This is a genomic window from Leeuwenhoekiella aestuarii (genome assembly GCF_004104055.1).
Lineage (GTDB): Bacteria > Bacteroidota > Bacteroidia > Flavobacteriales > Flavobacteriaceae > Leeuwenhoekiella > Leeuwenhoekiella aestuarii.
Map to the genome: position 1 here is coordinate 1 of NZ_QOVJ01000010.1, position 57,671 is coordinate 57,671.

At 39.0% G+C, this 57,671-nt stretch carries 47 protein-coding genes and 1 tRNA gene (1 of these 48 running past the window's edge); 25 read left to right on the plus strand and 23 right to left on the minus strand.

Annotated elements, in window-relative coordinates; all coding sequences use genetic code 11:
• From nagB to DSM03_RS16730, 8 genes are all read right to left on the minus strand, one after another.
• Positions 1-1,006: glucosamine-6-phosphate deaminase (nagB, locus tag DSM03_RS16695; RefSeq protein ID WP_128760118.1), on the minus strand; the 1,006-nt coding region annotated here is incomplete at its 3' end.
• A 19-nt stretch (positions 1,007-1,025) separates the two neighbouring features.
• Positions 1,026-3,527 (minus strand): glycoside hydrolase family 95 protein, encoded by a 2,502-nt coding sequence (locus tag DSM03_RS16700; RefSeq protein WP_236638730.1) that lies wholly within the window; start codon positions 3,525-3,527, stop codon positions 1,026-1,028.
• 38 nt (positions 3,528-3,565) lie between these two features.
• Positions 3,566-6,667: a beta-galactosidase, LacZ type gene (gene lacZ / locus DSM03_RS16705; RefSeq protein ID WP_128760119.1), complete on the minus strand. Its 3,102-nt coding sequence runs from the start codon at positions 6,665-6,667 to the stop codon at positions 3,566-3,568.
• A gap of 18 nt (positions 6,668-6,685) precedes the next feature.
• Positions 6,686-7,816 (minus strand): acyltransferase family protein, encoded by a 1,131-nt coding sequence (locus DSM03_RS16710; protein WP_128760120.1) that lies wholly within the window; start codon positions 7,814-7,816, stop codon positions 6,686-6,688.
• 10 nt (positions 7,817-7,826) lie between these two features.
• Positions 7,827-10,079 carry an alpha-N-acetylglucosaminidase gene (locus tag DSM03_RS16715; RefSeq protein WP_128760121.1) on the minus strand — a complete coding sequence of 751 codons (2,253 nt, stop codon included), beginning with the start codon at positions 10,077-10,079 and terminating at the stop codon, positions 7,827-7,829.
• A gap of 23 nt (positions 10,080-10,102) precedes the next feature.
• Positions 10,103-10,966 carry an inositol oxygenase family protein gene (locus DSM03_RS16720; RefSeq protein ID WP_128760122.1) on the minus strand — a complete coding sequence of 288 codons (864 nt, stop codon included), beginning with the start codon at positions 10,964-10,966 and terminating at the stop codon, positions 10,103-10,105.
• Between the two features lie 99 nt (positions 10,967-11,065).
• Entirely contained in the window at positions 11,066-13,225 is a 2,160-nt protein-coding gene (locus DSM03_RS16725; protein ID WP_128760123.1) for a sodium:solute symporter family protein, read from the minus strand.
• Positions 13,226-13,227: 2 nt separating this feature from the next.
• The gene (locus DSM03_RS16730; protein ID WP_128760124.1) at positions 13,228-14,640 is read right to left on the minus strand and encodes a glycoside hydrolase family 28 protein; all 1,413 of its coding nucleotides are present in this window, start codon (positions 14,638-14,640) and stop codon (positions 13,228-13,230) included.
• A 124-nt stretch (positions 14,641-14,764) separates the two neighbouring features.
• On the opposite strand from DSM03_RS16730, the gene DSM03_RS16735 reads away from it, so the two are divergent.
• Positions 14,765-15,463 (plus strand): FadR/GntR family transcriptional regulator, encoded by a 699-nt coding sequence (locus DSM03_RS16735; RefSeq protein ID WP_128760125.1) that lies wholly within the window; start codon positions 14,765-14,767, stop codon positions 15,461-15,463.
• A gap of 160 nt (positions 15,464-15,623) precedes the next feature.
• Here the strand turns inward: DSM03_RS16735 and DSM03_RS16740 are convergent, their stop codons facing one another.
• The 11 genes from DSM03_RS16740 to DSM03_RS16790 form a co-directional block, all read right to left on the minus strand.
• On the minus strand, positions 15,624-17,240 hold the full coding sequence (locus DSM03_RS16740; protein ID WP_128760126.1) for a RagB/SusD family nutrient uptake outer membrane protein: 1,617 nt from the start codon (positions 17,238-17,240) through the stop codon (positions 15,624-15,626).
• Positions 17,241-17,256: 16 nt separating this feature from the next.
• On the minus strand, positions 17,257-20,379 hold the full coding sequence (locus tag DSM03_RS16745) for a SusC/RagA family TonB-linked outer membrane protein (RefSeq protein ID WP_236638731.1): 3,123 nt from the start codon (positions 20,377-20,379) through the stop codon (positions 17,257-17,259).
• Between the two features lie 640 nt (positions 20,380-21,019).
• Positions 21,020-21,093: transfer RNA gene (locus tag DSM03_RS16750), tRNA-Arg, on the minus strand.
• 137 nt (positions 21,094-21,230) lie between these two features.
• Positions 21,231-22,100 (minus strand): M57 family metalloprotease, encoded by an 870-nt coding sequence (locus DSM03_RS16755; protein WP_236638732.1) that lies wholly within the window; start codon positions 22,098-22,100, stop codon positions 21,231-21,233.
• 173 nt (positions 22,101-22,273) lie between these two features.
• Entirely contained in the window at positions 22,274-22,549 is a 276-nt protein-coding gene (locus tag DSM03_RS16760) for an ATP-dependent Clp protease adaptor ClpS (protein WP_128760127.1), read from the minus strand.
• A gap of 25 nt (positions 22,550-22,574) precedes the next feature.
• Entirely contained in the window at positions 22,575-23,411 is an 837-nt protein-coding gene (gene prmA, locus DSM03_RS16765; protein ID WP_128760128.1) for a 50S ribosomal protein L11 methyltransferase, read from the minus strand.
• Between the two features lie 8 nt (positions 23,412-23,419).
• Positions 23,420-24,169 (minus strand): triose-phosphate isomerase, encoded by a 750-nt coding sequence (tpiA, locus tag DSM03_RS16770; protein WP_128760129.1) that lies wholly within the window; start codon positions 24,167-24,169, stop codon positions 23,420-23,422.
• Positions 24,166-24,648, minus strand: a complete 483-nt coding sequence (locus DSM03_RS16775; protein ID WP_128760130.1) for a TlpA family protein disulfide reductase — start codon at positions 24,646-24,648, stop codon at positions 24,166-24,168. The genes tpiA and DSM03_RS16775 overlap by 4 nt, the downstream gene beginning before the upstream one ends.
• 55 nt (positions 24,649-24,703) lie before the next feature.
• The gene (locus DSM03_RS16780; protein WP_128760131.1) at positions 24,704-25,780 is read right to left on the minus strand and encodes an ABC transporter permease; all 1,077 of its coding nucleotides are present in this window, start codon (positions 25,778-25,780) and stop codon (positions 24,704-24,706) included.
• Entirely contained in the window at positions 25,777-27,489 is a 1,713-nt protein-coding gene (locus tag DSM03_RS16785; RefSeq protein WP_128760132.1) for a BT_3928 family protein, read from the minus strand. Before DSM03_RS16785 ends, DSM03_RS16780 begins: the two co-directional genes overlap by 4 nt.
• A 1-nt stretch (position 27,490) precedes the next feature.
• Positions 27,491-28,045 carry a DUF1599 domain-containing protein gene (locus DSM03_RS16790; protein WP_128760133.1) on the minus strand — a complete coding sequence of 185 codons (555 nt, stop codon included), beginning with the start codon at positions 28,043-28,045 and terminating at the stop codon, positions 27,491-27,493.
• Positions 28,046-28,172: 127 nt separating this feature from the next.
• On the opposite strand from DSM03_RS16790, the gene folP reads away from it, so the two are divergent.
• Together folP and DSM03_RS16800 are read left to right on the plus strand one after the other, a co-directional pair.
• Complete coding sequence (gene folP, locus DSM03_RS16795; protein WP_128760134.1) at positions 28,173-29,006, plus strand: dihydropteroate synthase; 834 nt, start codon at positions 28,173-28,175, stop codon at positions 29,004-29,006.
• Between the two features lie 54 nt (positions 29,007-29,060).
• Positions 29,061-29,999 (plus strand): calcium/sodium antiporter, encoded by a 939-nt coding sequence (locus tag DSM03_RS16800; protein WP_128760135.1) that lies wholly within the window; start codon positions 29,061-29,063, stop codon positions 29,997-29,999.
• A gap of 76 nt (positions 30,000-30,075) precedes the next feature.
• On the opposite strand, the gene DSM03_RS16805 is transcribed toward DSM03_RS16800, so the two are convergent.
• The gene (locus tag DSM03_RS16805; protein ID WP_128760136.1) at positions 30,076-31,092 is read right to left on the minus strand and encodes a glutamine synthetase beta-grasp domain-containing protein; all 1,017 of its coding nucleotides are present in this window, start codon (positions 31,090-31,092) and stop codon (positions 30,076-30,078) included.
• Between the two features lie 202 nt (positions 31,093-31,294).
• Between DSM03_RS16805 and DSM03_RS16810 the strand changes: the two genes are divergently transcribed.
• The 11 genes from DSM03_RS16810 (at position 31,295) to DSM03_RS16860 (ending at position 43,859) form a co-directional block, all read left to right on the plus strand.
• On the plus strand, positions 31,295-33,478 hold the full coding sequence (locus DSM03_RS16810; protein WP_128760137.1) for a glutamine synthetase III family protein: 2,184 nt from the start codon (positions 31,295-31,297) through the stop codon (positions 33,476-33,478).
• A 373-nt stretch (positions 33,479-33,851) separates the two neighbouring features.
• On the plus strand, positions 33,852-35,348 hold the full coding sequence (locus DSM03_RS16815; protein ID WP_128760138.1) for a curlin: 1,497 nt from the start codon (positions 33,852-33,854) through the stop codon (positions 35,346-35,348).
• A gap of 101 nt (positions 35,349-35,449) precedes the next feature.
• On the plus strand, positions 35,450-35,974 hold the full coding sequence (locus tag DSM03_RS16820) for a hypothetical protein (protein WP_128760139.1): 525 nt from the start codon (positions 35,450-35,452) through the stop codon (positions 35,972-35,974).
• 11 nt (positions 35,975-35,985) lie between these two features.
• The gene (locus DSM03_RS16825; RefSeq protein ID WP_128760140.1) at positions 35,986-36,759 is read left to right on the plus strand and encodes a CsgE family curli-type amyloid fiber assembly protein; all 774 of its coding nucleotides are present in this window, start codon (positions 35,986-35,988) and stop codon (positions 36,757-36,759) included.
• A 1-nt stretch (position 36,760) separates the two neighbouring features.
• Positions 36,761-37,168 carry a curli production assembly/transport component CsgF gene (locus DSM03_RS16830; protein ID WP_128760141.1) on the plus strand — a complete coding sequence of 136 codons (408 nt, stop codon included), beginning with the start codon at positions 36,761-36,763 and terminating at the stop codon, positions 37,166-37,168.
• Positions 37,169-37,175: 7 nt separating this feature from the next.
• Positions 37,176-38,603, plus strand: a complete 1,428-nt coding sequence (locus DSM03_RS16835; protein WP_128760142.1) for a CsgG/HfaB family protein — start codon at positions 37,176-37,178, stop codon at positions 38,601-38,603.
• A gap of 2 nt (positions 38,604-38,605) precedes the next feature.
• Positions 38,606-40,132: a carboxypeptidase-like regulatory domain-containing protein gene (locus DSM03_RS16840; protein WP_128760143.1), complete on the plus strand. Its 1,527-nt coding sequence runs from the start codon at positions 38,606-38,608 to the stop codon at positions 40,130-40,132.
• Positions 40,133-40,215: 83 nt separating this feature from the next.
• The gene (locus DSM03_RS16845) at positions 40,216-41,394 is read left to right on the plus strand and encodes an AIR synthase related protein (RefSeq protein WP_128760144.1); all 1,179 of its coding nucleotides are present in this window, start codon (positions 40,216-40,218) and stop codon (positions 41,392-41,394) included.
• A gap of 23 nt (positions 41,395-41,417) precedes the next feature.
• Complete coding sequence (locus DSM03_RS16850; RefSeq protein WP_236638733.1) at positions 41,418-42,416, plus strand: DUF3078 domain-containing protein; 999 nt, start codon at positions 41,418-41,420, stop codon at positions 42,414-42,416.
• An 85-nt stretch (positions 42,417-42,501) separates the two neighbouring features.
• Positions 42,502-43,242 carry a hypothetical protein gene (locus DSM03_RS16855; protein WP_128760146.1) on the plus strand — a complete coding sequence of 247 codons (741 nt, stop codon included), beginning with the start codon at positions 42,502-42,504 and terminating at the stop codon, positions 43,240-43,242.
• An 83-nt stretch (positions 43,243-43,325) separates the two neighbouring features.
• The gene (locus tag DSM03_RS16860) at positions 43,326-43,859 is read left to right on the plus strand and encodes a hypothetical protein (RefSeq protein WP_128760147.1); all 534 of its coding nucleotides are present in this window, start codon (positions 43,326-43,328) and stop codon (positions 43,857-43,859) included.
• Positions 43,860-43,908: 49 nt separating this feature from the next.
• On the opposite strand, the gene rhaM is transcribed toward DSM03_RS16860, so the two are convergent.
• The 3 genes from rhaM to DSM03_RS16875 are packed head-to-tail and all read right to left on the minus strand — an operon-like array spanning position 43,909 to position 47,007.
• Positions 43,909-44,226 (minus strand): L-rhamnose mutarotase, encoded by a 318-nt coding sequence (rhaM, locus tag DSM03_RS16865; protein WP_128760148.1) that lies wholly within the window; start codon positions 44,224-44,226, stop codon positions 43,909-43,911.
• A gap of 4 nt (positions 44,227-44,230) precedes the next feature.
• Positions 44,231-45,538 (minus strand): DUF4861 family protein, encoded by a 1,308-nt coding sequence (locus tag DSM03_RS16870; RefSeq protein WP_128760149.1) that lies wholly within the window; start codon positions 45,536-45,538, stop codon positions 44,231-44,233.
• Positions 45,539-45,597: 59 nt separating this feature from the next.
• Positions 45,598-47,007 carry a sulfatase-like hydrolase/transferase gene (locus DSM03_RS16875; protein WP_236638735.1) on the minus strand — a complete coding sequence of 470 codons (1,410 nt, stop codon included), beginning with the start codon at positions 47,005-47,007 and terminating at the stop codon, positions 45,598-45,600.
• Between the two features lie 300 nt (positions 47,008-47,307).
• On the opposite strand from DSM03_RS16875, the gene DSM03_RS16880 reads away from it, so the two are divergent.
• From DSM03_RS16880 to DSM03_RS16930, 11 genes are all read left to right on the plus strand, one after another.
• Positions 47,308-48,525 carry a glycoside hydrolase family 88/105 protein gene (locus DSM03_RS16880; RefSeq protein ID WP_128760150.1) on the plus strand — a complete coding sequence of 406 codons (1,218 nt, stop codon included), beginning with the start codon at positions 47,308-47,310 and terminating at the stop codon, positions 48,523-48,525.
• A 15-nt stretch (positions 48,526-48,540) separates the two neighbouring features.
• Entirely contained in the window at positions 48,541-49,545 is a 1,005-nt protein-coding gene (locus DSM03_RS16885) for a DUF4861 family protein (RefSeq protein ID WP_128760151.1), read from the plus strand.
• A gap of 176 nt (positions 49,546-49,721) precedes the next feature.
• Positions 49,722-50,555: a 5-dehydro-4-deoxy-D-glucuronate isomerase gene (gene kduI / locus DSM03_RS16890; RefSeq protein ID WP_128760152.1), complete on the plus strand. Its 834-nt coding sequence runs from the start codon at positions 49,722-49,724 to the stop codon at positions 50,553-50,555.
• 4 nt (positions 50,556-50,559) lie between these two features.
• Positions 50,560-51,324, plus strand: a complete 765-nt coding sequence (locus DSM03_RS16895; RefSeq protein ID WP_201740465.1) for an SDR family NAD(P)-dependent oxidoreductase — start codon at positions 50,560-50,562, stop codon at positions 51,322-51,324.
• A 52-nt stretch (positions 51,325-51,376) separates the two neighbouring features.
• A complete protein-coding gene (gene uxaC / locus DSM03_RS16900; RefSeq protein WP_128760702.1) occupies positions 51,377-52,786 on the plus strand; it encodes a glucuronate isomerase in 1,410 nt (469 codons plus the stop codon).
• 6 nt (positions 52,787-52,792) lie between these two features.
• Positions 52,793-53,806 (plus strand): sugar kinase, encoded by a 1,014-nt coding sequence (locus tag DSM03_RS16905; RefSeq protein ID WP_128760154.1) that lies wholly within the window; start codon positions 52,793-52,795, stop codon positions 53,804-53,806.
• A gap of 11 nt (positions 53,807-53,817) precedes the next feature.
• A complete protein-coding gene (locus DSM03_RS16910; protein ID WP_128760155.1) occupies positions 53,818-54,489 on the plus strand; it encodes a bifunctional 4-hydroxy-2-oxoglutarate aldolase/2-dehydro-3-deoxy-phosphogluconate aldolase in 672 nt (223 codons plus the stop codon).
• Complete coding sequence (locus DSM03_RS16915; RefSeq protein WP_128760156.1) at positions 54,486-55,478, plus strand: TRAP transporter substrate-binding protein; 993 nt, start codon at positions 54,486-54,488, stop codon at positions 55,476-55,478. Before DSM03_RS16910 ends, DSM03_RS16915 begins: the two co-directional genes overlap by 4 nt.
• A 1-nt stretch (position 55,479) precedes the next feature.
• Positions 55,480-55,950: a TRAP transporter small permease gene (locus DSM03_RS16920; RefSeq protein WP_128760157.1), complete on the plus strand. Its 471-nt coding sequence runs from the start codon at positions 55,480-55,482 to the stop codon at positions 55,948-55,950.
• Positions 55,947-57,233 carry a TRAP transporter large permease gene (locus DSM03_RS16925; protein ID WP_128760158.1) on the plus strand — a complete coding sequence of 429 codons (1,287 nt, stop codon included), beginning with the start codon at positions 55,947-55,949 and terminating at the stop codon, positions 57,231-57,233. Before DSM03_RS16920 ends, DSM03_RS16925 begins: the two co-directional genes overlap by 4 nt.
• Positions 57,234-57,250: 17 nt before the next feature.
• On the plus strand, positions 57,251-57,671 hold the beginning of the coding sequence (locus DSM03_RS16930; RefSeq protein ID WP_128760159.1) for a tagaturonate reductase. Its footprint extends 1,019 nt past the window's final position; only the first 421 of its 1,440 coding nucleotides appear in the window; it begins with the start codon at positions 57,251-57,253; the stop codon falls past the right edge of the window.

Below are 57,671 nucleotides of genomic sequence, written 5' to 3' on the forward strand. Positions count from 1 at the left end.
CAATATTGAGATTGTAAGCTGAACCTTGCAAGGCAAGCAGGTCAGACATTCCGTGGTCATTATAATCTTTATCGGTAAGGCTCAAAATGGTCTTACTGGTCTTTTCGCACAACCAGAAAACAGCCTTTGCAGTCAATTCTTTGGTCCAGTCACAGGTACCTACCAGCCAGGGTGTTTTAACACGTGTAAGCTCAGATGCGGCTGCATCGTCAAGTACAAAGGTGGTATTCTCATGCTCCTGTAAATAAGTTGCAGGAACTATTGAAGATATCTCTCCTTCAATAGTCTCTTTTAAAATTTCGGCTTTGTTTTGACCCCATCCTAAAAGCACAATGCGTTTGGCGTTCAACACCGTATTGATCCCCATCGTGATCGCTTTTTTAGGCACATTAGAGAGCCCTCTAAATGATCCCGCTGCATCGGCGCGGGTCAGGTAATCCAGAGTAATCATACGGGTACCGGAATTGAAGTGTGAACCCGGTTCATTAAAACCAATGTGACCGGTACGACCGATTCCCAACAGCTGAAAATCAAGTCCGCCGGCAGCTTTAATTTTGGCTTCGTAAGCGATACAAAACGGTTTGATCTCTTCCTGATCTATCGTCCCGTCAGGGATGTTTACCTGATCAGCCGGAATATCCACGTGATTGAATAAATGCTCGTGCATAAAATAATGGTAACTCTGCACGTCAGACTTATCCATTGGCCAATATTCATCCAGATTAAAGGTGATCACATTTTTAAAACTTAATCCTTCTTCCTTATGCATACGTACCAGCTCTGCATACACATTAATAGGGGAAGAGCCTGTGGCCAGTCCCAAAACGCATTTTTCACCAGCAGCTTCTTTACTGCAGATCAAATCAGCGATTTCCTGAGCTACAATAGCCGAAGCCTGTGTTGATTGTTCAAAACTGATGTTGTGTATCTTCTCAAAACGGGTCTCTTCAAACTTACCTGCGGGTTCGTAGGTGATTTGTTTGCTATCTTCTGAAGTTGTTTTCATAATTAATAAAAAACTTAGATTAGTTGTTTTTGGTTGTTATCTGGTACGTCTGGTCTGCTTCTACTGAAAAAGTAGTAAGAAAATAGTCGCCCTCTGCTTTTGACTCGAAAATTTTGGTATCCGCTTCAACAGGTATTTGCGTGCGCAAGGTGATTTTTCCGGTATTGTTTGTTTTTATCTTAGCATATTGAAGTCTTCCCTGTAACCATTTTATGTCTACTTCAAAATTCCCACGGGCTTTTAATCCATTTACCTCACCGTCAGCCCAGGCATCAGGTAGGGCAGGGAGCAGGTGCAATTCGCCCAGATGGCTTTGCAACAGCATTTCGGCTATGCCGGCAGTCGCTCCAAAATTCCCGTCAATTTGAAATGGGGGATGCGCGTCAAATAAATTGGGGTAGGTACCACCTTTATGTTCTTTAGAGTACGGGTCTACATAAAACATCAATTCGCGAATCATTTTATAGGCGTGATCGCCATCCAGTAAACGTGCAGCAAAATTGATTTTCCAGGCTTTACTCCAACCGGTTCCTTCATCACCACGCAGTTCAAATGTCTTTTCCGTAGCTTTTGCTAATTCCGGAGTGGTAAGCGGTGAGATGGAATTACCCGGATGTAGTCCAAATAAATGCGAAACATGACGATGATGCGGGTCTTCTTCTTCAAAATCCAGATTCCATTCCTGCAACTGGCCTTTAGCACCTATTTGATATGGAATCAAACGGTCCTGAGCTGCGCTAAGTTCTTGTCTAAAGTCTGCATCTTTTCCTAAAATTTCAGAAGCTTTAATGGTGTTGCTAAAGAGTTCGCGAATGATGGCGATATCCATTGTCGCACCTTCGGTAACTGCATATCCTTTGCCGTCTACCAGAAATAAGTTTTCAGGAGAGGTGGAAGGAGCGGTAGTTAATTTGCCATCGTGTTCTACCAACCAATCCAGCGTAAAAACGGCTGCTTCTTTCATCACCGGGTATACTTTAGCGAGATAGTCTTGATCCTGAGTAAAGGCATAATGCTCCCACAAGTGCAACGTAAGCCAGTTACCGCCCATATACCAATTGGCCCATAACGGGTCGCCGTCACCGCGATCTCCAACCGGATTTGCCGTTGCCCAGATGTCTGAATTGTGATGTAATACCCAGCCGGGTGCGTTGTAAAACTCTTTAGCTACACGGCTTCCGGTAACCGAAGCGTTTTGGATATAGGCTAAAAAGGGCTGATGCATCTCACTCAGATTGGTGGTTTCCGCGGGCCAGTAATTCATTTCGGCATTGATGTTTGTGGTGTAATTAGAACTCCAGGGCGGGCGCATTTCTTTATTCCAAATCCCTTGTAGGTTGGCCGCAATGGCACCGGGTCTGGAAGAAGACACGAGCAAATACCTGCCGTACTGAAAATACAAAGCTTCCAACTCGGGATCGTTTGCACCTTCTGAATAATCTTTTAAACGTGTATCGGTAGGTTTATTCAATTGATCATCTGAAGTTTTGCCTAAATCAAGCGCGACCCGTTGCATATAAGTCGAAAAATCTGCAATGTGATCTGATTTTAACTGCTCAAACGACTTGGCCGAAGCCGCCTGCATAAATTCGCTAGCCAATCTGGCTTCGTCAAGTCCGTCTTTGTCCGGGCATTTGTCAAAACCGTTAAAACTGGTTGCTGCGGTAAGTAAAATAACCACTTCTGAAGCATCAGCGATCGCGAGACTAGTATCCTGAGTGGTTAGTTTGCCATCTGTTTTCAACACTTTGATTCGGTATTGAAAACGCATGCCGTTGCATCCTTCAGGGTCGTCGTAAGTAATGGGTTCTACACCTTCGGGATTGTAGTAATTGGGATTTACGTTTGCCGGGGCCTTGCCGCTTACCACCAATTCCTGATTTTCGGTCACCGAAACTTCAGCGCGCAATTGGCTTTCTGCGGAAAGATGCAGGTTTAGAGCTTGAGCTGCATCTGCAGTCAGTTTCATGACCAAAACATTATTAGGAGCAGAAGTGAAAAACTCCCGGGTATAGTTCACACCATCAGACTCAAAAAAAGTCGTTGTGATCGCATGTTCTATATTCAAGGTACGTTTATAGGCGTTTACCGAATCATTTTTAAGTTCCTGATGCAGTAATAAATCACCCATCGGCATATAGGATTGGGTATAATAGCCCTGCATTTTTTTAGCCAAAAGCGTCGCCTGTGCATAGTCTTTGTCAAAAATCGCCTCGCGCAGGGGTTGCAAATAGGAAGCCGCATCGGGGTTGATACTTTGTGGAACCGGGCCGCCGCTGTACAGCGAACTTTCATTTAGCTGAATCAATTCGTCACTTACGCGCCCAAAAACCATCGCACCTATTTTACCATTTCCTAGCGGCAGGGCCTCAACCCACTCGCGTGCAGGGGCATCGTACCACAATTCTGGCAATTCAGCCTGAGCGGTTTCAGGATCTGAATTTTCTTCATTGGTACAGGAAAGCAGTGCAAAGAGCACCAGAAGAAGCAACGAAGAACTACGGAAGAACATTTTTTTCATCAATCGGTTTTTAAAGTAAAGGATGCCATCCTTTTAAATTATAATTCAGGTTTGATTAGTTTAAGCATATAGCTGTAGGAGTAGCCGTCTTGGGTTAACTGGTATTGCGGATGCGGATAAGCACCCCAACTGGTATCACCGCCCAAACCGCGTTGTGCCAAATCAATATGCAAGGTGGTTTCATCACGGTAACGCAGGTTTGTTGGATGCTGGTTCTTTTTGGTTTCACCGGGATCCAGCGCTTCGGTTTTGATGGGAAGCGCACTAAACGATAGCGGTTGCAATCCCTCGACTTCAATACCGTTTCCGCTGGCATCGGAAAGTTTTAGCCAGCGCGTATCGGTATGATAACCGTATTCTTGTGGGCGAATGTATGGCATCTTCAGGCTGTCTACCTGCGCCTTGTAAATTCCGATAAAAGCAGCCGAATTACGGTCTGCATAGTTTTCTTCCGGTCCGCGCCCGTAATATTCCAGATTATCAAAACCGGCCGGTAACTGCATACGCATCCCAAAACGGGGGAGCTCAGGCAATTTTTTAGCCTTGAGATCAAGCCTGGCCGTCACACGAATGCTTCCGTCATTTTGGATGAGATACGCAATCGTATACGGCAGGTCAATATCGTTCAAATGACAGGTGACTGTAATAGGCAAGCCAGCTTCGTTTTGCTTACCAACTTTTACATCCTGAACCGTTATATTATTGTGTGCACTGCGCCAGATGTTCAGTTCTTCGGGCATTTTGTTCCCAAAATCATTATCGGTAGGAGCGCGCCAAAAATAGGGCTGGGGCAGCCCTTCCAGTGTTACTTCGCCATTGGTATATGATTTAAACATTCCGGTTTTAAGATCAAACGTTCCGTGAATGGAACCTGAATCAAAAACGAGCTGATTGCCTTCAGTTTCGACTTTCAGATTTTGATTGGTTTTTGTGGTAGCGAAAATCGGTTCGGTAAGCGAAAACTGGGCTTTTGCGATCTCGTGACCGACGGGTACCAGAGCGGTAGCGGTTTTGGTAAACGCGTTAACATTCAGCAAATATTCCGCATCAGCATCCAGTTTGGGCAATTTGATTTTTGCTGATCCTGATGTGTGTGGAGCTGCAGCTATCGAGAAATCTTCGGTTTGAATGACTTTTCCGTCCTGAAGCAACTCCCATTTAAACTGATACTCCTTCAGATTGGTAAAGTCAAATTCATTAAACACCGAAAGCTTTTTCGAATCTTTATCAAAGTCAAACTGTACATTTTGGTACACCATTTTAACCTCTTCCAGGGCCGGATGCGGAGTTCGGTTTGAAGAAACCAGGCCATTGGCACAAAAATTTTCATCATTTTGAAAATTTAGTCCGCCCAAATCGCCACCATACGCCCAATGGGTGCCCATATCGTCTTCGGTTTTAATTCCTTGATCTACCCAGTCCCAGATAAAGCCGCCCTGCATCTGGTCGCTACTTCTGATAATGTCCCAGTACTCTGTGAAATTGCCGGTGCTGTTGCCCATCGCGTGTGCATATTCGCACATAATATAGGGTCGGTACTTATCGGTTGCAGTGGCGTACTCACGCATATAATCGATGGTAGGATACATCGGGCAAACCACATCGGTATTGCGTTCTTCATTGGACTGCTCAAACTGCACCAGCCTCGTGGTATCGCGTTCTTTAACCCAGTCGTAAGCCTGCGGAAAGAAAATCCCGTTGCCACACTCGTTACCCAGCGACCAGATAATCACCGAAGGATGGTTTTTATCCCGCTCTACCAGCCGTTGAATGCGGTCCATTTGAGACGGAAACCATTCGGGTTGGTAGGCCGGGTGTCGGTCTTTATTTTTAACCGCGTGGACGTTGGCGCCCATCCCGTGAGATTCAATATTTGCCTCATCTACCAGATACATCCCGTATTGATCACAGAGTTTGTACCAAAGCGGATTTTGTGGATAATGGCTTGTGCGTACAGCGTTGATGTTGTTTTGCTTCATCAGTTTCAGGTCTTTGAGCATCACCTCGCGCGAAGGCACGTGGCCTTTTACATCATCGTGAATGTGTAGGTTTACGCCTTTGATCAAAACCGGCATTCCGTTGACCAGCAATTGCGCGTTTTTAAGTTCGATTTCCCTAAAACCGATCTGTTCTGAAGTGAGCATCACGGTTTTTCCTGCAGCGTCTCTTAAGGTCAATACCACATCGTATAGGTTGGGCGTTTCGGCACTCCAGGTTTCCACGTTTTTGATTGTGGTCTGAAAGTTTACAGGAGTACCGACAGTGGTAAATTTTTTAGTAGCAGAATAAACAGCCTTGGAAGTATTGGTAGGAATGATCTCAAGTTGTAACGAACCCGATTGGGCGGCGTTATCAAAATTTCTCAAGGCTACTGAAGCATCAAAAACACCGTCTTTGTAGTTGTTTTCCAGACCTGCTTTGAGGAAGAAATCCCAGATACTGGTTTTGGGCAAGGCGTATAAAAATACATCCTGCTCCAGACCGCTTAAGCGCCAGAAATCCTGATCTTCCAGGTAACTGCCATCGTGCCATCTAAATACCTGAATGGCGAGTTGATTTTTCCCTTTTACGAGTAGGGGCGTGATATCAAATTCAGAAGGGGATTTGGCGACTTTGGTCATTCCGGCTTCTTTTCCGTTTACGAAAACGCGCGCATAGCCCGATACCGAGGAAAGGTTCAGAATCACTTCTTTATCATTCCAGGTTTCCGGGATTTCAAAGTTGCGGCGGTACGTGCCCACCGGGTTGTAATTATTATCTACAAAAGGTGGATTTTTAGGAAAGGGATAATCGATATTCGTGTAAATGGGAATTCCAAAACCTTCCAACTCCCAATTAGAAGGCACGCTTATGCTTTCCCAGTTTGAATCATCAAAATTCGTTTCGTAGAAATCCTGCGGACGATCTTCCGGTTTTTTGACAAAATTGAACTTCCAGGTACCGTTTAGCGATTGGTAATAGGGAGAAGTTGAAAAAATATCGACACGTGCATCCGTTTTGTTAGTATACGCGATAAAATCGGTATGTGGCTCCAGTTTATTGCGCTCGTACATCAGCGGGTTTTCCCATTCGTTGACCTCCTGGGCAAGACTTGCAAAGCAAGTAAATAAGATGAAATATAGGGATGCGGTAATTTTCATGAATTCAATTTTCAATACTTATATTTTGACGTAGATTTTCTTTTTGTCCATCCAGTAGCCCAGTGCCCAGCACAGAAGCATAAAGACAATAGCCGTCATCAGCACTCCAAAGGAACCCGGGAATATGCGTTGAAAAATTACTTCACTTACCCATTCAAAAGCATCCTGATTTTCATTTACTGGAATCAGGCGCAGCGTGATGTAAAACAGTTCGGAAAAGAGATAAATCACCAGAGGATTTTTGCCAAAGACGTTGAAGAAATTTGTGCCAAATTTGATGTTTTTCAGTTCTACCGCAAAGATGAGTGCTGCCAGCATAGACAGGTTAAGGCCTATGGTTAACATCGCAAATGGACTCGTCCATAACTTTTTAGAAAGCGGAAAAATAAGCGCCCACCATTCTGCAAGGGCAAAAACGAGAAAACCGGCCAGCATCAGCTTGGCAATGGTCTCATAAGATTTGCCTTTTCGTCTGATAAATACACCGGCAAGGTAACCGGCAAGAACGTTTACAATACTGGGCAGCGTGCTCAGGATACCTTCTGGGTCAAAGGGAATAGCATCTTTTTTATAGATGTGGCCTTCGCCCAAAATAGCATAGTCAAATTGTGCCGCTGCATTGGTCGCCATCTCGAGTTCGCCTCCTGGTTCGCCAAAGGCATATAGAATTCCCCAGTAAGCGAGTAGGATCACCACACAAGAAATAAAAATCGCCCTGACTGAAAAATACCGTACCATCACCGCACCAAAAAAGTAACACAGCGCAATACGCTGTAAAACGCCCATTACTCGGGTTTCTGAAAATGGAGATAATTGCAGTTGCCCGTCATTGAATTCAAAAAAGGGAAACCAGTACATCAGGAATCCCAGCAGGAAGATGATGGCAGTACGTTTAAGTACTTTTTTCCAAAAGTCTGCGGGTGCAGCTTCCTGAAAGCGACGCATCGAGAAGCTCATGGCATTACCCACCGCAAACAGAAAGGACGGAAAAACTAAATCTGCCAGCGTAAACCCAAACCATTGTGCGTGCACCAGATATGGATACATAGCTGCACCGGTGCCCGGAGTGTTTACCAGGATCATCAGGGCGATGGTAAGCCCTCTAAATACGTCGAGCGATAAAAAGCGTTCTGAAGTTTTTACAGTCATAGGCTGGTTTTTAATAGTTATAGTCAATAGGTGGCATAATCTGGGTGATCGGAGCAATTTTGCTTCGGTATTTAGCGTGAAGCTCTTTTGCGATTTCAAAGGCATTGCCGCTGGGTTCGGTAGGGTAGGATTCTTCTTTATTAACCCATTTCCATTCCCATTTTTTGATTTTTTCATCAAAAGCCTCCTGATCAAAATTCCCCCAGCTTGCTTCAACATCGGTAATAAATTGTTGCCAGCGTGGTTTGTAAAAATCATCCATTACACCGCTCCATTGGCGACAGGAGTATTCGTGCAACGGATTATCAGGGCCTCCCCAAAGGGTGATGAGGTCGCGGGCATTACGCTCGTAAAGCGCTTTTTCTTCAGGAGTGATGCCCCAACTTCGGGCATCTGCGATCCAGGGTCCAAGCAGAAAATCATTGCGTGTAGCGAGTAGTTTGTCCAGATCACTAATGAGTGTCAGGAGTTCGTCGCTGTGTTTTTTAAAGGCTTCTTTGTCGTTGTTTTCATAAGCGATACGCATTTGCTGTTGCACCGGTAGGGCATAGTTGGCAAGCACCTGACGGCTAAGGTCTACCAGGTCGTATTCAAAACCATCTGAATTTTTAAACGTATCACTGGCGCCAATAAACAGGTCCCAGGCAGGTAGCAAATCAAGCGGATCGTAATTCATCTTAGTACGTGCCCAGCGGCGGTACCCTTCAAAAGTAGGTCGTGCTGCGATGATAGACTCGGCACCGTCACGTATGGTAGTACCGTTATAGGCGGTTGCTACCAAGATATCCCAGGCTTCAAGAATGCTGTCGTTTACCGCACCATAGCGGTTGCGGGTATAGTTCTTTAGCCAGGACTTGAGTTCGATAGGCGTATCCCGCCAGGTATTATCGGTCATCAACTCGTAAAGCACCGGGTTTTGTTCAATGGCTTCCATCGTAAGACCAATACCTTTTAAATTTCCCGAAGTGCTGTCGTTTAAGGCCAGTGCCGGCTGTTCGGCAACGGTCTCGATACGGCCAAACATACTGATGTTTCCGCCAAAATTGTGCAGCATATTCCAGATCCATTGTTTGCCGTAGAAAGCTTCGGTCTGCTTCCAGACGGGTTCGATTTCGGTGGCCAGATCGAGAATGATCATACGATCATCAGGCACTGTGCTGAGCAAGCCTTTGATTTGCGGCGTTTTCCAAAAGTCTTTATGACTGTAAAACAACCAACCCTGCATCACCCAGGTTGCTTTGGGATCTGCGGCTTTCATTCCTTCAAAAATCTTTTCGCTCAACTCCCCCAAATATTTAGGATCGTCCGAGGGCGGCTCATTCTCATTAAACGTATCTGCCGTGTAGAAGTGATCTGTACCAAAAACTTCCTCCTGTTTTTCTAAAAAGCGTTTTCCAATTTCTGCGAAAAGCGGATCTTCTGCATCAAGGATATAGGTGTCTCCAAAATCATTGCCCCAGTTGGTCTTTTTAAGATCGGCATCAGGGAAGAATTTTTTAAAGGAGGCAGGCACATGTCCCGTAAATGCCGGAAGCACGGGTTTCATCCCCAATTCGCGCGAACGCTTTAAAATCTTTTTTTGCAGGTCGCGGTGGCTTTCTTTCCAGCTTTGCGGAAGCGGACCGCCCCAACCGTCCAGATTTCCCATCCAAAACCACGAGAAATACGACGGGCCGCTGAAGAAATCCTTAAGGTCTTCATCGGTAAAGCCGTAGGATTTGTAAACTTCGCCCCAGATGTATTCTTCGCCGGTAATAGCCAGAGGCATATTGATGCCGTGAAGCGCCATCCAGTCGATTTCCTTTTCCCAGCGCTCCCAATCCCACCAGCTCATCGAGTAGTTGAACGTGCAATAGTTGAGGTAATAGCGATATTCGTATGGTGATTCTTTGCGCACCGGTTGCTCGGGCAAGGGCAGTGATTCCGGGAAGTTGAGGTTGGTACCATTCCAAGTGATCTGCCCGTGCGCATACTCTTTGATGTAGTAATACAGCGCCGAGGCGATAGCGACCCCATTGTTTCCTCTCAAACTGATTTTACCATCCTGAGCTGCAATTTCAAAAGCCTGATCGCCGGCACCGGGCAGCGAATCGATGATAAACTCCTCTGCATATTCGGGAACAACCCGATTCAGCAGGCCTTGGTAGGGAGCTTCTGCTGCAGGCGCTTGTTTGGTTTCCTTTTGACAGGAATTCAGGCCGAAAATAAGTAGCAGGCAACTTGCAAGCTGCACGAATGATGAATAATTAAGTTTGAGAATCATAACAGGTATTACTAAAAAATGATCTAAAATTTCAGGGTGTCCGGTAAGAATTTGGCAGCCAAATCCTCATAATAGGGACGCAGTTCTTTTACGTTTGGTGGGGTAGGAGCCTTGGAGTACAAATCGTACGGATTGAATTTTTCTACCCATTTAAACATCTCGTGATCGTGAGCACTCATCAGGTGATCGTAAGCTCCTTCGCGGTGTTGCGAATAAAACGAATGATACCGTATCATATACAGGGCAGGATCGGGGAGGTAGTCTTTTAAAATATGATAAAGATATTCATCGTGACCCCAGGACATATGTACTTTATCCAATCCGCAATACGGACTGTATACACCAAATTTGGTATTTAGTTCTTCATTTTTGTAATCGGGGTTCTGTTTAAAGAATTCCGGGTACACGATTTTGTCTGAAAAGGCACAACCTACAGGGAATGTGTCTCCAACAACGGCCCATTGGGGTTCGCCAAAAAGACAAAGTACTTTGCCTAAATCGTGCAAAAACCCCGTTAACACAAACCAGTCTGAATGTCCGTCTGCACGTATCGCTTCAGAAGTTTGTAGCAAGTGCTGGGTTTGATCCAGATCAATATCCGGGTCAGAATCGTCAACGAGGGTATTTAGAAACTCAACGGCATCCCAAAGTGACATCTCCCGGCGGTTAAACTGCAGAAAGTCTTTTTTCTTTTCAAGCACAAAATCATAGGTCTGATTGATGTGATTGATGCGGTAAAATTCTTTTACCGTGTCGCGGGCAGGAGCCTCGTAATTGCGAAATTCTTCCTTGGCTTTAGGAGCCTCTTCAGGATAACGACGTACCACATCATCTTCCCATTCATCAAGACTGCCAAGCGGTTGCGCGTTTTGATTGCTATCTTTCATAAATATAAATTCAGGTTAAACAGTTCTTTTAATTCTTCATTTTAGAGGCACATGTGGCCAATTCAATTCCCGCTATGCGGGTTTCATCAGTCAAAGCATTTAAGACCCGAGGGAAACCATCAGGTAAAGTAATCCAATAATGAGTATAACAATGAGACAGGCCAGCAAGAAGCCGGTACGGTCTTTTTTATTCCAGGTATAGATTTCCCAATTGCTGTTTGGGAATAAAAGTTTTTCGGTGGTGGGCTGATTCTTCAGAATGCTATTGTCTACTGCGCGGGTACGCATTTTACGGTAAAATTCAGCTAAATGTTTATCTGAATCCGGTTTAGTTGCTAAAGCGATAAGAAACAGCACCAAGAATGGGAATAACAGTCGAATTCCCAGTCTTATGGTTTCGTTTAAGGCATATGGGTTTTTTGAAAGATCCCACCCCAAACTGTCCAGCAGGTACAATTCAAGATAAATATAACCGCGGCTGTAGGAGGTACCGTCTTTCTCGGTCGTAACCCCTTTAGACCAAAATATAGCCTGTCGCGGCATGGCATAATCCACAGCATTTGTACCGCCCAGCGCAAGTTCTTCAGGTTTACTGATCTGTTCTTTTTCGCTTTGCGGAAGCTTTTCCCATTGCGCGATATCGTGTATGCGGTTATCCAGATCGACTTCCTTTACCTCATAATTTCGGGTTACAATACGGGAATCGGTAAGCTTCGTAAGGCTTTCATCGGTACGCATCGCCGGAAAAATATTAGGTAACAGCGTCGGAATTAGATAAAACAAGGTAAAGGTGAGCAGAATCGAACTCCACGCGGCAATTCGGTTTGCTCTTCGCCATTTTAAGCCCAGCCAGAAGGCGGCTACAAAGACCACAAAAAACTCCCAGATGAACTTTAATATCTGTAAAATCGTGTCAAATTGAGTCGTAATGATTGCCGCCCCAATTAGGAATATAGCTCCCGAAATACGTGCGGCCCAGATGTAATGCCTGGCAGATTTTTCCGGAAAAAAGTATTTGTAAAAATTGTTAACCACCAACCCGGACACGGTAATCATCAGGCAGTCTGCTGTAGACATTAAAGCGGCCATCAAACTGGCAAGCATCAGCCCTACAAGGCCCAATCCCAGAGGTGCTAATAGTTGTGTGGTGGCGTGACCCCAAACGAAATCGGAGTTCATGATTTTACCGCCATAAAGCAATATGGCACAAAGGCCCACCATTCCCCACAAGATGGTCACAATACGCTTCATAAACGTACCGGTCACAAAGCCCGTACGCGCGGCGTCTTCACTTTTTGCGGCTCCCGCAGTTACGAGTTGATTAGGCTGCGCGACAACTGTCATCCCAGATACTAACGCGGCCATAACTATGAAATACCAGGTAAAATCTAAGGTTGCAGGCGAACCAAAAATTTCAAAAGTACTTTCGGGCAATTGCTCGTGCAGATTCGAAAGCGCATCCATCATTCCGCTGCCGCCAAATTGCTCATTAATTGCCGACCAGGCAAAAGGAATGAGAATTATAGAAAGCAAAATGATAAAAATACCCTGAAGCAAATCAGTGTAAAAAGCAGCTTCGAGTCCTCCCATTGCGGTGTAAAACAGAACGATGAAACAGATGGTCCAGATAAGTACATCTTCAGAAAAATAACTGAATAACGCCCGCGGATTTTCCTGTCTGAGTTCGGCTAATTCCTGTTTCTCAGCTTGCGAGAGGTAGGTGAAGTTTTCGTTAGATAATTCAAAAAGGCGGTCTGCTTTTTCTTTTTCGACTTTTTCAGTCACAGTCAGTGCGGTATCCGGCTTTCCGGTCATAGCCATTGCGGTTGTGGTAACCGCTTTATACCCTACAGAGAGCAAGCCCATCATCCCGATGGTGCCCACAAGAGCATAAGTTGCGGCCATTTTTCGCGAAGCGTAACGTTGCTCGTAAAAATCACCCATTGTCGTGATGCGCAGCCGTCGTAACCACGGAGCTGTGATCCAAAATAAAGGAGTGGCAAAAAGCATTAAAAGCGAACTCCAGATTCCGCTGGCGCCGTTCTTGAAGGTTGTTGTTGCTACACCTGCCGGACCGTCTGCTGAGGTTGCCTGCCCAAAACTGGCAAATGTTGAAAAAAGTTTTCCAAACTGTCTGCCGCCCAGAAAATAATCTTCCTCCTTTTTAATCTTCAGGCTAGATCGTATACCGATATACACAATGACGCCGAAGTACAGCACCAAAACTACAATATCCAGATATGACAAGCCTAAAACCATAATCAGTTTGCGATTTTTTCGAGTTGAGTTTTTCCTTTTTTAACAATGCTTTCCAAATGTTCAAAGGCCGCCGTTCCATTAAAATTATCAAGAACCAGCGGGGTTATATTTTCTGCGTAAAGTGCGTTTCCATAATAATCAGGTCTTTGGGCTCCCCAATTTACCGTGGTGTTTGAAATGTACACATTACTGGCGTTTACCATATAAAAACCTGCGGTCTGCTCGCCTATAAAGTCATCGTCTTTGCAGGGTCTGCAGTCGTAATAACCCCCAGGGTATTCGGTGGTTTTTGAAACCTCCAGGTCAATATCGTTAAAACGAATATTATCCAGAAGATCTGTTGATGCCGCTCCCAGAAAAATACCGTTTTCACTTTTGCATCTGATGTTTGCGAAGGTGATGTTAGAAACTTTACCAATACCGGCTTCTTTAGCTCCGGGTTTTAACCTCCAGCCTGCATCTTTGTGATTGTGTGAGGCGCGGGGATAGGCTGTAATGTAAATAGGCTCTGCCATTCCCCACCAAACGTCAGAAAACTGCTTGCATTCTACCATGATGTTAGAGAAAATAATGTCTGACACGGTGCCCTCGTCCCGGTTTTGAATACCTATACCTCTGCAACTGCCGGTAATGATGCAGTTGTTAAAGGTAACGTGGCTAATGGCATCCATATTTTCGGAGCCAATTTTAATCGCACAGGAAGTGCTGATCAATGTACAGTTTGAAATGACGATATTTTTGCAGGGACCCAATTCTTCATATTCCCTTCTGTTTTTGAGGCAGATACAATCGTCACCTGATTCGATATGGCAATTGCTGATGCGTACATTTTGGCAATGATCGAGATCAATACCGTCGCTGTTGCGTACTTTGATATCATTATAGATTGAAATGTTTGCGATTGAAACATCATAGCAACCTATAAAATGCAGCGCCCAGTAAGCAGCATTACTTACGGTAATGCCGTGCATCTTTACGTTTTTACAAGATACCAGGGTTAGAATGTGCGGTCTGGGATCTATCGTCTCAAAAGGCTTGAGCTCATAGGAGTCGTGTAGCTCATCACCCATGAAAAAGATGCCATTACCATCTATAGTGCCACCGCCTGTAAATGAAATCTGGCTGAGATTTTCTCCACCTATCCAGATGGTGCCTTCTCCCAGATTTTTTCTGAAGGCGCTTTTAGTATAAACATCTTCGTCAGGGTAGGCTTTTAGCACAGCACCCTGCTCCAGATGTAATTCAATATTTGATTTGAGGTCAAAAGGTCCCGAAAGGAACGGTTTACCGGGCGGAATGACAACTTTTCCGCCACCAAGATCGGCACAATGATCTATGGCCTTTTGAATGGCCAACGAATTATTCGTAAAGTCATCATTTACGGCACCAAAATCGTTTATATTCGTTATATTCATTAATTTTATATGTAGGACATATTTTAATATAGCAATATATTTAAAATATATGTTAAAATTACTTTTTGAATGTTTTAAGTTTTAGTTGTTTTACCAAATATTTGCAATTAACCATCAAACCATTATGTCTTCCAAAATCAAACCCATTAAATCTGTTTCACTGGTTGAGCAGGTAGAACAGCGTATTCTCGAATTTTTAAAGGAGAATCGTTTTAAGTCTGGAGACTCTTTACCAGGTGAAATTGAACTCGCTGAAAATCTGGGCGTAAGCCGTAACATTGTGCGTGAATCGCTTAGCCGCCTACGCATGCTTGGCGTAGTCGAATCTAAAAAGCGTAAGGGAATGTTTATTGCAGAACCTGATATTTTAAGCGGAATAGAGCGCATTATGGACCCCGACCTTCTTGGGGAAGAAGCCATGCAACACATATTTGAACTGCGACTGGTTCTTGAAGTAGGTATGAGTGAGTTGTTATTCATTAGAAAAAAAGATTCTGATATTGTTAAGTTACAAGAAATAGTAGACCGGGAGGCTAATGATCCGCTTTGTAAAACCGATCTTCAAACCCGTCTTGCTTACGAGATCGAATTTCACTCGTATCTCTATAAGATGTCTGGTAACGGAACCTTAAACCGTTTTCAATCTATGTTGCTACCGGTTTTTCATTTTATGATGCAGCAGGAATCAAAGGCTGCCGCAGAACCAAAGCGGGGTAGCATCTCTCACAATGATCTGGTTGAAACCTTGCGTAATGGCACTGCTTATGAATTTAGAGAAAACATGCGCAACCATCTTACTCCACACTTTAGCAAACTGAGCTAAATTTTGTTGGAATCGCCACAGGATATTACCCCGACGCTCTTGCTTTTATTCAGGTTTTAGATTCTTCTTGAGCGCTTGCTGTAAGCTAATTAAATTTAAAACTGAATAAAAAAAATCCGTCAATCCAGGACTAACCTTGTGATTGACGGATTTTCCGGTTTTAATAACCGGGGTTTTGGCTAATTGTCTTACCGGAAGCATCAATCTCAGACTGTGGTACGGGTCTCAGAAGATTTTTCTCGGTAATTGCATTGTTAAGCGCTGCGTGCGGGTTGTATTCTAAAACGCGTGATATCAAAGTACCGGTACGCTTTAAATCCATCCAGCGGTTTACTTCGCCTATAAGTTCACGGGCTCTTTCATCTAATATCAACGCGATATCCACATCACCTGCAGTAAGCGGAGTTGTGATACCGGCACGTGAACGTACGGTATTAAGATAAGTGGCAGCTGCACCGGGATTATTATTTTGAAAAGCGGCCTCGGCTGCAATAAGATAAGCTTCAGCTCCGCGCATCATTACCATATCGCGATCGCCTAAAGCACGCTCATTGGCGTATACGAAAGGAGCTCCCGGATCTTCAAATTTCTTAAACATAGGGAAGTGTACATTTGTCACTCCGTCGTTAACCAAATACTCATCGGGATTAATGACTGCGTAAGGCTTGCTATCTATACGTTCCTGACTCCATGCTGTTTTAGGAAAGTAAATGGCGGTGTCTCCTACTTCAAGTCCGTCTTCAGCCACATCAGCATACATAACATATCGTAAGGTTTCTTCATTACGGGTGTCTTCTTCATCAAACATATTGAAGAAGTATGGGGTAGGCATTCTTCCTATACCATTTTGATATAAGCTACCACGAGCTAAACCGGGATAGTTAAAGTATTCAAATTTGTATAGTAAATGTTTGGTGTTACCCCAGCCTACACTTGAACTCTCGCTTCCAAAAAGGAATGAAAAGATCACTTCGTCATTGCGCTGGTTTTCGATATCTACCACATCTGCAAAAGTAGTTTCAAGGGGGTGATTGGCAATTACAGTTTCTGCTAAAGAAATTGCGAGGGTATAATCATCAGATGCTGCGAAAGGCTTATAGCCACGGGTTAAAAGCACCTTAGATAATAGGTGGCGGGCAGCATCTTTAGAAACACGACCGTATTCGTCGGGGGTTTCATCAACAGCGCTAATGGCGTCATTTAGATCATTAACAATTAGTGTATATACTTCTTCTTCAGACGCACGCATAAAATCAGACTGAGCTGTAGTGATGGGTTCTGTAACAAGAGGTACTCCTCCGTAATTTTCTACCAGATTAAAATAAGACCAGGCTCTGAAAAATTTGGCTTCACCAACTCCTCTGTTTTTTAAACTTTCTTCTACACCTTCAATCAAATCAGCGTTTTCAAGCAGCGTATTTGCGGCAGCGATCTGCTTATATTGGTTAGCCCAATAAACCTGCATCACGTAATTTGATGCGTTCATATCTACATAATCGTTTATCGCATCAACACCAGTAAGAGGAGAAGCGCGGGTCACAATATCAGTACCGAGATCTTCCAGTACATAAAGCATATCTGGTGCATAACGGGTGGTGTTGTCACGTGTTACTTCGTAGATATAATTAACGAGTTGTGGAAAGCTTTCTTCATTTTCTCTTGAAGATGGAATACTTATAGCCTGTCTGTTTGTTTCCTCAAGAAAATCATCGCAACTCGTTACCAGCGTACCGGTAAGCAGAAGTGCTAGAGCTGAGGTATAAATTGATTTTTTCATAATACTATTTATTTTTTTAGAAAGTAAAGTTTATACCGGCCATATACGTACGTGCCATAAATGACGCACCATAGGTATTTCTACCGGCGTTTTCAGGGTCCCAACCGTCATAGTCACTAAAGGTAAATGGGTTCTGAACTGTAGTGTACAGGCGTAGCTTTTGAATACCCAATTTTTGAATGGTCTCTTGAGGAAGCGCATAACCCAGGGTCATGAAACCAACTTTTACGAAAGAAACATCCATATTTTTGATAGCTCCCTGGTATGGTCCTCCGTTACCGGGTTGAAACCAGTTATTAGTAGGGTTCTCAGGTGTCCAGTAATTGGTGTCGTAACCATTCCACAAACGAGCAGGTTCACCATCATATGAGAATGCGCGGGCATTGTGAAAATTACTGGAGATCGTTACGCCCTGACTGGTATATACAAAGAATGAGAAGTCAAAGTTTTTATAGTTCATCGTGCTGGTAAAACCTCCGGTCCATTTTGGAAGTGGATTTCCTAAAACTACCCGGTCACCTTGTTCAGTAATTTGTCCGTCACCATTAACGTCAACTACACGTACCTGCCCCGGCTTCTGACCGAAAGATTCAGCTTCTGCAGCCTGATCCAGTTGCCAGATTCCGTCGTACTTAAAGCCATAAAGTGATCCTGTTGGTTCTCCTACACGGTGAATAAAAGTTCCACCCTGTGCTCCAAAAATGATTTCATCACTATTACCATATAGATTTACGATCTCATTACGATTACTGGCAAAATTGAGGTTGGTGCTCCAGGTAAAATCTTCATTGTCTATAATTTTAGCATTAAGTCCTACTTCTATACCTCGGTTGCGAGACTCCCCGATATTGTCAAAGGTTCCTCCAAAACCGGTTGCTGTGGGCAAAGGTCTAAAGAAGATGATGTCCTTAATATTACGGTTGTAAACATCAACACTACCAGTCAAGCGGTTGTTTAGGAAACCAAAGTCAAAACCAACGTTTACTTCTGATGTGCGTTCCCAGGTTAGATCTTGGTTAGCAAGACCATTAACAAATAGTGTAGATACACTTGCATCGCCAATATTAGTATAACTCGATTCTAGTAATGAAAGGGTTCCCAGCGGGTTTAGTCCTCCACCGATACCGTTGTTACCAGTTTGCCCGTAGCTTAAACGTAACTTAAGATCTGAAAATACCTTTTGATTACGCATAAAATCTTCGCGTATCACACGGTAAGCAAATGATGCTGAAGGGAAAAATGCCCATTTGTTATCATCAGATAATACTGAGGCTCCATCGTATCTACCGGTAAGGGTAAGAATGTAACGGTCCATCAAATTATAATTGATACGTGCTGTATAAGATTCTAGCGTCTGTCTTTTAAACCCGCTTCCATACGAGTTCACATTTGAACCGGCTCCCAGATTATAAAATAAGAAGTTGTCTGATGTGAAGTTTCTAACCTGAATACCATAGGATTCATTGTCCTGTAAAAATCTTGAATAGACAAGTGTTGCTGCCAGGCTGTTGTCATTGTTAATATCTAAGCTGTAATCAACAATGTTATCCCAAGTATACGAATAGTCTAAGAAGTTGTTTACCTCTGCACGGGTATTACTCTGGTTACCAATTGCACTTTTGGTGTACAGACCACGATATTCTCCCACACGGGTATATTTGATGTTAGGTGCAAACTTTGTAGTAATGCTAAGTCCTTCTAACGGTTTAACGCTAAGGGAAATGTTACCAATAAAATTAATGTATTTGTTTTCTAATTTCCAGTTTTGGGTATCAAAAATAGGGTTACTTAACTGGGTCTCTTTTTGAGTAGGCAGGAACAATAAATCCCCGTTATCGTCATAAGCTCTTCCGATTGGCTTTAAACGATACGCACTTCTAAAAGCTTCTAAACTACCTTCGTTTGTTTTTGCTAAAGTGATGTAGTTATCGTATCCAAAGGTTAACCAATCAGTAAGATCACTTTGAATATTTCCTTTTAAAGTATAGCGATTAAAATCTTCACCGTAAACGGTTCCCTGATCCTGAGTATAGCCCAATCCGGCAGCATAAACTGTATTTTCATTTCCTCCGCTTATATCGAGGGTATGGTTTTGTTGAAATCCGTTGCGCGTGATGAGGTCTACCCAATCTGTACTCACACCATTTGCAATGTTTTGAAGTTCTTCATCACTTAGGTAGTCATTAATATTCACCGCTGCTGCAGAGTACTGGCCATAGTTACCGTCTTTGTTAGAAGCAAACTGGTTACCTACTACTACATCTCTAAGGAAGGGAATGTAGCTCTTACCATTAAAAACAGGTGGCAGGTTATAAATTTCTTTAAAACCTACGTAGTTATTATAACGCACAGTCATTTTTCCTTCTTTCCCTTTCTTGGTCTGAATAATAACAACCCCGTTTGTGCCACGCGAACCATAGATTGCAGCGGAAGCCGCATCTTTAAGTACATCCATACGCTCAATGTCAGCGGGATTCAGGAAGGAAATATCGTCAACAAAAATTCCATCTACTACAAATAACGGGTTTTGACCAGGGCTGTATCCGCCATTTCCAGAACCTGTATTAATAGTATTTGCACCTCTTACGCGAATGTTGAAGCCTCCTCCACCGGGTTTGTTATCTGTACGTTGTACCGTCACACCGGCTACCTGACCCTGTATAGAAGAAACAGCATCTACTTTGTTAGTTTGTTCAAGCGTTTCTGCGCTAACCGTAGATACAGATCCTGTAAGGTTAGAGCGCTTTACTTTACCATAACCAATAATAGCAACCTCTTCAAGAGACTGTATGTCAGTTTCCAGATTTACAGTAAGTGAAGTCTGGTTTTGTACAGGTACTTCTTGAGTCAAGTAACCAACATAACTAAATACGAGTACTGCACCCGGCTCAACCTGTAATTGAAATGAGCCGTCTAAATCAGTAATAGTACCGGTATTGGCGCCTTTAATACTAACACTTACACCTGGTAAAGTTTCTCCAGATTGTGTGTCGTAGACCACTCCCGAAATCGTTTTCTGTTCATAGCTGAAAGAAATTTCTGCAAATAGAGGAGCAGCCATAATTGTGGTTGTACTCAATAATGCCAAAGTCACTAACGTGATTTTTTTAAGCATCCTGAGTTGTAAAAATGTTCTCATAAATGTGTGTTTTAGTTTTGATATTCAAATCATTATGTATTTATGTAATTATGTACTACATATCAATATTATGAAAATATTTTGTTTGTAAAGTACTTTAGTTAAAAATTTAACATTTGTAAATTGTCCTGATTTTAAATTGTATGCGTATGAATACTAGTTTGTAATAGTATTTTTTTTTGATTTTAAGAAGGTTTTTCAAATCATTTAAGAGAGTGAAGTATAAGCTTAACTTTTGTATTCTAATAGCATCTTGCGTAGTTGGTTATAGTAGCTCTGCTGTTTATTTAGAAAAACTAAAATTTTTTCTGCTTTAGGATTTTATGACTATTACAGAAAATAGTTTTAACCATAATGAATAAATAGTGTCTAGAAATACCGAATTAGGATTTGAAGATTAAAAATAATCCCTATTTCAGGATAGGTTTTGGTATTTTCTTACTTTTCGCTTTGTCCAAAAGCGTATTTATCTTCAAGGAAATACATTAGATTGTTATTCATTGATTTTTTTAAAAGATAATAAGAAGGATAGCTATGAGGCTAAGGATTCTGACTAGTATAGGGGGTAACAATAAACTGAAAAGACCTCACAATTTGCGAGGTCTTTAAGAATTTTATAGTCAAATGTAGACTTATTTTGTGACCTTGCCAGGATTCAAACCTGGAACCTCCTGAGCCGTAATCAGGTGCGCTATTCAGTTGCGCCACAAGGCCTTTATTTTTGCAAAAATTCGATATTTATTTACCTCATTTTGCGGGTGCAAATATAAGTCTTTTTTGAATATCTGCAAACTTAAAAAATAAAAAAAGCCATTTTAATTAAAATGGCTTTTGAAGTGGTTAATTAATACTTAGTACATATTGTTTAAAGCAGTAATATCATTAGCGTTGAATTCACCATCTTCACTAGCACTAAAGCAAGCCAGCATAATAGATGTTGAGTCATACCCGGTTGGAGTTCCCGAAATGTGGTTAGTATCTCCACCTTCATTTACATTTTGACCACAACTTTGTCTGCTAAACCAGTCTGTGTGTCTAAATCCTACAGAGTGACCTATTTCATGAGTTAATACGTGCTCAACGACATTCGTGTCATAATTAGTAAGGCCATAAATCTGTACAAATTTAAAAGGCAATCCATTACTAGGAAAACCAGCGCTACCACCTGCACCACTAGGGTTGTTGACGGTGTTGTTATAGACAACCATGTCTTTACTTTGATAATCTGTACCAAAAGTTAAATTGAAACTAATGCTTACACCACTTAGACGATTATAGTTTGCTACTGCCCACTCAAGTGCTGTACGTTCTTTTTGGCTCAAAGCCTGGCTGCCGCCAGTATACCCAATTATCGAAATCGTGCGTCCCTGACTCACTAAAGCAGATGTACTATATTGTTTAGAATCTCCTTTACCATCTTTAGTTTGCTTAATGTTAGCGGTCATTTCAGCTAATTGATCTGGAGTTACAATAACATCTTCTTCTAAGAAAAGTCTGGGCTCTGAAGAACCGTCAGGAAAGTAGAAGGCGTCCCAACGAATATAATTAGTATTCATTCCTAAATTTTCAACCTGATCAATGATGGCTTGTGAAACCTCAAGATTAGTGGTAGGTCGTGCAGCTTCAGTTGTGCTTTCTGAAGCCTCTTCAGAACAAGAAGCAAATACCATTGAAATTCCCAGGCTAAAAAGGCCTACTTTTTTAATTGTTTCTGATAACATATAATAATAGTTAGTGTTTATATTACTTGTAAAATATCATAAAAAAATAACATGCAAAGCTTTAAATCGTTAAAATTATAACTTTTAACGATTTAAAATTTCATTTAATTAATGATTATGTAAGAAAAAAGCCTCTTCGAGAGGCTTTTTATACTTAGGCTATTTTATTGAATTTATATGATCTCTGCACTGAGGCCAGCATCTAAAAGTGCACTACAGCGCGGTTCAAGGTCATCATAGCTTCCGGTCTTTACAGTACATTTTCCTTTATAATGTACTATCAGTGAACATTGTTCTGCTTGTATTGGGGTATGATCGCAAACGTGTACTAAAGTATTTATTACGTGATCAAATGTGTTGACATCATCATTGTATACAATAATTTCATTATTTCGATCTTCTGCCTCGAGGACGTCTACTTCTTCTTGGATCTTTTCTCTTGTGCTCATTTGTAAAAAACTTATATACAGGGGATTAATTTTTTACAAATTTACAAGCTACCCAATTATTTTTTTCAAAATTCATGATAAAATTTAATCCGTGTTGATTGCAAACGTTAGTAATCGCCGGAATATCTTGAGTGTAAAACCCACTTAAGAGCAAAATACCTTCATGATTTAAGCAACCTGCGTAGGTGGGAATATCATTAATTAGAATGTTTCGGTTAATGTTTGCGATGATCAGATCATATTGTTTGCCTTTTAAAAGACTAGAGTCACCCTCGTAAGCTTTAATAAAATCAACATCATTACGGGATACATTTTCTACAGTATTCTCATAACACCACGGGTCAATATCTATTGCATCTACCGGTTTTGCGCCTTTTAGTGCAGCAAGAATAGCAAGTATTCCTGTACCACAACCCATATCAAGTGTTTTTAAGCCAGCAACTTCAATTTTTAGAAGATGTTTGATCATGAGATGTGTGGTCTCGTGATGCCCGGTACCGAAAGACATTTTAGGTTCAATAACAATATCAAACTCCATCTGTGGTTTAGGATGAAAAGGAGCTCTTACCGAGCAAATACCATCAACTTCAATGGGTTCAAAATTCTTTTCCCATTCTTCGTTCCAATTTACCGGCTCTATAAGCTTAATAGAGTATGAAACTTCAAATTCAGGGTTATTGAGTAGATAGATGTCTTCTAAAAGATTTTCTTTATCTAAGGCAGAGAGGATGTATGCCTTTACACCCTCTTCTGTCTCATCAAAACTTTCAAAATCAAGCTGACTCAATTCAGCAATGAGTATTTCTGCACCGGGATTTACCGGTATTACTTTAAACGCGTATTCAGAATATGCTTCAGCCATAAATTATTTTAAAATGCGTTTACGATCGCCATAAAGTCTTCGGCTTTTAAAGAAGCACCACCTATAAGGCCACCATCAACATCTGGCTTTGAAAATATCTCTTTAGCGTTGGCAGGTTTTACACTACCACCATAAAGAACAGTGACGCTGTCTGCTACTTCTTGAGAATATTCATCAGCAATAGTTTTTCTGATAAAAGCGTGCATTTCCTGAGCTTGATCTGGGCTTGCTGTTTCTCCTGTGCCTATTGCCCAAACCGGTTCATAAGCTAGTATGATGTGCTTCCAGGCATCTGCATCCAGATGAAAAAGCGCCTGACTGATTTGTTTATTTACTACTTCAAAATGCTCGCTGAAGTTTCGATCTTTAAGCTCTTCACCAAAACAGTAAATCACTTTTATATCATTTTCTAAAGCGGTATTTACTTTTTCTGCAAGTAAATCTTCTTTCTCTTCAAAATAAGCTCTGCGCTCGCTATGTCCTAATATTACTGTTTTAACACCAACACCTTTTAACATAGAAGCACTGATCTCACCGGTAAAAGCACCAGAAGTAGATTGATGCATATTTTGTGCTGCAACTTCAATACCAGATCCTTTTAATGCTTCAAAAGCACTATAAAGGTTTGTAAAAGGAGGTGCTATAATAATTTCTGCATCAGAAGTTTTAGCTATAGATTTTAGTCCGCCGATCAATTCTTGCGTATCTGCAAGATCTGTATTCATTTTCCAGTTACCGGCTACGATGTTTTTTCTCATTGTATTTGATTTAGTAGTTGATTGTTTTTTGTGGTTATTGCTTTATAAACTTTAATTTTTCCAGATTCATCAAGCAAAATATAGCGAGGAATCCAGTCCAGATCTATACTGCTGCATAGCGGTCCTTTCCAACCAAGTTTGATGAAGTAATGACTTCCCTGTAGGTTGTATTTATCAATACCTGCTTTCCAACGCTCTGTATCTTTGTCTAGTGAAAGAAAAACGTAATCTATATTAGGATTATCTTCTTGTAGTTTATTTAGATCAGGGAAACCGGCAATACAGTCTTTACACCAGGATGCCCAGATATCAATCAGCACAGTTTTGCCTTTATGCATTTCTAAAACAGATTCAAAAGTGACTTCAGAACCGCTAGTATTGATCAAGACATCCTGAAGTGCTTCGGCAGAAAATGATTTTTCCTGAGAAAAACCTACTGAAAAACAAAGTATTGTTAATAATGTAAGTATGATTTTCATAAAAGCGAATAAGATATAAAATTAGGATTAGTCAGCCTATTCTACAACAATATGGCTATCTAATGCGCACTTTAGGGTCCAGAAGACCATAAATTATATCAACGAGAATATTTATAAGAATAAACATCGTTGCGATGACGAGCACAGCACCCATAATTATGGGTAAGTCAAGCGTATTTAAGGCATCAACGATCTCTTTACCAAGGCCGTTCCATCCAAAAATATACTCCACAAAAACAGCACCGGCAAGCATAGAAGCAAACCAGCCCGAAACTGCTGTTACCACAGGGTTTAAAGCATTTTTTAATGCATGTCGCCACACGATCTGATGCTGATTGAGTCCTTTTGCCTGAGCAGTACGGATGTATTCCTGATTGTATACTTCTAAAAGTGAATTACGCATCAATTGAATTACAACCGCTAAAGGGCGTATTCCTAAAACCAGAGCAGGTAAGACAATATTTTTCCACTGAATGGTTATGGCTTCACCGAAATCATCCATCTCATAAAGGCTTCCCGTCATATTGAGATTTGTGTATTCGTGTAGTATATAACCAAAAAACCAGGCAAATAAAATAGCACTGAAAAAACTGGGAACACTCATTCCAAAGGTACTCACAACCTGAATCAATTTATCAAGCCAAGTGTCTCTGGCATTTGCCGAAATGACTCCTAGAAATATACCCAAAAGAATAGCAAGTGTTATTGCACTCACTGCAAGAACTATGGTGTTGGGTAAGGTTTCAGAAATGACTGCTACAACCGTTTTTCCTGTTTTTTGAAAAGACTCTCGTAGGTACGGTTTTTTTATAACCAGTGTATGATTTTCAATTGAAAATATTCTCGTGTAATTATATTTTCCGGAAGTTAAACTCGTATAATTACCTCCATTTTTGTTGTGAATAGAAATGGGAGATAAATCATTAATGTAATACGCGTATTGGGTAAGCACAGGTTGATCAAAACCGTATTTATGTTTTATTATCGCTAATTGCTCAGGGTCTTCATTTTGGTCCAGCATCATGCGTGCAGGATCTCCTGGAAGAACTGTAAATAATAAAAACACAACTGTTACTACCCCAAAAAGGGTAAGTAAAGCGTAGAACAATTTATTTAAGATATATTGAATCAGAGTCTTTTGATTTCAGAGATTTTAAGGGCTTTAAATTTAGCATCTTTGCCCATCAGGTCGGCTACATATTCTTCAATAGTGCGTTTAAACCCTGCTTCTTTTCTACGTTGATTTACCGTTTCTGGGTCTTTAATTGGCCAGATGAAAAAGCCGTTTTCAGCAGTGATCTGAGCCTGGCTCCCATAGAGTTGCTCTTTATCTTGCATCATTAAAAATTTATCTTCTAAAACCGCTACCTTAGTTATAGGTATTTCGCCTTGAGCTGCAGCTTTTTTAAATAAATCTATATACTGATCTATTTGTATGGGATTGTGTTCAATAACTTCTAGCGCAATAAGATTTGTAGGTTCACCCACTAATGATTTACCGGGATAGCCGTGATTGTCAAGAATAGCTTTTACGACTTTAAGGTTACTGGTGTCAAGCATGCGTTGCTTTTTCCATAGATCACCTGTGTAATCTTCTTTAGGAATACCCATTTCTTCTGCCAGTGCAATGCGTTTTGCTTCATCTGTTTCTTGTAACAAAGGTCTATACAATTGATCATAACGTGCAATACTGTCTAAGCGTTGTTTCAATTCTAGATTAAGAGCTGGTTTGGCAGAGGGCAAGACTTCAAGATCAATTTCATCAACATCATTCCAATGTTTTTTCTGAATGATCGTGCCTTTGTTGAGTTTTAAAATTCCCGGATTACTGCGTACAATAGTTTTAAGTGTTGTAGCATCAGTGAAATAAAAATCAAAATTGATATTCTGTTTGTTTTGTAGATCACGCACAGCTTCATCGCCAGATGCGGTAAGACCAATTACTGTATACCCTTTTTTTAATGCTTCATCTGTAAGATCTTTAACTGCCGGCCAGCCATTCCATTCGGTTTTGCTTAGATCATACGCAATGATTATAATGAGATTAGGCGTATTGAGAAAATCTTCAGTATAACTCTCGCCGTCTTTTTCTATAGTGAAATCGTGAATAGGGGGTACGTAACCTTCGGAAACAACTTCTGTATTTACTTCTAAAAATTCGCCTTCACTTGATGGGTATTCTCCCTGGGTTGTAATTATTTTTTCTTCTCCATTAATATTGAATTTCCAATGGTAATCAAAAACAGCTTCAGGAGACCCCTCAGGTATGGTCATGCCTTCACTGATATTTACACCCACTTTATAAGCTCTGAAATCAATTGCCGGTAGATGCATCAATACATAATAAGCAAAACCTAAACAGCCTATAAAAGTCATGAAAATTAAGATCGAACGCGTAAAATTTGTGAAAAAAGGCTTGATCTGTTTCAGATTGAAAAACAAAAAGAGAATCATAACTAGCAGGATGACGTCTTTTGTGAACGACTGCCAAGACGTAAGCGGTAACGCATCACCAAAACAACCACAATCTGTCACTTTGTTGAAGTATGCTGAATAGAATGTAAGAAAGGTGAAGAAAATAATCATAAGGAGCAATAGCCACATTGTTAGTTTTTTGTAGTAGCCTATTATTAAAGCGATACCTAAAACAAGTTCTACAATGACTAAGATAATAGCGAGTCCTAAAGCAAATGGACTCATAAACTCGATATTTAAAACATCAGGAGCAAAATATTCCTGCAGCTTGAATGAAAACCCTACCGGATCATTGAGTTTTACAAACCCTGAAATGATAAACAGGACTCCAACAAAAATGCGTATGAAACTTACTAGTTTTTTCAAATTAAGAGGTTTTAGTTGTAGCTTCTTCAATTAATATCATCGCAAAAACAGCATAATTAATCATATCCTGGTAGTTTGCACCTATACCTTCAGAAACTAAGGTTTTACCTTTATTGTTTTCTATTTGCTTTACGCGTAAGAGTTTTTGCAAAATCAGGTCTGTAAGTGAGCTGATGCGCATATCGCGCCAGGCTTCACCATAATCATGATTCTTGTTTTGCATCAATTCTTTAGTGATTTGAACTTGCTCGTCATAAGCAATAAGTGATCGTTCCAAATTAAAATCAGGTTGCTCTACAACACCTTCTTTAAGTTGTATAAGAGCCATTATCGAATAATTGATAATCCCTACAAATTCTGAAGCTTCGTCCTCATCAACTTTATGAACAGCGTTTTGCTGCAATCCGCGTATGCGCTGTGCTTTTATAAAAATTTGATCGGTAAGTGACGGGAGTCTTAGAATACGCCAGGCACTACCGTAATCACTCATTTTTTTTGAAAATAAATCGCGGCAGATCTTAATTACCGCATCGTATTGTTCTGAAGTTTGCTCCATTAAAAATATATAAAGCCGCTTAGCCTGAATTTTAAAAACTCAAAGCACATTTATTAACGGCTGAGGTCAACGATTTTCTGTAAATTTCGCCTAAAATAAGCAATCTAGAAAAACATCGCTCTATTTCATGAGAAGCATTAACTGTAAAGGCAAACTAATTTACTTGGACACACCAAATGTGATGGGGGTTCTAAACATCACTCCAGATTCTTTCTACGACGGCGGAAGCTATAAAGATGAGCAAGATATTTTAAGACAAGCTGAGAAAATGCTTAATGATGGAGCAACATTTATTGATGTTGGGGCATACAGTTCTAGACCCGGAGCTACAGATGTTTCTGTTGATGAAGAATGTATGAGGTTGATTCCCGTAGTAAAGCTTTTAGTTAAAAATTTTCCAGATATACTTTTATCTATAGATACATTTAGAGCCAAAGTCGCACGGGAAGCTGTGTTAGTAGGTGCCTCACTCATTAATGATATTTCGGCAGGTTTGATAGATGATCAAATGTTGCAAACGGTTTCAGAATTAAAGGTTCCTTATATATTAATGCATATGCGGGGAACACCACAAACTATGAAAGCGCTTACTCAATATGAGGATCTTGTTAAAGAAGTGATTTCTTATCTAAGTGAACGTGTAGCTGCGGCAAGAGTATTAGGTATTAACGATGTTATTATTGATCCCGGATTTGGGTTTGCAAAAACAGTATCTCAAAATTTTAAATTGCTTAATGCTACAGATCAATTACAAATTCTCGATTTACCATTGCTGATAGGTCTTTCTAGAAAATCTATGATTACAAAAACACTTGATGTTGATGCGCAATCAGCTTTAAACGGAACAACCGTTTTAAATACGATTGCATTAGAAAAGGGAGCGTCTATTTTGCGTGTTCACGATGTTAAAGAAGCTGTCGAAGCTGTAAAACTTTATCAGACGCTTATAGCTTCTGCTTAGTTTCGTATCAGTTAGATTGGGTTGCTTATCTTCGCAGCCATAAAGAATGATTTTATGAGTATAATTTTTGTGATGCTTGGCTTATTGCTACTTGTAATAGGTGGTGAGTTTTTAGTTCGGGCATCGGTAGGGTTGTCTTTTAAGCTTAACCTTTCTAAAATGGTTATTGGCCTTACGGTAGTTTCGTTTGCTACATCAGCGCCAGAACTTTTAGTTAGTTTACAGGCAGCTTTAGACGGTTCACCAGATATTGCTTTAGGAAATGTGATAGGTAGTAATATTGCTAATATTGCTTTAGTCTTAGGGATCACCGCAATTATTTCAACACTAGGTATTGATCGAGATTTTTTTAGATTCAATTGGCCGGTGATGGTTTTATTTTCATTGGGATTATATCTAGCTCTTGTAAATGATGGAATGATCTCGAAGCTTGAGGGTTTTCTTTTGTTTTCCTCATTAATAGCTTATTTGGTTCTTTTAATCCGCAGAGCGAAAAAAGCAAGAACAGTGGATGATGAGGTTGACCCCGGACTATCTGGAGCTTCTTATTTTAAAATTGTCATTTGGCTGATAATTGGCGGGGTATCACTTTATTTTGGTTCCGAGTGGTTAGTTAGAGGAGCAAAAGAGTTAGCACATATGATGGGAGTGAGTGATTATGCAATATCGGTTACGGTTATAGCTATAGGAACTAGCGTACCTGAACTTGCGGCTTCGGTTATTGCAGCACTTAAAAAGGAAAAAGCACTTTCGCTAGGAAATTTAATAGGCTCTAATATTTTTAATATTGCTTCAGTTTTAGGTCTTACGGCAATTATAAAACCCATACAGGTTATTGATGGTAGTATTTTAAACAATATGTTTTGGCTTTTAGGCTTCGCAGTTGTATTACTTCCGCTAGGCTTTCTTCCTTTAAAATTAGAATTGAACCGCTGGAAGGGTTTTGTGCTTTTTGCAGCGTATTGCATTTTTATAGGCTTAGCTTTTAGTTGAGATTTGAGAACATTATAAAAAGATAAAAGCCCGCAATCGCGGGCTTTTATAATTTATGCTAGAGAAAACTGAAAACTTATATTTTCTTTTCAGCTTCTAATACCGTTTTAACGATACGACCCGCTACTTTGTACGGGTCAGCATTAGATGCAGGACGACGATCTTCTAACCATCCTTTATACCCTTTTTCTACTGTGATAATAGGAATACGTATAGATGCTCCACGGTCAGAAATTCCGTAAGAGAAATCGTGAATAGAAGCAGTCTCATGCTTACCAGTTAAACGCTGGTCGTTAAACTCACCGTAAACTTCAATGTGTTCTTTAGTTACAGGACGGAAAGCTTCACAGATAGTATCATAAACTTCTTTAGAACCCGCAGTTCTTAAAGTAGTGTTTGAGAAGTTAGCGTGCATACCAGAACCATTCCAGTCACCTTTAATTGGTTTTGGGTGGTATTCTATATAGTACCCATAATCTTCAGTAAGACGTTGTAATAAATAACGTGCTACCCATATCTCATCACCAGCTTTTTTAGCTCCTTTTGCAAAAAGTTGAAATTCCCATTGTCCACTAGCAACCTCTTGGTTGATACCTTCAAAGTTAAGACCAGCATCAATACAAAGATCTGCGTGCTCTTCAACAAATGCTCTACCGTGTGTATTTTTACCACCTACAGAACAGTAGTACATACCTTGAGGACCAGGATAACCACCTACAGGGAAACCTAATGGAAGTTGAGTTTCCTTGTCCATAATAAAATATTCCTGCTCAAAACCGAACCAGAAATCATCATCTTGATCAGCAATTGTAGCTCTTGCATTAGATTCGTGTGGAGTACCATCAGCATTAAGAACTTCAGTCATTACCAAGTAACCATCTCTACGAGCTGGATCTGGGTATATTGCAACGGGCTTCAGCAGACAATCAGAAGAGCCTCCTTCGGCTTGTTTAGTTGAAGAACCATCAAATGACCATACCGGGCAGTCTTCTAACTTTCCGCTAAAATCATCTTCTACTTTGGTTTTACTTCTAAGATTGGCAGTTGGTGTATAACCATCTAACCAGAGATACTCTAATTTTGATTTGCCCATAATAAATTGATTTAAATTTTTTTTTGAATTAAACTAATAACAAATATAACATTTCTTTAATATCTGATAATTGTTTTAGTGGGGGGTGTAAGGGTTTATTAACGGAATAAATTTAATAAGACCCTTAAAAAATAGGGGTGTATTACGAAATCATATATTTTTACACCTCTGAATTCTGAATTTCATAAAAATCAACTAAAATATGAGCACATTGCGATTTTTTGCCTTAAAGGAAAGCCTTAGCCGTTTACCCATAACTATATCTGAAAATAAAAAAAGGTCAGAGCTTTTTGGTAAGCATGTTTTTGGAAAAGAAGCTATGAGACAAGTCTTGTCTCACGAGGCTTTTCAGGCAGTTGAAGCAGCTATTAATACAGGAGCTAAAATAGATCGTTTGATGGCAGATAGTATTGCTGCCGGAATGAAACAATGGGCATTAGAATTAGGAGCAACACATTATACGCATTGGTTTCAGCCATTAACAGGAGCAACTGCAGAAAAGCATGATGCTTTTTTTGAACAAACTCCAGAGGGAAACGCAATTGAAAAATTTGAAGGTGCAAAACTCGTTCAGCAAGAGCCCGATGCCTCTTCTTTTCCGCACGGCGGAATTAGAAATACCTTTGAAGCAAGAGGTTATACCGCCTGGGATCCTACTTCGCCTGCTTTTATTTTAGATACTACGTTATGCATTCCCACTGTATTTGTTTCCTATACTGGTGAAGCTTTAGATAATAAAACCCCGCTTTTACGTGCTTTAGCAGCAATAGATCATCATGCGACAGAAGTGGCTAAATACTTTAATAAAAGTGTAAGCAAGGTAACGGCTACATTAGGCTGGGAGCAAGAATATTTTTTAATAGATTCAGCACTTGCAGCTTCACGCCCTGATATTATGCAAACAGGAAGGGCGTTATTAGGTCACGCGCCCGCAAAAGGGCAACAGCTAGACGATCATTATTTTGGGTCAATACCAGCCCGAGCTTTGAATTTTATGAAAGATTTGGAGCAACAATGCATGTTTTTAGGTATTCCTGTAAAAACGAGGCACAATGAGGTTGCTCCTAACCAGTTTGAATTGGCTCCTATTTTTGAGGAAGCTAATCTTGCAGTAGACCATAATTCACTCATTATGGATTTGATGGATCGAATTGCAGAGCGACATAATCTTAAAGTTCTTTTTCATGAAAAACCATTTGCCGGAGTTAACGGTAGTGGTAAACATAATAATTGGTCTTTAGCGACAGATACGGGAGTTAATTTGTTGAGTCCGGGTACGACACCTATGAAGAACTTACAGTTTCTTACCTTTTTTGTGAATACTATAAAAGCAGTACAGGATAATGAAGAATTGATTAGAGCTTCAGTGGCATCAGCGTCTAACGATCACAGATTGGGAGCGCATGAAGCACCGCCGGCAATTATGTCTGTTTTTATAGGTAAACAACTTACAGCTGTTTTAGACGAGTTAGAAAAAGTTACAGACGGTAAACTGTCGCCCCAGGAAAAAACGGATTTAAAACTCAACGTGGTAGGTAAAATTCCTGAAATACTTTTAGATAATACAGACCGAAACCGAACTTCACCTTTTGCATTTACCGGTAACAAATTTGAATTTCGTGCTGTAGGTTCGACAACAAATTGTGCTAAACCAATGGTAGTATTAAATACCATTGTAGCTAAGCAGCTTAAAGACTTTAAGAATGAAGTAGATAAGCTGATTGATAAGAAAAAAATGAAGAAAGATGATGCGATCTTCAATATTCTTAGAGAGTATATAAAAGCATCTAAGAAAATTCGTTTTGAGGGAGATGGGTATAGTGAGGCCTGGGAGCAAGAAGCTTTAAAACGAAAGTTAAGCAACCACAGCAGTACTCCTGAAGCTTTAGCCATTCAATTAGATAAGCGTTCTGTTTCAGTTTTTGAAGAAATGGCTGTGATGAATAGCGTAGAACTTAAAGCCCGTCATGAAATTGAGCTAGAAGAATATATAAAGCGCATTCAAATTGAAAGTAGGGTTTTAGGAAATATTGCTAAAAACCATATAATTCCTACAGCTATACGGTATCAAAATTTATTGATCAAAAATGTAGAAGGTCTTAAGAATATTTTTGCTAATGACTATGAAAACCTTGCACAAGAGCAAATAGCCCTTATAACTCAAATATCTAAATATATAGGTGATATCAACCGTGATATTAATGCTATGGTTGAGTCTAGAAAGTCTGCAAATAAGTTAAATATAAAAGAGCGAGCTATAGATTACAATAAAAATGTGCTTCCGTTTTTTGATACTATACGTTATGCTTCTGATAAGTTAGAGTTATTAGTTGAAGATAAACTTTGGCCCTTAGCAAAAAATAGAGAATTACTCAATTTAAATTAAAAATTAAAATAGAAAACACCCTGCTTCTTACATGTTGTGTAGGATTATTCTTATAAATGTATTTTTAGAGAATAAAAGGGTGTTTTTCCCTTTTTTCATATTAAAGCGAGCATTTGTATAGCTTGAGTCGCTACAACGATTTCGCTGCTGTTTGAATTTCATCGAAAAGTTATAGTATTCTTAAAATCAGAGCATTGTTTTTATATAAATTAGCAAAGCGTTAGAGTTCAAGCTGATGATGTAAATGAACTAATGCAAACCTTGACTCCCCTTTATTAACTTTTGATTTGACAAGCCCGGTCAAACATGTCAAAAGTCTAGAATAGCATTTTATTAACCATTCTATATATTATTAATTTAAAACTTTTCTATTATGAAAAAAGTTATTTTAAGCGCAGCAGCATTAGCTTTTGGAGCTATTGCATTTGCACAAACCACGCCACCAACGGCTCCTAGTACAGTTAGTGTTGAAATGCCTTCGACGTTAAACGCAGAAGATGGGGATCAGGGTGAGTCAATTCAAACAGGTAATGACAACCGTGTTCGAGTACGTCAGGCCGGTGTTAATCAATCTGTTTACACAAATCAGGCTAATGGTTCTGGAACCGGAGGAAACCTTGCCTGGACAATTCAAACCGGGCAGGTAGGTGATGCTACCAATCCCACTCCTGGAACCAGTGGTATGGACAATGCTGTTGAAGTAAGACAGCAAGGTACTGAAAACTCTTCTTACACCAAACAAGAGGGTGATGATAATAAGGCGGAAACCTTACAAGGTATGAACAATGATGCCAGTGCAAGAAACGTAGCTTACATACGTCAAGGGACTGGGCAACAAGCTCAGTCAAACGAGGCCAGTATCAGTCAGGATGGCGACGGTAACAAGGCTCATACGGTTCAAACCTTTGATAACAATGACGCTTTCACAATTCAAAATGGTACAGGAAACGAGTCTGATATCAATCAAAGAGCTAATCCTAATGCCGCTCCAGGTCACTATGCTTATGTTGATCAGGATGGTATGGATAACCAATCTAAAGTTGATCAGGACGGTTCTGCAACACAACGTGCTGAAACGCTACAATTAGGTAATGACAACGATGCACGTCAAACTCAGAGTGGAGATGCTCCTGGTAATACTGCCTTGATCAATCAAGGATACCAAACCAAGTATGATGGTCCTACTAGAGGGACTATTGGTCAGGACTTATTGGATGTAGATGACTGGACCGGTGGTGGCCCAACTGGTGATAATTCTTATGGTGCAACTGCCGTACAGGAACAAACCGGTTCTAACAACGCAGGAGAAATAGCGCAGTATGGTGAAGCAGATGGTGATGCTAGTGGTAATAATGCTAGTCAACAACAAAAGGGTGATAATGGAGCTGCCTTTATTGTTCAGAATGCTTATGGAAATACTGATGGAGGTAGAAATTACGCATTTCAGATCCAGGAAGCTGGTGACGGAAATGTTGCCGGTATCGCTCAAAATGGTGAAGGTCACAAGGCTTGGCAATACCAAGAGGGAGATATGAACTCTGCATTATCAACTCAAAGAGGAGAAGGAAACAAAGCTAAAACGAGTCAAATAGGTAGCGATAATGATGTTACTACAGCTCAAAGAGGTCAAATGAATGTTGCATTAGTATCTCAAATGACTGATGGAGCTAGCTATGTAGCAAGCCAAAATGTTGCTGACGGTTTCAATTTCGGTGGCAATCAAATTGATGTTCTTCAGGTAGGACCTGGAACAGATGATTTTACTGAGCCATCAGGATTAGACTGTGAATTCACTGATTCTTTAGAAATGGGTGGTTTGACTCTTTCAAATTCCATTACACTTGATCCAATCTGCACAGATTGTGACTAATTTGAGGTTTAATCTCACTCTAAGAGATAGATAATTCAATTTTAATTGAGGGAGAGGGGGTTATTTTAACAACCCCCTTTTTTCTCTTAAAAAATAAACAGATGAAAACTAAGAGTATCTTTTTTTTAGTGTTTTTCATTACTTGTGCTTTTTCAAATAAATCATACAGCCAAACTTATAAAGAAAATGAAACAGCAGAAGCTCAGATTGAAAGAGAACCAATGACGGCACAGATGCTTCAGAGTTTAGGTATAACTATTAATCCAGAAGTGAATTTTGATGTGGTTCAGGGAAACTCAGTGTTCTTGACCCAAATAGGAGAATTCAATAGTGCTGAAATTTTTACAAGTACTGAAAATAGTGATATCAAACTTGATCAAGAAGGAAATTATAATACCACGTCTTTAAGTTACAGGGCTAGGACAGCTATAGCTGATTTAAAACAAGAAGGTGACTATAATAGAATTACAGATATAATTAATAACCCTGATCTTGATGTCTCTTTACAACTCGATCAGCAAGGAGATTATCTCAATTTTGAGCGTCAAGGTGTAAATAACTTGACTAAATCTCTCAAATTCACACAAACTAATGCATCCCCAAGTCTGATTATAAGAAGCAATTAAAACTTATAACAATGTTTGTTTTAAACCCCAAACATACAACACTATTCTTCCTGTTATTTATAAATCTGGCAACCGCTCAGTTTATGAATAAAGATATACGTGCAACAATTTTATTAGAGCGTAACAGCGAATTCTTAAAGTTTATTCCTACGGCAGAAAATCGTACCAATGTCGATTATAATTTGCGTTTTGATTTTATGGTTTTTGAAACAAAACCAGACGGTAAAATCGAGAAAGGTAATAAAGAAGACCGAATTTTTCTAAAAGCAAGAGAAAAACTGATTTTACCTTATGTTACTATTGACTACAACGCCACAAATAAAATTATAATTGTATTAATCATTTACGATTTGGAAAACAGACCTATTGGTCAGGATCGTATTGTACTCGATAAAGGCGGACAAACTGATTTATCAACTTTTGAAAACGTAATAGATGGTCAAAATCTTTCTCCAGATCAGGCCAGACCACAAGATGGTTTTGTATTAAACGGTTTTGTAATAGAAAATACCATTACCAAAGCAGGTAAAGATTTTTACCGCTTTTACTATAATGAATATTTTAACAAACAAATAAAAACGCCTCACAATATTCTTATTGAAGAAGTGCCGGGAAGGGGGCGGTTTACTCGGGTTTCCGTCAAAGTTGCAGACCAGTTGGTTTGGCAATTTTTTGCCCAACCCCGTAAAGAAATTCTAAAAAAGAACGCATCTATAGCATTGAGCAGATCTATCGCTTACCTCCAGCAATTAGAGCAACGTAAAGATGAATTTATTCACTATTAATATGAAAAGAACATTACTTTTTTTGATTTTATTCAACTCTGTAGGTTTGTTTGCTCAGCAATTCACCTATAAACCACTCAACCCAGCATTTGGTGGTGACACGTTTAATTATAACTGGTTGCTGAGCTCTGCGACCGCTCAAAATAAACTAACTGCCCCACGGAGTGCTGCAGAGCAACGCTCAGAATTAGAGCAGTTTGGTGACAATTTAAATCGTCAGGTTTTGAGTCAAATTTCACGTAGGCTCCTGCAACAACAGATAGAAGGTATAGGTGACTTTACAGAAGAAGGGACGTTTACATACGGAACTTTAGCCGTAGAAGTTTTTGAATCTGAAGAAGGCTTGGTTATTAACATTCTAGATACATCAACCGGAGAGCAAACTCAGGTAATTGTCCCCAATCAATAATAAATTTATGAAGTATTACAAGCTGTATGTCATATTGATTTTGACATCACTATTCAATTCGTGCGGTGCCTATTTTAATCAACCTTTTGATCAAACCCCGGCTCGACTAGGTGAACAGTCAAAATCAACACAAAATTTACTCGATCTTCCACCGGCTCAAGCTCCCGTTGAGGTTGCTGTTTATAATTTTTCAGATCAGACCGGTCAATATAAAGCAGTTGAGAATGGGAGTACTTTTAGTACCGCGGTAACTCAGGGCTCAACAGCAATTTTACTCAAAGCACTTGAAGATAGTGGGTGGTTTATTCCTATTGAAAGAGAGAATCTGAGTAACCTTTCTACAGAGCGTAATATCATTAGGAATACAAAACAGGAATATATCAAAAACCTCAATCCTAATGAGCCTCCGCTACCTCCTTTAAAATATGCAGGGATTATTCTTGAAGGTGGTATAGTTTCTTATGACACTAATATTATTACAGGTGGTGTAGGTGCCAGATATTTTGGTTTGGGTGGTTCAGCAAAATACCGTCAAGATCGTATTACTGTTTACCTGAGAATGGTCTCTACTAGTAATGGCGAAATTTTAAAGACTGTTTATGTTTCTAAAACAATACTGTCGCAGGCACTTGACGCAAGTTTATTTCGATTTGTGAAGTTTCAAAGATTATTAGAAACCGAAATGGGTATTACCCGTAATGAGCCGGTTCAATTAGCAGTAAAAGACGCTGTAGAAAAGGCAGTACACGATCTTATTATAGAAGGTATTGCTGATGGATTCTGGTCTGCAAAAGGGGGTAATTCTGTAAACACTGAAGTTGTAGATAATTATAAAGAAGAAAAAAAGATTGAAGAATCTACCGGGATTTATAACAGATTGTTTTTTCAGCAAAAGTTTAAAAATTCGATCAATTTTTCTTTAGGTACAACTTTATTAGATGCAGACTTTAGTGACAAACGTTTAGGAATGATGGCGAAATTAGGCTATGATTATGCACTAGGGGAGGTTGTAAGCCTCAATTTTAATACTGCATTTCTAAATTTCAAATCGGGAAGTTCATTTGACGAGTCATTTGCGAGTGCAGATTTAAATGCGGTTTTTAGACTTTTACGTAATGACAAATTATCTCCTTATGTCTACGCGGGTGGCGGTATTCTTTTAGGTTTTGAAGAGGATAAGGGTTTTCTGGGACTAGATGCAGATCAAACCGATGCAAAAGTTCAATATGGTGCTGGTTTAGAATATGCACTTTCGCCGAGAATAGGATTGAGGTTATGGGGAGAACATAATATTACTTTCACAGATAAGGTAGATAATCTGGTAAATGGTAAGCGTGATGATCATTATTTAAACTTTGGGATGGGTTTAAAATACTACTTTGATTTTTCTGGAAAAAAAGAAGAAAATAATTCAGTAAGCACTCCAAAACAATAATTATGAAAAAGAAATATATCTATATAATATTCAGTCTTGCTTTGATAGTTTTGGGATGTAGTGAAGATACTATTGAAGAAAATGGTCTAGGAAGGTTAGAGGGTACAGTTGTAGAGAAAGTAACAAATACTCCTTTAGCAAATGTAAAAATTGTTACCAGCCCTTCATCAAGTACGGTTTTTACAGATGAGACAGGTAGTTTTAGTATAGAAACAATAGCGACGGGTGAGTATTCTGTACAAGCAGAGTTAGATGGCTATACAGATGCATTTGAGGCTGTCACCATACTTAATGAGCAGACTAGTACTGTCATTTTTGAATTGGGAGAAGGTAATACCACAAACAGGTCGCCACTTGTTCCTCAATTATTAACTCCTGAAGACGGTAGTTCTGATCTGGATCCAACAATAACTTTTGTCTGGTCTTCTTCTAAAAATGATTCAGATGACATTACTTATACACTAGAGTTGCGCAACGGTTCTACAAATGAAACGCAGACTTTAGAAGTCGTGTCAGACACAACAACTACCATTAATAACTTGAAATTAGGGACTAACTATTTTTGGCAGGTCACAGCTTCTGATGCTATAAATGATGATGTAGAAAGTAGTTTAAGCCAGTTTAGCACTAATAGTTCTCCGCAAAACGATTATTTATATGTAAGATCTATAAATGGAAATAGTGTGATTTTTTCAGGTGCAAATGATAATACTGGTGATGATACTGATGAAAACGAAGTTAATTTTAATGAATTTCAATTGACCTCAGAATCCTTCAACAGTTTTAGACCACATCGCAATATTGAAATTTCAAAAATTGCCTTTTTGAGAACTGTTAATGGTGCGACTCAACTTCATACAATGAACCTAGACGGTAGTGGTATAAAGCGAATTACAAATTCCGTTCCCGTGAATGGATTCCGTATTACAGAGTTAAATTACACGTGGGCACAGAATGGAGGGAAATTATATTACCCCAGTTTTGATAAATTGTATAGTATTAATCCTGATGGCGGAGCACTTGCTATGATTTATCAAACTCCTGACGGCAGTTTTATTTCTGAAGTTAGTGCTGCAACTTTTGATGATAATCTAATTGCGATTAAAACCAATAACAGTGATGGTTACAATGTGCGGGTTTATACAGTGAGATTATCTTCAGGTACAATAGAAAATGTTGTTTATGAGAATACACCTGGAGCAGTAACCGGAATTGATTTAAATGCTAATGCTACACAGTTAGTATATTCTAAAGATATCTCTGGTTCACAAAATGCTCAGTACAGACAGTTCAATAGTAGAATATTTATCTATAATTTAAGCTCAGGTACAGAAAGTGCCTTTAATAATGGGGCGGTAAACGGTTCTAATGATTTTCAACCAGTTTGGTCACCTTCTGAAGGAGAAATTTTATTTACGCGTAAACCCAGTAATTTGAATTCAGAATCCAATGTTTTAGTAACTCCAATAGCTAATTTTTCAAATGATGATTTGTTATTTACAAACGCATCAATGCCAGACTGGAAATAGACCTGAATTTTAAGCATATTTAAAAAACGTCCTGAAATTTCAGGACGTTTTTATTTCTTACTTTTGCAAAATAATAATATACAATGAGTCAAGAGATTTCAAAAAGGTACGCTCAACGCGGAGTTTCAGCAGGAAAAGAAGAAGTTCACAACGCAATAAAAAATGTAGATAAAGGATTGTTTCCGCAGGCCTTTTGTAAAATAGTTCCAGATTATTTGACGGGTAGTGATGAGCACTGCTTGATTATGCATGCTGATGGTGCTGGTACAAAATCTTCTTTGGCTTACATGTACTGGAAGGAGACCGGTGATATTTCAGTCTGGAAAGGTATCGCTCAAGATGCATTAATCATGAATATTGATGATTTATTATGTGTAGGAGCAACAGATAATATTTTACTTTCTTCAACAATAGGTAGAAATAAAAACCTGATTACCGGCGAAGTGATTTCGGCCATAATTAATGGTACTGAAGAATTGATTGCTGATTTAGAAACGCATGGCGTTTCTATAAAAAGTACAGGTGGTGAGACCGCAGATGTAGGAGATTTGGTGCGTACCATAATCGTTGATTCTACTGTAACTGCTAGAATGAAGAAGGAAGATGTAGTTAATAATGCCAATATAAAAGCAGGAGATCTTATTGTAGGTCTGGCTAGTTTTGGTCAGTCTACTTATGAGACCCAATATAATGGAGGGATGGGCAGTAACGGTTTAACTTCTGCCAGACACGATGTATTTAATAAGTATTTAGCGGAAAAATTCCCGGAAAGTTTTGATAAAGCTGTACCTGAAGAATTAGTTTACAGCGGTTCAAAAAAATTGACCGATGCTGTCGAAAAAAGCCCTCTTGATGCAGGTAAGTTAGTTTTATCTCCTACGCGTACATATGCTCCGGTAATCAAGAAGGTTTTAGCAGAAGTTGATAAAAGTAAATTGCATGGTATGGTGCATTGTAGTGGAGGTGCGCAAACAAAAATTTTACACTTTGTAGATAAACTTCATATTATAAAAGACAATCTATTTGAAGTACCGCCTTTATTTAAATTGATTCAGGAAGAAAGTGGTACAGACTGGAAAGAGATGTATCAGGTATTTAATATGGGGCACCGTATGGAGCTTTACGTAGATCCTGCTATTACTGATGAAGTTATCGCTATTTCAAAGTCTTTTAATATTGATGCGCAAATTATAGGAAGAGTTGAAGATTCAGAAAATAAAGAATTAACAATTAAATCTCAGTTTGGTACGTTTAACTATTAATGACTAACCTAAAAAACCATAGTTTGAAAAAAATATTCTTCTTCAGCCTATTTAGTTTACTGCTTTTATTTGGAGTGCAAGTTCGAGCACAACATGTTGCTTTTCCGCTGCCTATTAAAAAGAATTTGGTAAAGCGTTTAACAGAACAGCTAGCTCCTAAACCCAAGACTAATTGGAAAGAAGTTAATCGAGTTGGTCTTGATCTAAGCGAAGTAGCATTTGTAAACTGGAATGCCGGAGGAAGTAATTCTATCTCAGGTTTGGCAGAGTTGGTTCTTGAAAGAAATTATTCTGACAATCAAAGAAAGTGGCGTAATAAACTTACAACGCGTTATGGTGTTAATAGTCAAGAAGGACAAGAGTTACGCAAAACAGATGATATGCTAGAGGTAACTTCAGACTTTGGATATCGTCGTGATACGATTTCAAACTGGTATTATTCAGCCAAGTTTAGATTTGCATCACAGTTTACTAATGGGTATAAATATCCAGATACAAGTACTCCTATTTCTCAATTTATGGCTCCGGGTTATGTATTCTTAGGTGTAGGTGGAGAATACGGTCAAAAGCTAGATAATTTATCAATTTATGCCTCACCTTTAACTTACAAATCAACTTTTGTACTCGATCAAGATTTGGCAAACAATGGTGCTTTTGGTGTAGATCCGGCTATTTACGATGATGCTGGTAATATTATTCGTCAGGGATCAAATGTAAATAGCGAATTAGGGATACTTTTGCAGAGTTCTCTGAATGCCAAGGTTATGGAAAATATTAACCTGACTAACTTGGTAAATCTTTATACAGATTATCTCAATAGTTTTGGCAATATTGATATTGATTGGGAGATGAATTTAAATTTTAAAGTAAACAGTTTTGTTCTTGCCAAAGTAGGGTCTCATCTTAAGTATGATAATGATGTTAAAATTACGGAGACAAATGTAGATGGAGAAGAGGTGACAATGGGAGCAAGAACACAGTGGAAACAACAGCTGGGTATAGGTGTAGTTGTTGATTTTTAAAAAAAATGCACTAATAAAAAACTAAGTTTGCAATTTTTGCGTAAATAAATAATAATTCCTAAACTTATAAGGTGAATATAAAATTATGAGCTCTAAATTTTTTAATAATGATAAATTAATTTTTATCACTTTAATTGTATTAGCTGCAATAGTCAACCTGTCTGTTGTTGCTTTTATGGATTTAGAGTCTAGTAGATTTGCACGTTTTATTACCATCTTACTTTTTCTAGTTTATTTTTTAGTAAAAAAGAAAGTCATTAATTTTTGGACGCTTTCAGCTTTGTTGTTTTTTACTGTCCGCGATGTATTTTTTCAATTTTATGAGGAGCCTTGGGGATACAAGCTTTATCTGCTTATAGGTATATTGTGTTATACCACAATAGTTCTTGAGCGTATGCCTAAGATTTCAGAAATAAACATCAAACCTTCTGTTATCGTTGTAACCTTATTACTGGTTGCAGCAAATACTTATACGCTTTATGTTATAATGAATATGAGTATGGTGACGCATACTTTTCATGATAATTTAGAGCCTCTTTTGCTTTATGGGTATGGTGCGGCAATGATGGTTTTAGGTGTTCAGGCTATTGCTTATAATAACAAATACAACAGTAACCGCTCGTTGCTATACACTTTCTTTGCATTTGGTTTTATATTCTCAGATATCGCAGCCTTGTTTGCGTATTATTTCAATTTTGAATTGTTCTATTTCTTTGACCGATTTTTCTTCTTAGGGTCTTTAGCGATGCTTGTTAACTACGGACTCAATTTTGAAAGTGTTAAGGAAGAATATTATCAATACGAGATGATCGATAAGAAACTCTAGTTTTTTCTACATTTTTTATTTTGATTTAATTTTATTAAAATAAGGTAGCTTTCTATCTTGTAATAAATTTAAACTGAAAATTAATGGGAACACTTTTGGGCATCGGCTCACGCATAAAACATGATGAATTAGGAGCTGGCGTAATAACTAATGTTACTTCAAAACATTATTGGGTAACCTTTATAGAAAGCGGCTTAGAAACTTTAGATCTGAATACAGATTTTGAAGTAATCGAGGCAGTAGAGGATGAGGTTGATACGATAAGCTTTTATGAAGTTGAAAAAACACTCAGAGAGCTTCTAAAGCACTATTCTGATATATCTGAAGTAGTTCCACTCGCAGATAAATGGAAGGGGGGAAGCATCACGTTAAACCCGGCAGATCCTAATCTTTCTAATAAAGAAATTTCAATAGATACATTTTTCCATAAAATCGTAATGGTGCGTGACCGCATTCGTGTTATGGAGCAAAAGATCAACGCTAGTAAAAGTCTGGATGATCAGGAGAAAATAGACTTACAGCAATATATTACCCGCATCTACGGTAGCCTGACAACGTTTAATGTGTTGTTTAAAAACAGTTCTCAAAACTTTAAAGGAGAGGGTAAAAAGAAATAATAAAAATAAGGCTGGTCGAAAGACCAGCCTTATTTTTTATTATTTAGAATTAGTTCTGAAGTTCAAAAACCTCTTTTAAGGGTGTTTCAATAGGAGAATTGTCTGGATTCGTTTCCATAATATCAGCCATAAAGGCCCACCATTTTTTTACTATTGGATCCTGAGGTATGGTCTCGGTAGTATGATTTTTTTTTAGGGTTTGAAAAGCAAACAAAGTTCCTGTTTTTTCATCTAAAAAAATATGGTACTGTTCTATTCCAGCTTCATTTAGAAGCGACTGAAGTTCTGGCCAGATCTCGTCGTGACGTTTTTTATATTCTTCTTCAAAACCCGGTTTGAGTTTCATCGTAAAAGCTTGTGTTTGCATAATTTTATTCTGAAATCTTTTGATTTTCGGTATTTATTCTCATATCTATTTCTGTGTAAAGAGTGTTAGCTAGATCAATAACATATTGTTTGAAAAAAGCAGCATCTTTAAAACGTTTTTCCTGACTCAACTCCCATCCTGAAACTCCGTAATAGGTTATGCTTTCGTCATTTTTGACGTTTACTTTTGCAAGATAAGACTGCGTAAACTTACCAGTCTTTGGAGCTTCACTATAATTCATATACTTGTCTGAAGGTAAAATTAGCGCAGTACCCATAACCCAAGTTCTATCATAGGTTAAAGAATCATGCTGAATTAATGCAGTCCACTTTTCGGTCTTTAATTCTTCAACACCATTTAGATTATTAATATTAGATAGGCCTATAGCCAAAGTGTCTTTTTGAGTTAAACCGCTAACTGCAACTTTGTTTTGAAAAGCATACATTCCCGGCCAAATTGTAGTGATTTCTTTTGCCTGATAGGTGTTTTCTTCAGTATTCCAATTTGTATAGAGGTATTCCATCGAAGATCTAACAGGACCTTTCTCCAGAATTTTAAAAGTTGTTTCTTCAATATTGCTCAACGTATCTGTGACTAAAATTCCCAGACGCTGAATTTTTCCGTCAGCTAAAATTCCAAAGCCACCTAAACCTACAGAATTTCCAACCGGGAAAACATCGCGACCCCAAGCCTCCATAGTGTGATAATTGTCTACTACCGCATTAACCGAATCAAGACCTACATCATCTGGAGATATTGCAGCTGTTTTCTTACCATAAACATCTATTGCATTTCTCCCATCCAGATAATGTCTAAAGGCAACCTTATCATTCTCCCAGGTGGGGCCATCGGTTTGATACTTCTGAAATCCAAGAGCTTTAGGCATGTCTGTCGCGCTAAGTGTTTCTGAAATTACAGGTTTTACCGGATCGTCTTTAGTTTCTCTTTTTCCAAAACGGATGTTGGTTTTTAATGCATATTGGGGTGCTTTCTCAGTCCATTTAAATTGAATTTTCTTAGAAGCTTTTGCAGGAATATCTATTACAAAGAATAATTCATTCTTTTTGCCGTCGTTGTTGGTGTCGCTCAATTGTGAGGCGATGGTATCTCCGTCAATTGATATTAACGGATATTTAGCTGTATTATCTTTTTCAGGAAGTTTATTAAGTTCAATGCTAACAGCTTTTTGTATGAGATCAAAATCACTAGAATTTGATAGCGTGATAAGAGTGATGCTTTCTTTATTAGACGTATTACAACTCACTAAAACAAGCGCTAGGAGTATTACATGAGGATAAATTAGCTTTTTCATTGAAAAGGTTTAAAATTCTTTCAAAAGGAATATAAAGTTATTAAATGTAATACTAACATTTAATCTTTTAGGCTTACATTAACTTCATCTGTGTCTTTTGCAAATTCTTTTTTTAGGATTGCTAGAAGTTTGGCGACTTCTTCTTGATTTTTATCAGCCAAATTTTTCCCTTCGGAAGGGTCTTCTTCAATATTATAGAGCTCTAACTCTGTTTCGCTATTGAGATGTCTGGTACGAATCAGTTTAAAAGGCTTTACAATAACCGATTCTTGCAAATGACCCCTGACGTAAATAGGGGAGTTGCGATTTTGATTTTCTGATGAAATCAAATCGGAAACATTTTTACCTTCTACAGAATTCGGAATTTTTTCAGTATTTGCCCATTTCAAGAAAGTGGGCATAAAATCTATAACACTCAAGAAGTTTTTTGAAGTTCCTGTTTTTAAGTGCTGAGGCCAAGATATAATTGCCGGAACTCGTATAGCGCCTTCATAATTAGAGGTCTTAAAATCTCTCAGTGGTAGATTAATTCCTAAACTATAGTTAGGTCCATATTTACCATCATATTGTGTAGTAGGTAACCATTTTTCCTGCGCGCCATTATCACTAAAAAAAAGAACAACGGTGTTTTTATCTAACTTTTGATTTTTTAAAGTTTTAAAGATTTCACCAATACCGTAATCCATATGGGACATTGCAGCTGCATAAGCTTGCCTGGAGCTGTCTTTTATTGTGCTGTATTGCTCCAGCCAAAAATCAGGTTCTTGTAACGGAATATGAGGCGCGCTATAAGCAATTTGTAAATAAAAAGAATCAGTCGAATCTTGCTCTTTGATGTAGTTTATTGCTTCATTTGTGAGTAAATCGGTTACGTGACCTTCTTCAGAAATGAATTTTCCATTTTTGTACCATGTGCTGTCGCCATTTTTATAGGTGTGAGCATATTGATCAAGCTGACCGTGCAAAAATCCGTAAGAATAATCAAAACCATAAACTTCGGGTCCGTTCTCAGGCTGCAAACCCAAGTGCCATTTCCCCATCAAAGCGGTTTTGTAATTTAGGTCGTTAAGTGCTTGTGGGAGTGTTTTAATGCTATCAGGTAATTTAAGTTTGCTTTTTCCGCTAATAGGAGCGACAATGCCCATGCGACTCGCCGGTCTGCCGGTTAAAAAACTTGCCCGTGCGGGAGAGCAGGTGGGATAGGTGTAAAACCGATCTAGTATCAAACCTTGATTAGCCAAACTATCTAGTGCCGGAGTGTTAATCTCTGATCCATGAAAACTAAAATCATTCCAACCGGCATCATCAGCAATGATGACTATAAAATTGGGTTTTGTTACTTCTGAATCTACTTCTTCTGGTTGCTCTTTTTTGCAAGCAGTAACATTATAAAACAACAATGCTACGGCAAACAACCGTAGCACTATCATCTCAAAATTAGAATTGAATCTAAACACACAAATATTCATTTATAAATTAATTTTCATCTTCACTTACAGAAGATAAATACCGGTTGCAAAATTTTTGAGTTTTTCAATAGTTTTTCATTTAAAATTTAAAATTATAAGATGAATTGTATACCAGCGTCCTGTGCTTGCCTGTGCTTGCCTGTGTTGTTATCTCCCTTTTTCTGTTAAAATGTTCCAATTACATAATTCTTTTAGATTTTATTTTGATTATATGAAACGGAATATTAAGTTTGTGTAATCGATTGCATTTTTGTTTTCATTTACAAAAATCGTTTTCGTTAAAACCAATTCTAGTTCACAATGAGTAATTCACATTTTTTAAAAATATTCTTTTTAGCTCTCCTGATAGCATTTTCCGCTTGTAAAAGGGAGAAGAAAAATACTGAGGTAAAAGAAATTACAACTATTGATCTCGCTTCAGAAAAATGGTCTGTGCAAATGGCAAAGTCTATAATGATGCGTAACCCAGAAGCTTATCAAATTGATGGGCGAGACGTAGCTAAGTGGGATTATGTTCACGGTTTGGTACTTAAAGGTTTTCTAGACTTATATGAGAAAACCAGTGATTCTGCTTATTTTGATTATGCAGAACACTATACAGACGAATTGGTGCATGAAGATGGTTCTATCTCAACCTATAATTTAGAAGATTACAATATAGATATGATTAACGCCGGTAAAATTTTATTTCCGGTTTATGAGAAAACCAAGAAGGAGAAATATAAGAAAGCCATGCAGCTGTTAGATAAGCAACTACAAGGACATCCACGGACTTCTGAAGGTGGTTTTTGGCACAAAAATAGGTACCCATATCAGATGTGGTTAGATGGCCTTTATATGGGCGCGCCTTTTTATGCTGAATACACTTCTCTTTATGAAGATGACAAGCGCTTAGATGATGTTGCTAAACAATTTGAGTTGATTCAAAAACATGCAATAGACCCCGAGACTCAATTATTGTATCATGGTTGGGATGAAAGTAAAGAGCAGAAGTGGGCAAATCAGGAAAGTGGTGTTTCACCTAATTTTTGGTCGCGATCTTTAGGCTGGTACGCGATGGCGCTGGTAGATGTATTGGATTATTTTCCTCAAGATCATCCTAAACGAGCAAAGCTTATTCAGTATTTAAATGACCTTGCAGATGCTTTAACTCCATATCAAGATAAGACAGGTTTATGGTATCAAGTTCCTACATTATCAGATAAAGACGGTAACTATTTAGAGGCATCTGGGAGTTCTATGTTTGCATATGCCTTTGCAAAAGGAGCGAACAAAGGTTATCTTGACAGCACTTATAATGATTTGGCAAATAAGGCTTTTGATGGGCTTACAGAAGAACTCATTAAGCGTAATGAGGATGGCACAATTACTTTAACTCAGGTGTGTGCGGTTGCCGGTTTAGGTGGTAATCCTTATCGTGATGGTTCTTATGAGTATTACATTAACGAACGTAAACAAGACAATGATCCTAAAGGTACGGGGCCATTTATAATGGCCGCATTACAATTAGATCGCTAACCAAAAAAAATAAAAATGAATTCCAGAATTGTTTTAGGAGCATTTGCTCTAACTGCACTAGTAGCTTGTAAAGAGAAAGAAAATAAAAATATAGTTGAAGAAATTATTGAAATAGAAGAAGTACAACCCACTACTTACGCAGAGATATCTGTTAAAGAAGGAGGAAGCTGGAAAGAAGGTACTCGGGAATACATTGATGGAAGTTTTGTAAATGTTGATGAGATGGAAGTTCCGGAGCAACACACAGATCACTCTTGGTATATTCGCTACGAAGGGCCGGGTTGGGAAAATAAGCAAACCGCATATCGCCTGTATTTAGATTGGAGAAATGCTATAGATATTTTTGGTAAAAAGGTAGATACGCTTGTTTTACCCTATGTAGGTACAGATGGTTTTGATTCTTATCATAATGAAGCACCTTGGGGACAAGATATTTTAAAGGCTGGTCAATCTATGGGTATAGGAGGCTATGGTCGCTTTACGGGAGATACTATAGCACATTTTAATGAAGTCGAAAAAACACACGTCAAGGTTGATAATTCTAACTCAAGTTCTAGTGTAACAATAGATTATAAAGGTTGGAAGACCGGCGATGTAACAACAGACTTAGAATCTGTGATTAGTATTTTTCCTGAAGACCGTTTCTTAAAAGCCGAGTTGACACCTAGTGTTTCTTTTGACGGTCTGGCTACAGGGATTGTAAAATTTGATGATATTCCATTAATGCAAGAAACCAGTGAGACTGGAGAGTGGGCCTATATCGCGACGTATGGAGTGCAAACTTTAGCAGGGGAAAATGATAAGCTGGGTATGGCTATTTTTTACAAAACAGATGAGGCAAAGGCAATTGAAGGGCCACACGATCATTTGGTGGTATTTAATCCTTCAACAAAAACACAGACTTATTACATTAACAGCGCCTGGGATCAGGAAAAAGGCGGTATTAAATCTGAAGAAGCTTTTAAGAAAGATTTACAGACTAAGTTGTCAGAGCTAGACAACAACGGCAAATTAGAATAAACTCTACCATACAGTACAGGATAAGTTTCAAAAAGAGTTCTTTAATTTTGAGTACAATTCCTATTTGAAATAAAATCATTTCAGAAATTTTAAAATGTAAGTTTTACATTTAAAAATAGGAATCGTAAGTTTGAGAAGTAACATTTTTAATTTTTATCCAAAAAAATATATCAAAAATGACAAAGTCAGAATTTAGATACGCACATCATCCAGAAGATGTAAAAAGATATACAACCAGTGAATTACGAGAGCATTTCTTGATTCCTGAGTTATTTGTAAAAAATGAGATCAATCTTACCTATACTATGTACGATCGCTATATCGCGGGTGGTGCATTCCCGGTAGATAAAGCGTTAAAGCTAGAAGCTATTGATGAGCTCAAAGCAGAAAACTTCTTAGATCGTCGCGAATTAGGTGTGATCAATGTGGGAGGAAAAGGTAAAGTAACTGTTGATGGTGAGACTTATGAACTAGGTCACCGTGAAGCAATTTATGTAGGTAGAGGAGCTAAAGATGTTGTTTTTGAAGCAACTGAAGAGCAACCTTATTTTTATATAAATTCAGCTCCTGCTCACAAATCCTACCCTACTAAAAAGGTTACAAAAGCTGATGCAGAAGTAGTAGAGTTAGGAGATGCAAAAACTTCTAACAAGCGGGTGATCAATAAATTACTCGTGAACAGTGTTGTTGAAACTTGCCAACTACAAATGGGAATGACAGAGCTTCAGGAAGGTAATGTATGGAATACAATGCCTCCACATACACACGAGCGTCGTATGGAAGTTTATTTTTATTTCGATCTAGAAGAAGGTCAATCGATCAGTCACTTTATGGGGCAGCCGCACGAAACCCGTCACATTTTTATGAAAAATCATCAAGCCGTAATTTCGCCGGAGTGGTCTATTCACGCAGGAGCAGGGACTTCAAATTATACATTTATTTGGGGTATGGCTGGTGAGAATCTAGATTATGGTGATATGGATAAAGTAACTCCAGACGAATTAAAATAAGAACATTATGAGTCTATTTAGTTTAGAAGGAAAAACAGCATTAGTTACCGGTTGTAAGCGTGGTATTGGTTTCGCAATGGCGGAAGCTTTAGCAGAAGCCGGTGCTGATATTATTGGGGTTTCGGCATCTTTAGAAACTTCAGGATCAGCTATAGAAAAAGCAGTTGAAGCAACTGGTAAATCTTTTAAAGGATATCAGTGTGATTTTTCAGATCGCAAATCACTTTATGATTTTATTGAAAAAGTAAAATCAGAAAATTCAACCATAGATATTCTAGTGAATAATGCAGGTACAATTTTACGTGCACCAGCAGCAGAGCACAGCGATGAATATTGGGATAAAGTGATTGAAGTTAACCAAAACGCTCAGTTTATTTTAAGTCGTGAGCTGGGGAAAGAGATGATAAAAAGAGGTAGTGGTAAAGTGATATTTACAGCATCTCTTTTAACATTTCAAGGTGGTATTACTGTTCCGGGTTATGCTGCTTCTAAAGGAGCAATCGGGCAGTTGACTATGGCATTGTCTAACGAATGGGCTGGAAAAGGTGTGCAGGTAAATGCTATCGCTCCGGGTTATATAGCTACAGACAATACTGAAGCGTTACGGGATGATCCTGATCGCAGTTCTTCTATTCTTGCCAGAATTCCGGCAGGTAGATGGGGGAAGCCAGAGGATTTTAAAGGACCAATTACTTTTTTAGCTTCTAAAGCTAGTGATTATATGAGTGGGACTGTTATGACCGTAGATGGCGGTTGGATGGGTAGATAATTTAAATCTACAAAGCATAAAAATAGAAAATAGTATTAGTACAGCAGATACAATGGCACAGGTAAAAAACACATTCATAAAAGATAACTTTCTTTTATCAAACAAATATGCAGAAGAGCTTTATCATAATTATGCTGCTCCACAGCCTATAATAGATTATCATAATCATCTGCCACCTGTAGAGATTGTGGCAGATCGTCAGTTTGAGAATATTTCTAAAGTATGGTTAAGTGGCGATCATTATAAATGGCGGGCTATGCGTGCGTTGGGTGTGAATGAGCGTTTTATTACCGGTGAGGCTTCAGATGAAGAGAAATTTTTAGCTTGGGCTAAAACTGTTCCGCACACATTACGCAATCCATTGTTTCACTGGACGCACTTAGAACTGAAGCGTTATTTCGATATAGATGAATTTTTGAATTCACAATCTGGTTCTGAGATTTACAAGGAAGTAAACCGCCAATTGCAACTTAAAGAGAACAGTTGCCGCGGACTTTTAAAACAAATGAATGTAGAGACGGTGTGTACTACCGAAGATCCATTGGATACATTAGATCAGCACAGAGCTTATGTTAGTAAAGCTGGTGGTGTTAAAATGAGTACTGCTTTTCGTCCTGATAAAGCAATCTTAATTGATGCCGAAGGGTTCAATGACTATCTCAATCAGCTCGAAGAAGTTTCCGGGGTTACTATAGCCACCTATGATGATCTTAAGCAAGCACTACGTCAACGTATTGATTTCTTTAATCAAAACGGTTGCAGATTGTGTGATCACGGCTTAAATCAGATTTGCTGGGTTACAGCTACTGAAGCCGAGGTCAAAGAACTTTTTAAAAAACGAAGAGGTGGAGCAAGCCTTTCAGCAAAAGAAACAGAGCAATTTAAAACAGCTATTCTGTTATTTTTGGGAGAAACGTACCATGAGCTTGGGTGGGTGCAACAATTTCATTTAGGCGCGCTGCGTAACAATAATAAGCGTATGCTGGCTCAGTTAGGTCCTGATACAGGTTGGGATTCTATTGGTGATTATACACAAGCCGAATCCTTATCAAATTTTTTAAACGCATTAGACAGTAAAGATAAACTCACCAAAACCATTATTTATAACTTGAATCCTTCTGATAACGAAGTAATGGCGACAATGATCGGTAATTTTAACGATGGTAGTGTAAAAGGTAAAGTACAGTTAGGATCTGGCTGGTGGTTTTTAGACCAGAAAGACGGTATGGAAAAGCAAATGAATGCGCTTTCTAACATGGGACTTATCAGTTGTTTTGTAGGTATGCTTACAGACAGCCGAAGCTTTTTATCCTTTCCACGTCATGAATATTTCAGACGTGTGCTGTGTAATCTTTTTGGTAAAGAGATAGCTTCTGGTGAATTGCCTAACGATATGGATCTTGTAGGTAAAACCATTGCAGATATCAGTTATAATAATGCTAAAGAATACTTCAATTTTTAAGATTCTATGGCTAGAGCTCAAAAAATAATAACATTTGGAGAAGTACTACTGCGCCTTTCTCCTGCTGAGAATCGTAAATTATCTCAGGCCAAATCCTTAGATTTTTTCTTTGGAGGTACCGAAATGAACGTAGGTGCATCCCTTGCATTTATGGGAGAATCAGTAAAACACATCACTGCGGTATCTAATGATATTGTTGGAGATGCAGCACTGAGCAGTATGCGCCAATACGGTCTTGATGTTTCTTCAGTGCAACATGTTGATCATCCTATTGGTCAGTATTTGCTAGAAGTAGGTTCTGGTATGCGTAGTAGTCAGATTGCTTACAATCGGTTAAACGGCTCGTTTGCTAATATCCAGCCAGATCAAATAAACTGGAATTCTGAATTTGAAGATGCAAGTCTTTTTCATTGGACGGGTATTACCCCTGCTATTTCAGAGAATGCATATCAAGCATTAAAAGCAGCTTTAATTTCTGCGAATGCAAAAGGATTAGACATTACTGCAGACCCGGCATATCGAAGCAATCTTTGGCAATACGGTCGTAATGGTCAAGAGGTTTTAAAAGAACTAGTAAGCTTGTCAACCATATTCATTGGAGGGGTTAATGAGATCAATGAAATCTTAGGAACCAGCTTTGGTTTAGATAGGGATGGATTTATTGAGGCGAGTAAATATCTAATGACAGAATGCCCTAATATCAAACAGGTTTTTGACAAGATAAGAACGGGACTGAGTGCTTCCTGGCAAAAAATTTATGGTAGAGCATTTGTAGATAATACTTACTTGGAAACAGACGAACTGGAAATCACACAAGTGGTTGACCGCATCGGAACAGGTGATGCGTATGCAGCCGGTTTGATTTATGGTTTACATCATCTTGATGCAGAAGAAGCCCTGAATTTCGCTAATGCAGCCTGCGCTTTAAAGCATACGATTCTAGGAGATGTAAATCTGGTTTCTGTAGCAGAAATAACTGAAGTTATGCAAGGAAATACCGGAGGACGAATTAAAAGATAAAACATAAATTAATGGCAAAATATACCCGAATAGAGGTGGTGCTTCAGATGAAAGAAAACGGGATCGTACCGGTTTTTTACAATCCTGATGTTGAAGTTTGTAAACAGGTTTTAAAAGCCTGTTATGAAGGAGGGTTGCGCACCTTTGAGTTTACCAACCGTGGCGATTATGCGCACGAGGTTTTTAGTGAGCTCAACAAATATGCTAAAGCAGAATTAAACGGAATGATGATGGGGGTAGGCTCTGTTCTGGATGCCGGTACATCATCTTTATACCTTCAGTTGGGAGCAGATTTTATTGTGTCTCCTGTGGTAAATGCAGAAATGGCAAAGGCATGTAATCGTCGTAAGGTAGCCTGGATGCCGGGTTGTGGTTCAGTTACCGAAATTTCATTTGCTGAAGAACTAGGAGCCGAAGTAGTTAAGATATTCCCTGGAGCACAAGTAGGAGGCCCTGCCTTTGTAAAAGGTGTAAAAGGTCCGTTACCGTGGGCAAGTATAATGCCTACTGGTGGAGTAAGCCCTACCGAAGAAAACCTAAAAACTTGGTTTGATGCAGGAGTACATTGCGTAGGTATAGGCTCTAAACTTTTTGTAAAAGACGCTTCAGGTAAATATGATCTGGACGCTGTGACTTCGACAATAAAAAATGCGCTGGATATTGTTAAAAAACTACGCACATGAGAAGTATTCAAGACTATTATTTGATTGCTTTAAGCTTTGTTCTATTGCTAGCAGTTACGAGTTGTGGCGAAGTATCTGATAAACGCGTTATAAAATTAGCACATGGTTTAGATGTGACTCATCCGGTTCATAAAGCGATGGTTTTTATGGGCGAGCGCCTTGAGGAAAAATCAGGCGGTAAAATGAGTTTAGATATCTATCCCAGTCAGCAATTGGGATCAGAGCGTGAATGTCTGGAACTTTTACAAATAGGAAGCCTTGGAATGACTAAAGTTTCAACAGGTGTATTAGAGAATTTTGCACCACAGCTTAAAGTTTTTGGTCTTCCGTTCTTATTTAGAGATGCAGAACATCGTTTTGAAGTATTAGAGGGACAAATAGGAGAAGAATTACTTAACTCGAGCGTCAAGCAACGTCTTAAAGGGCTAACCTTTTACGATGCCGGAAGCCGTAGTTTTTATACTAAAGAGCCCGTGCAAACACCTGAAGACCTTAAAGGTCTTAAACTTCGTGTTATGGAGAGCCAGACAGCTATAAATATGGTTAAAAATCTGGGGGGCTCACCTACACCCATTGCTTGGGGAGAATTATATACAGCCTTGCAACAAGGTGTTGTGGATGGCGCAGAAAACAATTTACCCAGTTTTTACCTATCTCATCATTATGAAGTGTGTAAGTACTATATCGTTGATGAACATACGGCTTTACCAGATGAGTTATTGATCAGCACATTGATCTGGGATGAGCTTTCTGACCAAGAACAAAAATGGGTTAAAGAAGCAGCGATGGAGTCTCTGGAGTTTGAAAAGAAAATTTGGCACGAGGCAGAAATGGAAGCACTCGCAGAAATTAAGAAAGCTGGAGTAGAGGTTATTTATCCGGACAAAGAGCCTTTTCGAAATCGTGTGAAATCTATGTATGAAGAGTTTTCCGAGAATGAAGAGATGAAGAATTTGATTGAAAAAATACAAGCGGTTAAATCCAATTAATATGAAAAAAAGACTCGATAAAATATTAGGGACTATTTTGGTTTTCCTAATGGCTTCAATCGTTGTAGCTGTTTTGTGGCAAGTTTTTTCACGATACGTATTACAATCTGCAAGTTCGTTTACCGAAGAAATAGCTCGGTTTTTATTGATTTGGATAGGGATTTTAGGAGCTGCGTATGCTGCCGGTCAGCAAGATCATTTAGCTATTAATGTGCTGCCTCCAAAACTTAATGAGTCAAACCGAATCAAACTGAGAATAGGTATCAATATTCTTATTATACTTTTTTCATTCTTCGCCTTAATAATAGGCGGTGGAAATCTGGTGTATGTCAATTTTGAACTGGGACAAAACTCAGCAGCTTTAGGCATTCCGTTAGGCTATGTTTATGTAGTACTTCCTTTAAGTGGAGCTTTAATAATCTGGTATAAAGCAATCGAACTGGCAAACCCTAAAAAATATTTAGCATCATGATAGAAGTTTTAATTCTCGTACTGGTATTTTTTGTGTTGCTGGGAATAGGTGTACCGGTAGCCTGGTCTATAGGTATTTCTTGTTTGCTAACCATAATGGTATCGATAGATTCACTGGCTAGTTTTACAACAATCGCTCAGCGAATGGCGACCGGTCTAGATAGTTTTTCTCTCTTGGCAATACCGTTATTTGTGCTTGCAGGTCAAATTATGAATCAAGGGGGAATCGCCCTGCGGCTCATTAATTTTGCAAAAGCTTTAATCGGTTCACTTCCTGGTGGACTCATTTATGTAAATGTAATTGCAGCGATGCTTTTTGGAGCGATATCTGGTTCGGCAGTAGCGGCTACTTCGGCGATAGGAGGTATTTTAGGTCCATTTATGGAAAAAGAAAACTATTCTAAGGAGTTTGGAGCTGCAATTAATATAACAGCATCTACCACCGGACTTATTATTCCACCATCTAATGTTTTAATTGTGTATTCATTAGCCAGTGGTGGTGTTTCAATCGCGTCTTTGTTTTTAGCGGGATATGTTCCCGGTATTTTAATGGGGCTTGCATTGATGCTGGTGGCAGCTTTTTGGATCAAGAAAAAAGGATACCCTGCTGGTGAACGTAGCAGTATGAAAACCGTATTGAAAACCTTTTTAGATGCATTTCCTAGTTTATTGCTTTTAGTTGTTGTGATCGGCGGTATTGTTACGGGTATTTTTACGGCGACAGAAGCTTCTGGGATTGCTGTTTTATATTGCTTGGCGTTATCATTTTTGTATCGTGAACTTAAAGTTTCAAGCTTAAAAAGTATTTTCCTGAGTTCTGTAGGAACCACAGCAATTGTGATGTTACTTATCGCAACATCAATGAGTATGTCTTGGGTAATGTCTTTTGAAAACATCCCTCAAAATGTAAGTTCGGCTTTGCTTTCACTTAGCGAGAACAAATTTGTGATTCTTATCATCATCAACATTCTACTCTTATTTGTAGGGACGTTTATGGATATGACCCCCGCAGTACTGATTTTTACACCTATATTTTTACCGGTGGTAACCAGTATGGGGGTAGAGCCGGTTCAGTTTGGGATTATGATGGTAATGAATCTTTGTGTAGGCTTGTGTACGCCTCCTGTAGGAGCTGTATTATTTATTGGGGTTGGTGTGGCAAAAACATCAATTCAAAAAATTATGAAGCCACTTTTACCACTTTACGCCGTGATGGCACTTGTTTTACTTATGGTAACTTTTATACCGGCAATCAGCCTGTGGTTACCTTCACTTTTTGAATAATTTATCAATTACAACCTATGAAAGACCTTAACAGAGCAAATGCTGGTTATAAAGAGAGTTTACCCTTAAAAGTCATTCAATACGGCGAGGGAAATTTTTTACGAGCCTTTGTAGATTATATTATAGATAAGCTGAATAAAGAAGCCGATTTTAATGCTGGTGTGGCAGTTGTTCAACCCTTAGCCAATGGCTTAATCAATATGCTTAATGAACAGGATGGTCTATACAATCTGTTTTTACGTGGAATAAAAAACGGGCAAGAAACTGAAGAGATTCATACTATTTCTTGTGTTCAGGAAGGAATCAATCCTTATGAGGATTATGATAAATATTTAGCTCTTGCTACAGAAGAAGAACTACAGTTTTTGATCTCTAATACAACTGAAGCAGGTATTAGTTTTGACGAGAAAGATACGCTTGAGGGGAAACCTCATAATA

Bases quoted from the DNA above. Each gene is read 5' to 3' on its own strand.
- DSM03_RS16700 (WP_236638730.1), bottom strand. From the start codon at position 3,527: ATGAAAAAAATGTTCTTCCGTAGTTCTTCGTTGCTTCTTCTGGTGCTC.
- lacZ (WP_128760119.1), bottom strand. From the start codon at position 6,667: ATGAAAATTACCGCATCCCTATATTTCATCTTATTTACTTGCTTTGCA.
- DSM03_RS16710 (WP_128760120.1), bottom strand. From the start codon at position 7,816: ATGACTGTAAAAACTTCAGAACGCTTTTTATCGCTCGACGTATTTAGA.
- DSM03_RS16715 (WP_128760121.1), bottom strand. From the start codon at position 10,079: ATGATTCTCAAACTTAATTATTCATCATTCGTGCAGCTTGCAAGTTGC.
- DSM03_RS16720 (WP_128760122.1), bottom strand. From the start codon at position 10,966: ATGAAAGATAGCAATCAAAACGCGCAACCGCTTGGCAGTCTTGATGAA.
- DSM03_RS16725 (WP_128760123.1), bottom strand. From the start codon at position 13,225: ATGGTTTTAGGCTTGTCATATCTGGATATTGTAGTTTTGGTGCTGTAC.
- DSM03_RS16730 (WP_128760124.1), bottom strand. From the start codon at position 14,640: ATGAATATAACGAATATAAACGATTTTGGTGCCGTAAATGATGACTTT.
- DSM03_RS16735 (WP_128760125.1), top strand. From the start codon at position 14,765: ATGTCTTCCAAAATCAAACCCATTAAATCTGTTTCACTGGTTGAGCAG.
- DSM03_RS16740 (WP_128760126.1), bottom strand. From the start codon at position 17,240: ATGAAAAAATCAATTTATACCTCAGCTCTAGCACTTCTGCTTACCGGT.
- DSM03_RS16745 (WP_236638731.1), bottom strand. From the start codon at position 20,379: ATGAGAACATTTTTACAACTCAGGATGCTTAAAAAAATCACGTTAGTG.
- DSM03_RS16755 (WP_236638732.1), bottom strand. From the start codon at position 22,100: ATGTTATCAGAAACAATTAAAAAAGTAGGCCTTTTTAGCCTGGGAATT.
- DSM03_RS16760 (WP_128760127.1), bottom strand. From the start codon at position 22,549: ATGAGCACAAGAGAAAAGATCCAAGAAGAAGTAGACGTCCTCGAGGCA.
- prmA (WP_128760128.1), bottom strand. From the start codon at position 23,411: ATGGCTGAAGCATATTCTGAATACGCGTTTAAAGTAATACCGGTAAAT.
- tpiA (WP_128760129.1), bottom strand. From the start codon at position 24,169: ATGAGAAAAAACATCGTAGCCGGTAACTGGAAAATGAATACAGATCTT.
- DSM03_RS16775 (WP_128760130.1), bottom strand. From the start codon at position 24,648: ATGAAAATCATACTTACATTATTAACAATACTTTGTTTTTCAGTAGGT.
- DSM03_RS16790 (WP_128760133.1), bottom strand. From the start codon at position 28,045: ATGGAGCAAACTTCAGAACAATACGATGCGGTAATTAAGATCTGCCGC.
- folP (WP_128760134.1), top strand. From the start codon at position 28,173: ATGAGAAGCATTAACTGTAAAGGCAAACTAATTTACTTGGACACACCA.
- DSM03_RS16800 (WP_128760135.1), top strand. From the start codon at position 29,061: ATGAGTATAATTTTTGTGATGCTTGGCTTATTGCTACTTGTAATAGGT.
- DSM03_RS16805 (WP_128760136.1), bottom strand. From the start codon at position 31,092: ATGGGCAAATCAAAATTAGAGTATCTCTGGTTAGATGGTTATACACCA.
- DSM03_RS16810 (WP_128760137.1), top strand. From the start codon at position 31,295: ATGAGCACATTGCGATTTTTTGCCTTAAAGGAAAGCCTTAGCCGTTTA.
- DSM03_RS16815 (WP_128760138.1), top strand. From the start codon at position 33,852: ATGAAAAAAGTTATTTTAAGCGCAGCAGCATTAGCTTTTGGAGCTATT.
- DSM03_RS16820 (WP_128760139.1), top strand. From the start codon at position 35,450: ATGAAAACTAAGAGTATCTTTTTTTTAGTGTTTTTCATTACTTGTGCT.
- DSM03_RS16825 (WP_128760140.1), top strand. From the start codon at position 35,986: ATGTTTGTTTTAAACCCCAAACATACAACACTATTCTTCCTGTTATTT.
- DSM03_RS16830 (WP_128760141.1), top strand. From the start codon at position 36,761: ATGAAAAGAACATTACTTTTTTTGATTTTATTCAACTCTGTAGGTTTG.
- DSM03_RS16835 (WP_128760142.1), top strand. From the start codon at position 37,176: ATGAAGTATTACAAGCTGTATGTCATATTGATTTTGACATCACTATTC.
- DSM03_RS16840 (WP_128760143.1), top strand. From the start codon at position 38,606: ATGAAAAAGAAATATATCTATATAATATTCAGTCTTGCTTTGATAGTT.
- DSM03_RS16845 (WP_128760144.1), top strand. From the start codon at position 40,216: ATGAGTCAAGAGATTTCAAAAAGGTACGCTCAACGCGGAGTTTCAGCA.
- DSM03_RS16855 (WP_128760146.1), top strand. From the start codon at position 42,502: ATGAGCTCTAAATTTTTTAATAATGATAAATTAATTTTTATCACTTTA.
- DSM03_RS16860 (WP_128760147.1), top strand. From the start codon at position 43,326: ATGGGAACACTTTTGGGCATCGGCTCACGCATAAAACATGATGAATTA.
- rhaM (WP_128760148.1), bottom strand. From the start codon at position 44,226: ATGCAAACACAAGCTTTTACGATGAAACTCAAACCGGGTTTTGAAGAA.
- DSM03_RS16870 (WP_128760149.1), bottom strand. From the start codon at position 45,538: ATGAAAAAGCTAATTTATCCTCATGTAATACTCCTAGCGCTTGTTTTA.
- DSM03_RS16875 (WP_236638735.1), bottom strand. From the start codon at position 47,007: ATGAATATTTGTGTGTTTAGATTCAATTCTAATTTTGAGATGATAGTG.
- DSM03_RS16880 (WP_128760150.1), top strand. From the start codon at position 47,308: ATGAGTAATTCACATTTTTTAAAAATATTCTTTTTAGCTCTCCTGATA.
- DSM03_RS16885 (WP_128760151.1), top strand. From the start codon at position 48,541: ATGAATTCCAGAATTGTTTTAGGAGCATTTGCTCTAACTGCACTAGTA.
- kduI (WP_128760152.1), top strand. From the start codon at position 49,722: ATGACAAAGTCAGAATTTAGATACGCACATCATCCAGAAGATGTAAAA.
- uxaC (WP_128760702.1), top strand. From the start codon at position 51,377: ATGGCACAGGTAAAAAACACATTCATAAAAGATAACTTTCTTTTATCA.
- DSM03_RS16905 (WP_128760154.1), top strand. From the start codon at position 52,793: ATGGCTAGAGCTCAAAAAATAATAACATTTGGAGAAGTACTACTGCGC.
- DSM03_RS16910 (WP_128760155.1), top strand. From the start codon at position 53,818: ATGGCAAAATATACCCGAATAGAGGTGGTGCTTCAGATGAAAGAAAAC.
- DSM03_RS16915 (WP_128760156.1), top strand. From the start codon at position 54,486: ATGAGAAGTATTCAAGACTATTATTTGATTGCTTTAAGCTTTGTTCTA.
- DSM03_RS16920 (WP_128760157.1), top strand. From the start codon at position 55,480: ATGAAAAAAAGACTCGATAAAATATTAGGGACTATTTTGGTTTTCCTA.
- DSM03_RS16925 (WP_128760158.1), top strand. From the start codon at position 55,947: ATGATAGAAGTTTTAATTCTCGTACTGGTATTTTTTGTGTTGCTGGGA.